Raw genomic sequence first — 57,671 nt, 5'->3', positions numbered from 1 at the left:
GGACTGATGCCCTCAGGCGTACGGCGAGGTGCGCAGCGCGGAGGTCAGCGCGTGCGCGGCACGGAGCAGCACGTGCCCCATCCGCTCGCGACGCTCGGGGGTGAACCGCTGCTCGATGCCGGTCAGGCTCAGCGCCCAGCGCGGCTGGCCGGCGCGGTCGAAGACGACCGCACCCATCCCCCAGCTGCCCTCCACGATCAGGCCAGGGTTGACCGCATAGCCGGTCGCGCGCGTCTCGGCGATGCGCTCCCGGAGCCGGTCCGGGGCGTGCTCAGGGCCGTGCACGGCGGCGAGGTCGGTGCGGCCCAGGAAGGCGGTGACCTCCTCGTCCGGCAGGTAGGAGAGCAGTGCCAGCCCGGCCGAGGCCACCCCGAGCGGGAACCGGATGCCCTCGTGGAGCACGTGCGAGCGGATCGGGAAGCTGCCCTCCTCGCGGAGCAGGCAGACCGTCTCGTCGCCACGCCTGGCGGAGAAGAACGCGCTCTCACCGGTCGCATCGGCGAGCTTGCGCAGCACGGGGTAGGCGGTCTCGGTGACGTCGTAGCGGCTGGCCGCGACCGCCCCCAGGAGGTAGAGCTCCGGGCCGAGCAGCCACCGCCCCCGGTCATCGCGGTCGACCAGACCCTCCTCGGCGAGCGAGGTCAGCAACCGGTGCGCTGTCGGGCGGGCCAGCCCTGCGGCGCGGGCCACCTCCGAGGTGGAGGTGCCCCGGTCGCCCTCGGCGGAGACGGCCCGCAGGACGGCGCCGACGCGGCCGACCACGTTGACAGGAGCGTTCATTGAACGGACGCCTTTGCTCTGGTCCTACCGGACAACGAGCAAGAGTAGTCCGCCGAGCGGTCGATGCTTGTCACCCCTGGTCGGGTGCGGGTCGAATGGTCCGCATGGACAAGGTGGTCTCCTCGGCCGCGGCGGCGGTCGCCGACGTGCCCTCGGGCTCGACCCTCGCCGTCGGCGGATTCGGACTGTGCGGCATCCCTGCCGTGCTGATCCGCGCCCTGCTGGAGTCGGGCGTCAGCGAGCTCGAGGTGGTTTCGAACAACGCCGGCGTCGATGACTGGGGCCTCGGCCTACTGCTGGGCGCGGGACGGCTGCGGCGGGTCGTCGCGTCGTACGTGGGGGAGAACAGCGAGTTCGCCCGGCAGTACCTCGCCGGCGAACTGGAGGTCGAGCTGACCCCGCAGGGCACGCTGGCCGAGCGGATGCGCGCCGGCGGCTCCGGCATCGCGGCGTTCTACACCCGCACCGGCGTCGGCACCCAGGTCGCCGAGGGTGGGATGCCGTGGCGGTACGACGCCGCAGGCCGCGTGGCGATCGCGTCCCCGGCCAAGCCGACCGAGACGTTCGACGGGCTGGACCACGTGCTGGAACGGGCGATCGTGGCCGACTTCGGCCTGGTCCGGGCGTGGAAGGGCGACCGCCACGGCAACCTGGTCTTCCGGCGCGCGACCCGCAACTTCAACCCGCTCGCCGCGATGTGCGGTCGGGTCACGATCGCCGAGGTCGAGCACCTGGTCGAGCCCGGCGAGCTGGACCCGGACGACGTCCACCTTCCGGGCGTCTACGTCCACCGCGTCGTACCACTCACACCGGAGCAGGCCGACGACAAGCGGATCGAGCGACGCACCGTGAGGAGTCGGGGATGAGCTGGAACCGCGACGAGATGGCCGCCCGGGCGGCCGCCGAGCTCTCCGACGGCGACTACGTCAACCTCGGCATCGGGCTGCCGACCCTGGTGCCCACCTTCGTCGCCGACGACGTCGAGCTGGTGCTGCAGTCCGAGAACGGCATCCTCGGCACCGGCGCCTACCCGGCCGAGGAGGAGGTCGACCCCGACCTGATCAACGCCGGCAAGGAGACGGTCACGGTCCGCCGGGGTGCGAGCTTCTTCGACTCGGCGATGTCCTTCGGGATGATCCGCGGCGGCAAGATCGATGCGGCCATCCTCGGCGCCATGCAGGTCTCCGCAGGAGGCGACATCGCCAACTGGATGATCCCCGGCAAGATGGTCAAGGGCATGGGCGGCGCGATGGACCTGGTCCACGGCGCGAAGAAGGTGATCGTGCTGATGGAGCACGTCGCCAAGGACGGCTCCTTCAAGATCGTGAACGACTGCTCGCTGCCCTACACCGGTAAGGGCGTGGTGCAGCGGATCATCACCGACCTGGGCGTCCTGGACGTCACGCCCCGCGGGCTCGTGCTGGTCGAGCTGGCGCCGGGCGTGGAGCTCGACGAGGTGCGCGCGAAGACCGAGCCGACGATCCTGGGCTGACCGCGCCTCAACCCGCGCCCCGTACGAAGTGGTGGCGACACACCGAGGCCGACCACCGTTTCGTCCGGGGCGCGGCGCCCGCCGGCCCTCACTCCCCCGGCAGCTCGAAGGCCTCCGGCACGAACGACGCCAGCGTCTCCCGGCACGCCCGGACGGCGGTCGTGGCCGCGATCGAGGTCCGGGTGGAGGTGAAGACCGAGCGGCGCGGCGTTCCCGGCAGGTCCACGAGTCGAGCGCGGGGCCGCTGGTGGGCCAGCATCAGGTCCGGCAGGATCGCGACCGCGTTGCCGGACTCGATCAGCGCGATCTGGGCCTGCAGGTCGTCGGTCTCGAACCTGATGTCCGGCTCGAAGCCCGTCTGCCGGCACAGCTGCACCGCCCACTGCCGGGACGCGGCGCCCGGCGGCTCCATCACCCACGGGAGCCGCGCCATCGCCTCGATCGAGTCGACGACGTCCCAGCGGGATCCCTGCACCGGCACCGCCATCCGCAGCGCGTCGGTGGTCAGCGGCACCCGGTCGAGGTCCGCGGGACGAGGCGCAGCCTGATGTGGGTACTGCTCAGCGATGACCAGGTCGAACTCGCGCGCCGAGGTCTCGCGCAGTGCCTCCTCCGGCACCCGCTGCGAGACGGTCACCCGCAGCCGCGGATGCGCCTTGGCGAGCTCGGCCAGCAGGCGCGGGACGAAGGCGTTCGTCGCGGACTGGAACGCCGCGATCCGCACGGAGCCAGCGGCTTGCCCCTCCAGCATGGTGATCTCGGCCTCGGCTTGCTCGAGCCGGTCGAGGATGGCGCCGGCGTGCTCGACCAGCACCTCCGCCGCGGGGGTCAGCTGGAGTCGGCGCCCGACCTTGTGCAGTAGATCGACGCCGACCTCGCGCTCGAGCAGGCTCAGCTGTTGGGAGACCGACGACGGACTCAGGTGCAGGGCCTCGCCGACCTCCGCGATCGTCCCGCGCAGGCTGAGCTCGCGAAGCAGTCGCAGGCGCCGTACGTCGAGCATGCCGTCCCCTTCCGCCGCCGCACCCGCCCACGCGGTCCATCCTTCGGATATCCCGAAGTATATACGGCTGAAACAGGCGCTTTTCCTTAACGAACGGCCGACCTGATACTGGCCCCGCAGCAGTCCCCGCAGAAGAAGACCCGAGGTGCCAGCGTGACCACCGAGTACGACGACAGCCGACTCCTGGACGATGTCGAGAATCAGGTCAGGGCCTGGCTCGAGACCGCCGCGACCAAGCCGACCCACGCCTCGGCCAAGCGCCTCGCCGCCGTGCTGAAGGACCCCCGCGGGCTGGAGTTCACCGTCGGCTTCGTCGACCGGGTCGTCCGCCCCGAGGACACCCAGGTCGCCGCCCAGGCACTGCGCGAGCTGGTCGCCATCACGCCGCGGTTCCTGCCGTGGTACCAGAAGGCGGCGCTGCGCCTCGGCGCGATGCTCTCGGTGGTGGCACCGTGGTTCGTCATCCCGGTCGCCCGCAAGGTGCTGCGGAGGATGGTCAGTCACTTGCTGATCGACGCCACCGACGCCAAGCTGGGTGACTCGATCGCGCAGATCCGCGAGCGGAGCGTGAACCTCAACATCAACCTCCTCGGCGAGGCGGTGCTCGGCCAGGCCGAGGCCGACCGACGCCTCGAGGGCACCATGCGACTGCTGGCGCGCCCGGACGTGGACTACGTCTCGATCAAGGTCTCCTCGCCGGTCGCGCCGCACTCCCCCTGGGCCTACGACCAGGCCGTCGAGCACGTCATCGAGCGACTGCTGCCGCTCTACGAGTACGCCGCCAGCGAGACCGCGCAGGGCCGTCGCAAGTTCATCAACCTCGACATGGAGGAGTACCACGACCTCGACATCACGATCGAGGTCTTCACCCGGATCCTGCAACGCGAGGACCTGCTCGGTCTCGAGGCCGGCATCGTGCTGCAGGCCTACCTGCCCGACGCCCTCGCCGCGATGATGCGGCTCCAGGACTGGGCCGCCGTCCGCCGTCAGCGTGGGGGCGCCGCGGTCAAGGTCCGTCTGGTCAAGGGCGCGAACCTGCCGATGGAGCGGGTCCAGTCCTCCCTCTACGGCTGGCCGCTGGCCACCTGCGACTCCAAGCAGGAGTCGGACACCAACTACAAGCGCGTCCTCGACTACGCGCTCGTCCCGGAGCGGACCGCCAACATCCGCCTCGGCGTCGCCGGTCACAACCTCTTCGACGTCGCCTACGCCTGGATCCTGGCCGGCCGGCGCGGCGTGCGCGACAGCGTCGAGTTCGAGATGCTGCTCGGCATGGCCGAGGGCCAGGCCGAGGCCGTCCGCGAGACCGTGCAGCAGGAGGGCGTCGGGCTGCTGCTCTACGTGCCGGTGGTGCACCCGAAGGACTTCGACGTCGCGATCGCCTACCTCGTGCGCCGACTCGAGGAGGGGGCCAGCCAGGAGAACTTCATGTCGGCGGTCTTCGACATCCGGGACGACTCGGCCCTCTACCGCCGCGAGCGGGACCGGTTCGTCACCGCGCTGGCAGCCGTCGACGACACCGTCCCGACGCCCAACCGCACGCAGGACCGGCGTCGGCCGGTGACCACCACGCCGCTCAGCCGCTTCGAGAACACCCCCGACACCGACCCGTCGCTGCCCGGCAACCGTGCCTGGGGCAGCGACATCATCGGCCGGATCGCCACCTCGGACCTCGGCGAGGCGACGATCGCCGCGTCGGCTGTGGGCGACGTACGCGGGGTCGAGGAGATCCTGATCGACACGCGTACCGCCGGCGTGGCCTGGGGTCGGCGACCGGCCGCCGAGCGGGCCGCGCTGCTGCGGGCCGCGGCCGTGGAGATGGAGCGCCGCCGCCCGCACCTGCTCGAGGTCGCCGGCAGCGAGTGCGGCAAGACGCTCGACCAAGGCGACCCCGAGGTCTCCGAGGCGATCGACTTCCTCAACTACTACGCCGACCTGGCCGAGGCGCTGGACGAGGTGGACGGTGCCACCCAGGTGCCGGTCGGGCTGACGGTGGTCACCCCGCCGTGGAACTTCCCGCTCGCCATCCCGACGGGCGGCGTCGCGGCCGCGCTCGCGGCCGGCTCCGCGGTCGTGATGAAGCCGGCGCCCCAGGCCAAGCGCTGCGGCGCGCTCATCGCCGAGACGCTGTGGGCGGCCGGCGTACCGAAGGACGTGCTCCGGCTGGTGGACGTCCCCGAGAACGAAGCAGGCAGGACGCTGGTGGCCAGCCCGCTCGTCGACCGGCTGATCCTCACCGGTGCCTTCGAGACCGCCGAGCTCTTCCGTTCCTTCCGGCAGGACCTGCCGCTGCTCGGTGAGACCTCGGGCAAGAACGCCATCGTGATCACCCCGAACGCCGACCTCGACCTGGCTGCCAAGGACCTCGTCCAGAGCGCGTTCGGCCACGCGGGCCAGAAGTGCTCGGCCGCCTCGCTCGGCATCCTGGTCGGCTCGGTCGCCACCTCGAAGCGCTTCCACGACCAGCTGGTCGACGCCGTCACCTCGCTCAAGGTCGGCCTGCCCAGCGACCCCACCACCCAGGTCGGTCCGCTCATCGAGCCGGCGGCCGGCAAGCTGCACGACGCGCTGACCACGCTCCAGCCGGGTGAGTCCTGGCTGGTCCAGCCGCAGCGGCTCGACGTCGAGGGCCAGCTCTGGTCGCCGGGTGTGAAGGTCGGCGTACGGCCCGGCTCGGCGTTCCACCTGACCGAGTACTTCGGCCCCGTGCTGGGTCTGATGAGCGCCGACAGCCTGGAGGAGGCGATCTCGCTGCAGAACGCCGTCGACTACGGCCTCACCGCCGGCCTGCACTCGCTGGAGCGTGCCGAGATCGAGACCTGGATCGACCGGGTCGAGGCGGGCAACGCCTACGTCAACCGCACCACCGTCGGCGCGATCGTGCGTCGCCAGCCGTTCGGCGGCTGGAAGAAGTCGGCCGTCGGCGCCGGCACCAAGGCGGGCGGCCCCAACTACCTGGTCGGGCTCTCCGACTGGGCCCCCACCACGGCGACGCGCCTCGAGCGACCAGCCTCCGCGGCGCAGCGGCTGGTCGAGCGCGCCACCGCGCTGCGTCTCGACGAGCGCGGCCTGATCGCCCGCGGTGCTGGCTCGGACGCCACCGCCTGGATCCTGGAGTTCGGCCGGGCGCGCGACATCAGCGGCCTGAGCGCGGAGAAGAACGTGCTGCGCTACCTCCCCGTCCCCGTCACCATCAGGTACGACGGCGCGCCGCTCGACGAGCTGGTCCGCGTCCTCGCTGCCGGCGTCACGGCCGGCTCCGAGGTCACCGTCTCGACGGCTGAGCCGCTGGAGCAGGGTGTCGCCGAGCTGGTCCGCGCGGCCGGTGCGGCGTACGAGGTGCAGCCTGCGGAGACCTGGATGGCCGTGCTGCGCGGCTCCTCGGCCCCGCACCGCGTCCGGCTCCTGGGCGGCGACCGCGCCACCTTCGCCGAGCAGAGCCAGGGCCGGGTCGACGTGGCGCTCTACGCGCAGCCGGTGGTCGAGGCGGGCCGTGTCGAGCTGCTGACCTTCCTGCACGAGCAGGCCGTGGCGATCACCGCGCACCGGTTCGGCTCGCCGACGCCGCTGGCGGAGGGCCTCTTCGAGGGCGTCTGATCGCGACAGCCCTGACCGCGGCGTACCGCGGTCAGGGCTCGTCGTCGACCAGGACGCGGGTGACGGAGTCGTCGCGCTCCGGGCGGATCAGCGGCTCGGGGCCGGCGAGCCAGCGTCCGATCCTGCCCCCGTCGGTGACGAGCACCTGCCCGAGCACCGCCGTGGCGAGGAAGATCCAGGCGATCACGTAGAGCCACGCCAGGTAGGTGAAGGCGACACCGATCGAGCCGTATCGGTCGGCGCTGGTCTCCAGCGATCGGCTGAGCCACAGGGTGGTGAAGGGCCGGGCGATCATCATCACGATCGCGAACAGGATCGCCCCCGGGAACAGGGCCCGCGCCGAGACGGTCCCGGTGAGCAGCAGCCAGGGCACGAACATGCCGAGCGCGCAGAGCATCACCAGCGAGACGACCACGCTCCACACGTCGTGCGGCGGGATGCCGTCGGCGAAGGCCTGGGCTTGCCGGAGCACGATCAGCGAGAGCGCGATCGCCAGCACGACGGCGATCCACCGCCACGCCAGGGCCGGACTGCTCCTGGGCCGCGAGAGCAGCCAGATCGCGGCGAAGGCACGCGTCAGCGCGCGCGAGAGGCTGGTGGCCGAGGCGAGCACGATGATCGCCCCGATGACGCCGAAGGTGGCGGAGCCGGAATCCTTCAGGGCAGCGTCGACCTGGGCCTCGGCCGCGGGCGGCGTACCCAACGTCTTGGAGAGGTCGTGGCTGGCATCGCCGAACCACGACGCCAGCAGGATGAGGAGCGGGAAGACCGAGGTGAACAGCTGGGCCGCCACGGCCATCGCGCGGTCGAAGATCTCGATCCGCTGCAGGCTCCACGCCACCCCGAGGCCGACCCGCGCCGGCCAGGTGTCGATCAGCCGGGCGGCGAGACGACGGAAGCGGGCCGGCAGTACGTCGAGGGCGCGATCAAGCTGCGCCTGCTGCTCGGGCGTGGGCTCTGGCACCCGCACTCCTCCTCAGACTGCACCGCGGCTGACCCGGTTCCGGGCCATCGTCCGGCTGATCCAGGTTTGCCGTGCTCGACACCGGTTACCTGTTCCCTGCCCGTTACGCACGTGGCCACAACGCAACGCCCCATCAGCCTCGGCTGGTGGGGCGTTTCCGTTGCCGGTCCCGCAGGCTCTCAGCCCTGCAGCACCTTCGACTTCTGGGCCTCGTACTCCGCGTCGGTGAGAACACCCCGCTCACGCAGGTCGGCCAGCTTCGCCAGCTCGTCCGCACTGCTGGCCGAGGTCCCGGCAGCGGATCGCACATAGGCCTTCATCCTCTCGTCCGCATCCTCCGCGTGCTGCACGTCGCGGCGGTGCATCGAGCCGCCTCGGGCGATCAGATAGATCAGGGCGCCGAGGTAGGGCAGGATGATGAGAAGGATCGTCCACAGCGCCTTGCCCCAACCGCTGAGGTCGTCGGCACGGAAGACGTCGGTCAGGATCCGGACGAGAAGGAAGATCCACAGGATCCATAAGAAGAACCACATCATCGTCCAGAACACGTCCAACAACGGGTACTGACCATTGGTCAGGAGCGGCTGCACCATCGGGGTCTCCTCCCGCCGGCCCGTGATCGGTCGGGCTGTCTCGCCCGCGGGTCCGGATCAGATCTGCGGCAGCTCCAGCGGCTGCCTGCGCCCGAGACTTCTCCGCCTGCGTACCGGTGTGGTCACCCGGATCCGGTGATTCTGTGCGCAACCGGTCCGACGCGTGTGCCTCGCGTCACAGCGAGGGACCGGGTCCGGCGACTGCGCCGACGGGGAGCGCGGCAGGGAGTGCGGCGGGCAGGGTGATCGTGCCGGCGTCGCTGTTCGGCCTCGCCGTCGGATCGGCCGCGGGCACGATCCGGATGACGACCGACTTGTAGGCCGGCTGGTTGCTGCCCGCGGCGGTGTGGGTGAGCGGGACGAGCGGGTTCGCCTCCGGGTAGTACGCCGCCGCGCAGCCGCGGGGCTGGTCGTAGGACACGACCCGGAAGCTGGGCACGCTCCTGGTGGAGCCGTCCTCCCACTCGCTGATCAGATCGACCAGCTGCCCGTCGGCGAGCCCGAGCTCGGCGATGTCCTCGGCGTTGACGAACACGACCCGACGGCCGCCCTTGATACCGCGGTAGCGGTCGTTGAGGTCGTAGATCGTGGTGTTGAACTGGTCGTGGGAGCGGAACGTCTGGAGCAGCAGCCGTCCCGCCGGGACCCGGATCACCGAGAGCGGCGTCGCGGTGAAGTTCGCCTTCCCGTTCGTGGTCGGGAACGTCCGGCTGTCCCGCGGCGGGTGTGGCAGCACGAACCCGCCGGGCCTGTCGATCAGCTCCTCGAACCCCTGGAACCCTGGTACGACGCGAGCGATGCGCCGGCGGATCGCGGCGTAGTCGGCGCGGAACTCGCGCCACGGGAGCTGCCCCGTCGCGTCGGTGCGACCTGCCAGGGTCGCCTCGGCCACCGAGCAGACGATGTCGACCTCCGACCTGAGGTGGACCGAGGCCGGCTCGAGCGGGCCTCGGGAGGCGTGCACCGCGCTCATCGAGTCCTCCACCGTCACCCGCTGCTCTCGGCCGCCGGTGAGGTCGCGCTCGCTGCGACCCATCGCGGGCAGGATCAGCGCCTCGGCGCCGTGCGAGAGGTGGGAGCGGTTGAGCTTGGTCGAGACGTGCACGGTGAGGTCGACGCCGGCCATCGCCCGCTCGACGACCAGGGTGTCGGGCATCGCCGAGACGAAGTTGCCGCCCATCCCGAAGAAGACCTTCGCCCGACCCTCGAGCAGCGCCGTCGTCGCGCTGACCGCGTCGTACCCGTGCTCGCGGGGCGGGTCGAAGCCGAACTCGGCCTCGAGGGCATCCAGGAACCAGGCCTGCGGCCGCTCCCAGATGCCCATCGTCCGGTCGCCCTGCACGTTCGAGTGCCCGCGCACCGGGCACAGGCCCGCGCCGGGTCGGCCGATGCTGCCCTGCAGGAAGGCGAGGTTGGCGATCTCCTTGACCGTCGCGACGCCGTTGCGGTGCTGGGTGATCCCCATCGCCCAGCAGAAGACCGTCGCAGCCGAGTCGCGCAGCATCTGCGCCGCCTGGACGATCTGCTCGCGGGAGAGCCCCGTCGACTCGTGGACGTCGGGCCAGTCGAGCTTCGCGATGCTCGCCGCCCACTCCTCGAAGCCGTGGGTGTGCCCGGCGATGAAGTCGCGGTCGACGGCACCCCACTCCAGCAGCAGACTGCCGATGGCCTGGAAGAGGGCGAGGTCGCCGCCCAGCCGCACGGGCAGGTGGAGGTCGGCCAGCGCCGTACCGTGGCCGACCAGGCCACGCGCCCGCTGCGGGTTCTTGAAGCGGACCAGACCTGCCTCCCGCAACGGGTTGATCGCCAGGATCTTGGCGCCGCGGCCCTTGGCCTCCTCCAGCGCACTGAGCATCCGGGGGTGGTTGGTGCCCGGGTTCTGGCCGGCCACCACGATCAGGTCGGCGCGGTGGATGTCCTCGAGGCTGACCGAGCCCTTGCCGATCCCGATCACCTCAGCGAGCCCCACCGAGGTCGACTCGTGGCACATGTTCGAGCAGTCAGGCAGGTTGTTGGTGCCGTAGGCCCGTACGAACAGTTGGAAGGCGAACGCCGCCTCGTTGGAGACATTGCCGGAGGTGTAGAAGATCGCCTCGTCCGGGCTGGCCAGCGCGTTGAGGTGGCGCCCGACCAGCGCGAAGGCCTCCTCCCACGCCACCGGCTCGTAGTGCGTCGCACCTGCCCGCAGCACCATCGGATGGGTGATCCGGCCCTGCTGGCCCAGCCAGTGGTCGGTCCGCTCGCGCAGCTGCACCACCGAGTGCTCGGCGAAGAAGTCGGGCCCCACCCGGCGCAGCGTCGCCTCCTCGGCGACCGCCTTGGCACCGTTCTCGCAGAACTCGGCGCTGTGCCGATACTTCACGTCGGGGTCGGGCCAGGCGCAGCCCTGGCAGTCGAAGCCGTCGGCCTGGTTCAGCTTGAGCAGGGTCCGCGCCGAGCGAGCGGCCCCCATCTCGTCGTAGGCCCGCTTCAACGCGATCCCGACCGCCTTCACGCCGGCAGCGTGGTCGGAGGCGGCGTCGACCCTGGCGGCGCTCTCGTCGAAGTCCTGGCGCGGTGCTCTACGGGTCATCGATCATCTCTCGGGCGGTCGGACGGGGCGTCCCATCGTCCACCCACCTCCGCGCTACCGGCGGGTCCGACACGAGGAGCACGGTTCGGACCGTGTCGCGGCTGCCGAGAGCCACCAGTGTCACCCGTGCCGGGTGAGGGCCAACGTCCTCAGCAGATGAAGTCTGGTCTCATGGCCGCCACTGCCGTCGCACCTGCTCCCGGACCGCACGCACCCCGGATCCTCACCGGCCGGGCGCGCACGATCGCCTTCGCGACGATCGCGCTCGGCATGCTGCTGGCGGCGCTGGACAGCACCATCGTGGCCACGGCGCTGCCGACGATCGTGGGTGACCTCGGTGGTGGGACGCACATGTCGTGGGTGGTCACGGCGTACCTGCTCGCCCAGACCGCCGTGACGGCCGTCGTGGGGAAGCTCGGCGACCAGTTCGGCCGCAAGCTCGTCTTCCAGATCAGCGTGATGGTCTTCATCGCGGGCTCGGCGATGTGCGGCCTCGCGCAGGGGATGACCTGGCTGATCGTCTCCCGCTCGATCCAAGGCCTGGGCGCCGGCGGCCTGACCGTCACGGCGGCGGCGCTGATCGCCGACATCATCCCGTTGCGGGAGCGCGGCAAGTTCCAGGGCGGGCTGGGCGCGGTATTCGGCGTCGCCACGGTCATCGGGCCGTTCCTGGGCGGCCTGTTCACCGACCAGCTGAGCTGGCGCTGGTGCTTCTACGTCAACGTCCCGCTCGCGATCGTGGTCATCATCGCCGCCAGGCGCTTCATCCCGCAGGTGCCGGGTGGTGCGCGTCCCAAGATCGACTTCGTCGGCATGGTCGCGGTCTCGGCCGGAGCGGCCGCGCTGGTGCTCGCGACCAGCTGGGGTGGCACGACGTACCCGTGGGGATCGTGGCAGATCATCGGCCTGATCGTCGCGGGGGTCGCGATCCTTGCGGTGTTCGTCGTCTACGAGCTGCGCGTGGAGGAGCCGATCCTCCCGATGGGGCTCTTCCGGTCGGCGGTCTTCACCGTCTGTTGCAGCCTGAGCTTCGTCGTCGGGTTCACGATGATGGGCTCGATGACGTTCCTGCCGACGTTCTTCCAGTACGTCGAGGGCGACTCGGCGACCGCCTCGGGCCTGCGGATGGTGCCGCTGGTGATCGGGCTGCTGATCACCTCGGTCCTGGCCGGCAACATCGTCGGCAAGACCGGCCGCTACAAGATCTTCCCGGTCGTCGGATCGCTGGTCATGGCGCTCGGGCTCTTCCTGCTCTCCCGGATGGATCCCGACACCCCCGGCTGGACCGCCGACCTCTACCTGTTCGTGCTGGGCCTCGGGATCGGGCTGAGCATGCAGGTGCTGACGATCATCGTGCAGGGTTCGGTGCCGTACGCGAAGCTGGGGGTCGCGACGTCGGGAGTGACGTTCTTCCGCACGATGGGCAGCGCCTTCGGCTCGGCGATCTTCGGGACGCTGTATGCGAACTTCCTCAGCGACCGGCTGCCGGCCGCGATCGCGCAGACCCCCGGGGTGACCCCTGCCCAGCTGGCCACGCCCGGAGCCCTGCACGCCTTGGACGACAGCGTGATCCGACCGATCGTGGAGGCCTACTCCGAGGCGCTCTCGCACGTCTTCCTCTGGGCCGCGCCGGTCGCGCTGGTGGCCTTCTTCCTGGCGCTGCTCCTGCCCCAGGTCAAGCTCGCCGACAGCCTCGCCCCGGTGGCGAGCGACCTCGGCAGCGGCTTCGGCGCACCGGAGTCCCTGCCCAACGTGGAGATCCTCTCGCGGCGGATCGCGAACCTCCTCTACGGCCGCCACCGCGACCACGTCCTCGAGGTGCTCGAGTCGACAGGGGCCGGCATGGACGCGGCCTCGATCTGGGCCCTGGTCCAGGTGCACGGACTCACCGCCGCCGGCCGCGGCGCGGACGTGACGGCGATCGCCAGGTCCCGCTACCTGCCACCAGCCGTGCTCGAGCCGCTGTTCACACAGCTGGTCGCCGGCGGGTACGTCGCCGGCGACCTCCGGGACCTCACCGTGACACCGCGAGGTGCCGCGGCGATCGACCGGCTCAGCGCCCAGCTCCGCGACTGGATCCTCGAGCACCTCGATGGCATGGAGGGCGAGACGCCGGAGGCGGTGAGCGCCGCGATCACCCAGGTCGTACGCCGGATCGTCGTCGAGCGGGTCGACGAGCCGATCAAGCCTCCCGCCGCTGCGCTGCCGCACGATGTCGCGGCGATGTCAGGCTCCGTCGGCGAGGGCTGAGCCCTGCCGATGGCACGTTCCCTCTGACCTGCGGGAACACCGGATCGCCCTGGTAGTCAGCAACCGCGGAGACTTCAAACCGACGGCCTCGGGTACCGACCAGCATCCGCAAGCGATCGTCAGGAGACGACGATGAAGGTCACGATGCTCGGCGCCGGACACATGGGTACGGCGATGGCGATGCGCCTGGCCGAGACCGACCACGACGTCACCGTCTGGAACCGCAGCCCCGAGCGGCTCGCTCCGCTTGCCGACGAGGGCATCGCCGTCACCGGGGACCTCGCGACGGCGGTGAGCGACGTACCCGTGGTCATCACGATGCTCACCGACGGTGAGGCGGTCCAGGCGACCGCCGAGCAGATGCTCCCGTCCATGAGCGGCGACGCGGTGTGGGTGCAGGCCTCGACGGTCGGGGCCGAGTGGGCCGACCGCCTGCGCGACCTGGCCGACGAGCACGACATCTTCCTGCTCGACGCCCCCGTCTCGGGCAGCACCGGTCCGGCCCGCAGCGGTTCGCTGACCTGGCTGGTGGCGGGCCCCGGCAAGGCCCTCGACCTGGCGCACCCGGTGCTCGACTCCCTCGGCGAGCGCGTCCTGCTGATCGGCGAGGAGCAGCAGGCGAGCCGCCTCAAGCTCGTCGTCAACGCCTGGATGAGCGCAGCAACCATCGCGATGGCCGACGCGCTGGCGGCGAGCGAGGGTCTCGGCGTACCGCGGCGGGCACTGCTCGAGGTGCTCACCGACGGGCCCCTCGGCATGCCGTACGCGCTGCAGAAGGCACAGATGATGACCCAGCAGGAGTACGCCGCCGGCTTCCCCGTCGAGCTGGCGCTGAAGGACGTCCGACTGCTCCAGCAAGTACGACAGACTCCGCTCCTCGCCCTACTCGAGCAGCGGCTGAGCGCTGCCGCCGACGCCGGCCATGCCCGCGACGACCTCGCCGCCGTCGCCGCCGTCGACTGATCACCCGCGGTGGCCCTCGCGTGCAGCTGCGCCAGCTGCGCACCGTCTTGCAGTGGCGGTGCCGAGGTGGAGCGCAACCTCGAGTAGCAGAATGCGGTCCGCACAGGTCAGGCGCGTGGGGCGGCGGTGATCCAGCCCTCGAGCGCCCTCAACAGGCGTGGCGTCACGACGACGGGAATCAGCAGGGGGAGCAGTAGCAGCTTGGTCCAATCCCAGGCGGTGTTGCCGGTGAAACCGGTCCACGCCCACGGCACCAGGTAACCCGCGGTCACGATCACCACCACGGCCGCGACTGCCACGGTCAACATCCCCGCGTGGCGCGTGGTCCACCGCGGCGGCGCTCGCCACAGGGTCGAGGTGGCAAGCACGATCGGGAGGAGAGCGAGGGTCAGCCAGTCCCAGAGTGTGTTGCCGGTGAAGCCTGTCCACGGCCAAGGCACGAGGTAGCCGGCCAGGACGAGCGTGGCGAAGCCTAGGAAGGCGGTGATGCCGAGTGCCTTGTGGCTGGGGCCGAGGCGTGTGCGGTGGCGCAGCATGAGCGGTAGCAGTCCGACGGTGACCGGCAGGGCCAGCGCCTCCAGCCAGTCCCACAGCGTCACGTGGGACGACAGCCCGGTCCACCCCCAGCCGGCGCCGTACCCGCCCACGACCACGACCGCCGCCAGGGCGGCCGCGCCGCACGCGGCGAGCCATCGGGTCGGCGCCGCGCGGCTCACACCAGCATTGTGCCCCGAGCCCGCACCGAGCGAGAAGGACGCCGAGTTCGCATCGTGCGACGCCGTGAGCCGCTTCGGGGCCTCGGCGGGCGTTGCCCAAGGGAGCGGAAGTCGCGAAGGCTCGATCGCTTCCGGGGACTCCGTGAGTCAAGCCGTCGAGGTGCGGGTGGCTGATGGCGCGTGGAGCGTCTTGGTATCGGAGGCTGCACCTGAACAGTTGGCCCACGAGATCCGGGAGCGGATCTGCTCAACGCTGGTGAGCAGTGATGTAGCGGACGGACGCTGTGCAGCGCCTGAGGTGGTGCGGCCCGGTCCGTACGCTTTGTGAGTGACCACCGGCTCCGCAACGACCGTCTTTCAACACCGGTTCGCCGACGAGCTGGGCGAGCTGGCGGTGCCTTGGCAGGCGGCCGAGACCCCGGATCCCCGCCTGCTCCTGCTGAACGACGAGCTCGCGCTCGAGCTCGGGCTCGACCCGGTGGAGCTGCGCACCTCGGAGGGTCTGGGTCTGCTCACCGGCACCCGGGTTCCTCCCGGCGCGACATCGGTGGCGCAGGCGTACGCCGGCCACCAGTTCGGCGGCTACTCGCCCCGGTTGGGCGACGGTCGGGCGCTGCTGCTCGGGGAGCTCAGGGACCGCGAGGGACGCCTTCGCGACCTGCACCTGAAGGGCTCCGGCCGCACGCCGTTCTCCCGCGGCGGCGATGGTCTGGCCGCGGTCGGACCGATGTTGCGTGAGTACGTCGTGGGCGAAGCCATGCACGCCCTCGGCGTACCGACCACCCGCGCGCTCGCGGTGGTCGCCACTGGGCGGCCGGTGCACCGCGAGACCGTCCTGCCCGGTGCGGTGCTCGCACGGGTGGCGAGCAGCCACCTGCGCGTCGGCACCTTCCAGTACGCCGCCGCCACCGGTGACCTCGGTCTGCTGCGCAGGTTGGCCGACTTCGCCATCGAGCGTCACCATCCGGCGGCAGCCACCGCCGAGCACCCTTACCGCGCCCTGTTCGAGAGCGTCGTCGTCACGCAGGCCGAGCTCATGGCGCGCTGGATGCTCCTCGGGTTCGTCCACGGCGTGATGAACACCGACAACATGACGATCTCGGGCGAGACCATCGACTATGGGCCGTGCGCCTTCATGGAGGCATTCGATCCCGCCACGGTCTTCAGCTCCATCGACACCGGTGGGCGCTACGCCTACGGCAACCAACCCGCCGCCGCGCAGTGGAACCTAGCGCGTTTCGCCGAGAGCCTCCTCCCGCTGCTGGCCGACGAGCAGGACACCGCCGTCGCGCTGGCCGTCGAGTCGTTGGGCGGCTTCGCACCGACCTACTCCGCCGCCTGGTCGACCGGCCTCCGCGCCAAGCTCGGGCTGTCCCGGACCGCCGCCGATGGCGCCGACGGCGCCGACGAGCTGGCGGCGGAGTTCGTCCAGCTCCTGCGCGCCGACCACGTCGACTGGACCAGCGGCTTCCGTGCCCTGGGCTCGGCCGTCCGTGGCGACGTCGACCAGGTGCGTGGGCTCTTCCTCGACCTGGTCGGCATCGACGACTGGCTCGCCCGCTGGCTTGCCCTGTCCCCTGAGGGCAGTCTCCTCGACCGTACGAACCCGCTCTACATACCGCGCAACCATCTGGTGGAGGAGGCCCTGGACGCTGCCACCGCCGGTGACCTCGCCCCGGTGCGGCAGCTGGTCGAGGTGGTGCGTGATCCCTGGACCGAGCGGCCCGGCCTGGAGCGATACGCCGTACCAGCTCCCGAGGGCTTCGGCCGCTACACCACCTACTGCGGCACCTGAGCGAACCGGCGAATGGGGCGGAGAGCGACCATGCCGAGGCCGATGGCACGGCAGCGTCGACGGCGGGCCCGCCAACTCTGAGCAGCTCGCGGCGATCCGTCGCAGAATGAGGGATGACCGTCGCGAGAACTCGCCCGCCCACGCTCGGGTGGGCGCAGCTCCCGCGCCGCGAGAGGGTTGCCTACGCCACGAGCGGGGACGGCCCCTTCCTGCTCGTCGTACCCGGCTGGCTCAGTCACGTGGAGCTGGGTTGGGCGGTGCCCGCGGAGCGTGCGTTCTACGAGTCCCTCGCCCAGGGGCGGACGCTCGTGCGCTACGACCGGCCCGGCTGCGGGCTCTCCGACCCCTACACCGGTCCCCGAACGATGGCGCTCGAGCTGGCCACCATCGCCGCCGTCGCCGAGGCTGTCGGGATGGAGCGCTTCGACGTGCTGGGCTTCTCGCTCGGTGCGGTCGTTGCAGCCCAGTGGGCTGCCGAGAGGCCGGAGACGCTCGAGCGGCTCGTGCTCTATGGGGGCTGGGCCACCGGTACGGCAATCGGGGATGAGGCGAGCCGCCATCACGTGCTCGGCCTGCTGGGCGCCAGCTGGGGGTTGGGCTCGGATCTGCTCACGGACCTGTTCGCTCCCGAGGCGGACGCTGGGACACGAGCGGCGCTGGCTGCCTACCAACGGGCGGCCTCCTCGGCGGCGACAGCGGTCGCACTGCTGCGCCTGGCCTACGAGCTGGACATCCAAGTCTCACTCCCGCAGGTACGGTCACCGACCCTGGTGCTGCACCGTCGCCAGGACCGCGCCGCCCCGATCGCGCAGGGCAGAGCGCTCGCCAACGGGATCACCGGCGCCATGTTCGTCGAGCTCGAGGGGCGCTCACACCTGCCCGCCATCGGGGACGCGGCGTCAGTGGTGCGCGAGGCTCGCCGCTTCCTCGGGCTGCCGGCGCTGCGCCGCGACGTACCGACCGGGCTCACCGCCCGCCAGCGAGAAGTGGCGGCTCTGGTGGCGGAGGGGCTGACCAATCGCGACGTCGCCGGCCGGCTCGGGATCAGCGAGCGGTCAGTCGAGTCGCACCTCGAACGGATCCGGCTGCGGCTTGGGTTCCGTTCCCGAGCGCAGGTCGCCGCCTGGCATGTCGCGACGCCACCATCTGCGCCGCAAGTGCGGTAGTTCCACGGCTGCGCCGGGCTCTGCCGACCGGCGAGCGTGGACCCATGACTCGACGCTTCGCTTCCCTCGTACTCTCCGCTGCCGGCTGGATGGCGTTCAACGCTGTGATGCTGTGGACGGTCGCCTTCCTGGCCGGCGTGGTGGTGCCCCGCACGGTCGACGGGCCCATCCGGGTCGCACGCGGCGCGGCGATCGGAATCGACCTGGCGCTGGTGCTGCTCTTCGCGCTGCAGCACTCTGTGATGGCGCGCCGGCCCGTCAAAGCCTGGCTGCGTCGCCGGATCCCGGAGCAGCTCGAGCGGGCGACGTACGTCCTTGCCGCAGACGCCTCCCTCATCGTCCTGCTCCTGCTGTGGCAACCCTGGGGCGGGCGCGTCTGGGACGTCGGCGGCACGGCGGCCGTGCTGTTGTGGTCGGTGTGTGCGCTGGGCTGGGTGCTGGCAGCCGCCGCGACGTACGCGGTCGACCATCTCGAGCTCACCGGCCTGCGCCAGGCTGGCTGGGGCGCACCCCGTCCGGCCATGCCGGCCAACCTGACCACGACAGGCCTGCACGCCCTCGTGCGCCACCCGTTGATGCTCGGGCTGCTGATCGCGTTCTGGGCGACGCCTCGCATGAGTTCGGGACATCTGCTCTTCGCCGCGGCGACGACGGCGTACATCGCCGTCGGACTCCGCTTCGAGGAGCGGGACCTGCGGCGGACGTTCGGGAGCGCGTACGACGATTACGCGGCGCGCGTGCCTGCCCTGGTTCCGGGTATCAGATCGGCGTGGCGGGTGTTCGGGGGCCGAGCCGCGGCCTGACCACCCGCATCGTCGACACCACCCCGGAGCGGTGTCACCTGATGGCTGGGGCGAGGTCGTAGACGGTCGCGGTCAGTCGCCGGTTCGCTGTCCGGAGGTGTCGCGGGGATATCCAGAGGGAACCGTTCTGCCGCGGACATGACCGAGGAGATCCCGTTCCAGCACCACGAGCAGCGCCGCCGGTCCGCGCTGCTCGAACGAGATCCCGCCGGAGGACGCTGGGACGCTGGCAGCGCTGTGGGGACGCCTGACGGTCTTGCTCGAGGTGCAGGCCGAGGGCGAAGAGCGCTATTTCTACCCCGCGGTGCTCCGAGTTGTGCACGGCGCGCCCGAACCGGACGGCCGCCGCCCGCATATCGGTTGAGCCCGCATACGAAGGGAATCGCGGCGAATTGACGCGACTGGAACGACGACGGCTCATCGAATGACCGTGCGCCGTCCGCGGCATGATGACGGTCGTGCCCTGCGAGATCCCTGACTTCCTCGACCTGGTTTCCCAGCTTCCCGGTGTCAGCCGATCCGACCGGGACAAGTGGCTCCGGTTCGACGTCGATAGCCGTGCTTTCGGCTACCTCTGGCCCGCGACCCGAACGGTCGGGTTGAAGCAGACGATCGTCGAGCAGCTCTCTCTGGTGGCCGAGCGCCCGGACGTCTTCGAGGTGCAGTTCACCTCGGGAGGCTTCGGCTGGGTCGTCGTCCATCTTGAAGGCGTTGAGCGCGACGAGCTGGCCGAGCTCAGCTTCGAGGCGTGGCGGTTGACTGCCCCCGAGGCATTGCTCGAGGAACGCGCCGACGAGTTGCCGTCCTAGGCCGCGGGGCGAGCCAGCCGGTGCGGATGCAGGGCGTCTCGCTGTTCCCGCAAGCGGCGGGGTGAGGCGCCCCGGACGGTACGGGCGGTTTGACGCGTGGCCCCATCGCGACGGAGACAGACCGGTACGAGCGGCTCTGGTCCGCTTGCTCTCCGTCATCCGAACCGGCGATGAGAATGCCGTCGCGGAGCAACCCAGTGCAACGCAGACGAAGCGAGTTGCACTCCTCCCACAGCACCAGCTCAGGTCGACGCCCTCTTCGTCTACCTCCAAGTGAGCTTCGGTCAGCTCCGCGTAGTTCCAGGGCGTCGGTGTCTGTGCGCTGTGCTCGAAGCGGGTTAACCCCATGGCCAGGAGCGTGAACTGGGTTCGGACGCCATCGTCTACGGCGTGGCCTTCGAGGGTCACCTCCCTGTGGCGAAGGTCGAAACCGATGCCGTCGAGGGTCGAGGCCCAGAGGTCGTCCAAGACGTGGGCTCCAGCGTGAGCGATCCGCATGCCGTGAGCCTCGCATGCCCGGCACCTGTTCGAGGTCGAAGGCGCATTCACAAACGGGATGCAGGCAACGCGGTCGTCGTGACGCTGACCCACGAGCGGCTGTCACCCAGCGCACGACTGGCGGCGAATATACGTACGTGCGAAGAGCGGGCATCAGTTCCTCAAGAGATCCTCAGCGAAGATGCTCGAAGGTGTCTTCCCCAGGGCGCCAACACGTGTGAGGGGTGCCATTGGTGTCGGCTGTCTGGTCCGTCCGCACGGGTTACGTTCTGTCCGTGACGGAGCCAGCGGATTCTGACCGCCCGTTCGTGGTCGCGGTTCGCGATCCGAACGGCATCAAATACGATGTCCAGGCGGGCCCGGCGGTCGTTGGAAGCGGACCGGCGGTGCTTGGTGGCGCAGACGGTGCGGCTACTGCCGGCCTACTGGGCCTCATCAACCGGGTGCTGCTGAGGACGTCGAAGCCCAGCAGCACCCGGACCTGGAAGGCGCGCACATGCGCACCCTAGGTTTCTTTCTGGTCCGTCCGCGCCGAGATATTCGAGCAGCGCAGGTTCTTCTCCCAAGGCTGTGCGGTCGCGGCAGATCCGCTCGGCTCTCGGATGTGGCCGGGACTCGAACGGTGGAGTCGTGGCATTCGCGAGCTAGAGCGCCTAGGCCTCTGACCTGCGGAAACAGGCTGATTCAGTAGTACCAGGGGTACGGCGACCAGTCCGGCTCCCGCTTCTCCAGGAACTGGTCGCGCCCCTCCTGGGCCTCGTCGGTCATGTAGGCCAGCCGGGTGGTCTCGCCGGCGAACATCTGCTGGCCGACAAGGCCGTCGTCGAGCAGGTTGAAGGCGTACTTGAGCATCCGCTGAGCGGTGGGTGACTTGCCGTTGATCGTCCGGCCCCACTCCAGGGCCGTCGCCTCCAGCTCGGCGTGCGGGACGGCGCGGTTGACGGTGCCCATCCGGACGCCGTCCTCGGCGGAGTACTCCTCGGCGAGGAAGAAGATCTCGCGGGCGAACTTCTGCCCCACCTGGCGGGCGAGGTACGCCGAGCCGTAGCCGCCGTCGAAGGAGCCGACGTCGGCGTCGGTCTGCTTGAACCGGGCGTGCTCCAGCGACGCCAGCGTCAGGTCGGCCACGACGTGCAGCGAGTGCCCGCCGCCGGCGGCCCAGCCGGGCACCACGCAGAGGACGACCTTCGGCATGAACCGGATCAACCGCTGGCACTCCAGGATGTGCAGCCGGGCGAGCCTGGCCTTGTCGATCGGGCTCGGCACGGCGGCGCCGGTCGCCCCGGCGTCGTACGTCGAGCCCTCCTCCTCGTACTGGTAGCCCGCACGACCCCGGATGCGCTGGTCGCCGCCGGTGCAGAAGGAGTGCTTGCCGTTCTTCGGGCTCGGGCCGTTGCCCGTCAGGATCACGCAGCCGACGTCCGCCGACGTACGCGCGTGCTCGAGGGTGCGGAGGAGCTCGTCGACCGTGTGCGGCCGGAAGGCGTTGAGCACGTCGGGCCGGTCGAAGGCGATCCGGACCGTGCCGTGCGCCTTGGCGCGGTGGTAGGTCAGGTCGGTCAGCCCCTCGAACCCCGGCACCTGGTCCCACTGGGTCGGGTCGAAGGTGTCACTCACTCCGTCGATCGCGCTCATGCCGGGCAGGCTATCGGGCGGCCGTGTGGAATAACCGGGCGCGGGTGGGCACTGTGGAAGACATGACTGATCTTCTTGAGGGTGAGTACCAGCCCAGTCCCGCCGACTGGGTCCGCAACCAGGTGGAGCTCTACGAGTCGACCGCAGGCAAGGAGGGTTGGTACCTCCAGGACCGCAAGGACTGGCCGATCGTCGTCATCACCTCCCAGGGCGCCAAGAGCGGCAAGCTGCGCAAGAACCCGGTGATGCGGGTCGAGCACGACGGCGCCTACCTCGCGGTGGCGTCCAAGGGCGGCGCCCCCGAGCACCCGGTCTGGTACCACAACTTCCTCGCCAACCCGGTCGTCCAGCTGCAGGACGGCCCCGAGCCGGCGCTCTACCGCGCACGGGTGATCGAGGACCAGACCGAGTACGACGAGTGGTGGCAGCGGGCGACCGAGGTCTACGAGCCGTACGTCGAGTACAAGCCGCGGGCCGAGGCGACAGGACGCACCATCCCGCTGTTCCTGCTCGAGCGGATCTGAGCCGAGGCCTTCCGTGCCGGCTGTCGCCAGGGCCGGCACGGGAGCCAGGCGCGAAGCGCCTACGCCGTCACCACCAGACGTTGGTGTGCAGGCCGATGTACCAGAGCATCGCCGTAGCCAGCAGGGCGAGGATCCAGGCGCCGAGCCGGGTGCCCGCGATCCGGGTGGTGTTGAGCCTGGCGATGATGGGGCGCTCGGCCAGGCCACGCAGGCCACCATGGCCGCGCAGGTCCCAGAACCACTCCGGCGCGCTGCGCCCCAGCACGGTGATGAGCCGCTGGAACTCCGCCGTGCTCAGCCCTGCCACGTAGGCCTGGTTGCCCGCGTCCTGGCGGGTGATGGTCTGCAAGGTGGGCCGGTCGGCACGCTCGCCCCGCTCGGCAGCGCTTGTCCCTGCTGATCCGGCGCGGGTCTCGGTATCGGCGCCGTCGGCAGCGTTCGCATGGTGCCAGGTGCGGTCGCGGATCAGGTCGTCCACCGGCGTCTCGCGCAGATCGGTGTCGGCCGGTCGCGGCTGCTGCTGACCCGTCGCCTGCGCGCGCTCGCGGGCGCGGTCCTCCCACGCGGCCGGATCCGCCGCCGCCCAGCGCGCCTGCAGCTGTGCCCGCGGCGGCAGCGGCTCGCCGACATGGATCTCGCGCAGCACCTGGTAGGCGTCGCGGAAGCCGATCCCGGTCTTCTTCAGCACGACGATGAGCCGATCCAGCGGGACGCCCTCCGCCGGCTGCTCCGCCGATGGGTCGGCCGACGAGCTGCCCGACGTACGAGATGCTGCGGCCTCCGGGTCAGCGGCCTCGCCGGGTACGCCCGTTTGGGCGCCGGGCTGGGCGCCGGGTGCGCCGGGTTGGGTGCCGAGTTGCGCGGGCGACCCCGAATTGCCCGCCTGTCCGGGTAGGCCCGGCAGCTGGCCGAGGGGCTCCTCCGACGGCGCGTCGGGCTGGCCGGCTATGGCTTGGCCAGGCTGGCCCGGGATGCCCGTTTGGCCCGCGGCAGGGCGGCCGGCTTGTGCTCCGGCGGTCCCCGCATTGGCCGAGGTGGTCGGCGTGCCCGTTGCCGACGGGGCGTCCTCGCCGCTCTTCACGTCCTCGCCGCTGAAGCGCTTCGCCTCCGCGTCCTTGGTCTCCAACGGCCCGCGCTTCGACGTGGTGATCCAGCCACCCGCGACCTCGAGCCGGTCTGCCTGGCCGGACTCGCCAAGCTCGACCACGATCGCCTCGTCGGAGGACTGCGCGCCGGCCCCCGACGGGCTGCCCGCGGCCCTGCGGCGTACGGACCTGCTCGCGGGCGACGTCGCCGCACCGGCCGTGCCCGCCGCGGGGTCCTCACCGTCGATGAGGCCGAGCTCGTCGGCCAGGGCACGCTCCGCGGCGTCCATGAGGGCGCGCTGAAGCGCCTGGTTGGCGCCTCCCCCGAGCGCGGGAATGCTCATGACGCCCCGATCGGCTGCGGTGGCGTCGACCTGAGCAGGTGTGCGGAGGTCAGTCCCGCGCTATCGAGGCGGCCAGGCTGACCAGGTGGCCGAGGCGAGCCAGCTCGGAGTCGAGGAAGTCGGGACCGCCGCGGCGGCCGATCACCACGATCTCGTTGCCGTCGATGCGGGCGCCCGCGTAGACGCTCTCGTCGTCATCGGCGACGTCGAGCCGCGCTGCCCGCTCGATCTCCACGAACGGCAGGTCGTCGGGCGCACCCGAGGTCGCTCTGCCGTGCCCCGAGACCCTGTGGACGCGCACCGCCCAGTCGGCGCGGAAGGTCAGGGGCAGCACCTCGACCAGCCGGTTCAGCGCCTCGGACGGCGCCTCGGTGAGATCCTCGACGGCCTCGAGGTCGAGGAAGAGGTTCCCACCGGCGGCGTAGCGACTGATCCAGATCACGTGCACGTCATCCAGCGCGGTGCAGGCGGAGACCACCGAGTCGGGCATGGCGCCGGGAGCCATCTCGAGCAGAACATCATCGACGGCCGTGCCGTCGTGGTTCTTCTCCACGATCTCCAGGGCCTCGATGTCGCCGCCGGCCTCACCGATGGCCGTTGCCAGACGACCGAGCGATCCCGGTACGTCGGGCAGTTGCACACGGAGCAGATACGGCATTCCTCGACCCTAACCTGGCGATGTGCCACTGCGTCGGCGTTGCCACGACTTGGTCACCGCTCACTCAGCCGCCGGCGCAGGCCGGTGGCTCGCTGGGCACGATGCGTGACGGCCGCGATCACCGACTCCCGGCTGCCGATCACGGTGACGTGCTCCTGGGCACGGGTGACGGCGGTGTAGAAGAGCTCGCGGGTGAGCAGCGGCGAGTCCGCGGGCGGCAGGAGGACGCTGATCTCGCGGGCCTGGCTGCCCTGGCTCTTGTGCACCGTCATCGCGTGCAAGGTCTCGACGTCGCCGAGGCGTGAGGGGGCGTAGCTGTCGCCGCCGGCGATGTGCACCCGCAGCGCGCCGTCGGAGCCAGCGATCGTGACGCCGGTGTCGCCGTTGAAGAGCCCGACGCTGTAGTCGTTGGCGGTGACGAGGACGGGCCGTCCGGCGTACCAGTCCCCCAACCAGGTGCCGGCCCGGTCGGAGAGCGCGCGGTCGACCTGCCGGTTCCAGTACAGAGCGCCCCAGGGGCCGTCACGGTGGGCGCAGAGCAGACGGTGGTGGTCGGCCGTGGCGAGCGCGCCTGCCGCGTCCCCGTCGAGGGCGAGTCGGCGCAGCTCGGCGGCATGGTCGCTCAGCCGGCCCCTCAGCGCCGCCATCGCGGCCTCGTCGCCCGGATCGATCAGGTGCAGCCGCGGGGAGCCGCCGTCGAGCAGGGCGAGCACCCGATCCGGGTCGCCGTCGCGCAGCGCCTGGGCCAGGTCACCGATGCCCTCCCCGAACCGGTGGGTGGTCCGCAGGCCTGTCACCGCGTCGGACCCGCGGTCGGCGAGGCCGGCGACCAGGTCGGCAAGCACCGCGCCGGCCTCGACCGAGGCGAGCTGGTCCGGATCGCCGACCAGGATCAGCCGGGTGTCGGGCCGGACGGCCTCCAGCAGTCGGGCCATCATCGTCAGCGAGACCATCGAGGTCTCGTCGACCACGATCACGTCGTGTGGCAGCCGGTTGCCGCGGTGGTGGGCGAACCGGGTCGAGGACCCCGGGCGCCAGCCCAGCAGCCGATGCATGGTCGACGCGGTCAGGCCGGCGAGGCGGGCGCGGTCGTCATCGGTGAAGCGCTGCTCGCGCTGTGCCTCGGCCACCGCCTCCTGCAACCGAGCGGCGGCCTTGCCGGTCGGTGCTGTCAGCGCGATCCGCAGCGGCGTCTCGGACTCGGCGGCGATGAGCGCCAAGAGGCCCGCGACGGTGGTGGTCTTGCCGGTGCCGGGGCCGCCGGTCAGCACCGTGGTCCACTGCCGGGCCGCGGCCAGAGCGGCGGCCCGCTGCTCGGCGTATCCCTGGCCGGGGAAGAGCCGCTCCGCACGCTCACCCAAGGAGGTGGCATCGGGCGACGGTGGTGGGAGCGTCTCCCGGGCGAGCAGGTCGTCGCGGACCTGGCCCTCCTCGCGCCAGTAGCGGTCCAGGTAGAGCAGGTCGTCCTCGACGCGCAGCACCGACGCCGCGGCCAACGGGCTCGCAGCCACCCGCTGCAGCCAGCCGGCGGCCGGCCAGGCAAGACCTGGCTCGGCGGTCGTGAGGTCCGCGAGGTCGACACAGACCGACCCCGACCGCGCAGCACGTACGGCGAGGGCGACGGCCAGCTGCGTCTCCTCGTCGACCCCGCCCACCAGCACCGCGGTCCGCGCCGCGACATGGACGTCGGCCGCGGTCAGGATCCCCGCGGTGTTGAACGCCGCCAGAATGCCGTTGGCGGAGCGCGCGAACCGGGAGTCGGCCGCGTCGGTGCTCTCGTCGGTCCAGCGCTCGATCATCGGACGCCTCCTGCTGCGCTGCCGCTTGCACGTGCGTCATCGAGTGCGCCGTCGAGCAGGTCGGAGAGGGCTAGCACGAGTGCAGCGGGCGGCTGCCAGGAGAAGACGCCGGCGGGGTGACCGTCGACGAGCGGTGTCTCCGGCCCGCTCATCCCGCGCAGGTAGAGATAGAGCACGCCGCCGAGGTGCTGCTCCGGGTCGTAGGCGGACAGCCGCCAGCGCAGGTAGCGGTGGACGACCACCGCGTAGAGCAACGCCTGCAGCGGATAGTGCGAGTGCAGCATCGCCTCGGCGAGGTCGGTGTAGTCGGCGGCGGCTGTGCCGAGGAAGTTGGTCTTGTAGTCGACGATGAGGAACCGGCCGCCTGGTGGTCCCGGCGAAGCCGAGGAACGAGGCGTCTCGGCGGGCAGGCGCAGCACCGCGTCGACCGAGCCGGAGAGGTAGCCGCGCAGGGGCTGGTCACCCAGCAGCGGAGTCTCGAGCCGCTCGGCGTAGGAGACCAGCGGGTCGTCGACCGGCAGGTGAGCACGCAGCAGCGGAGCGACGTCGCGCAGCAGCACCTCGGGGGCGCCGCCGTCGCGGCGGTCGCCGCCTGCCAGCGGAAGCTCGAAGTCGAGCTCGCGCAGCCTGTCCTTCAGTTCGATGTCGGCGAGCGTCAATCCCGGTGCGAGCGGGCCGAGCGGGGTGTGGTGCAGCGGCACCAGCGCCGCAGCGAGCTCGCCGGGCTCGGCGTCGACCGGCGCGTAGCGCAGTTGCTCGGTGACGTGGCGAAGCAGCTCGGCCTCCAGGTCGCTCGCCTGGGGATCGGCGTGCTCCAGGACCGCATGCACCAGCGTTCCGAAGGTCGCACCCGCCGGCAGCTCGGCCATCGGAGAGACCAGCGCGTGCTCGTCGCTGGCCTGCGGAGCCTCCTCCGGCACCGCCGTCGGCTCGTCGTCAGTGCCGGTCTCCTCGGGCTCAGAGGTCACGTGCGCCCCCTCCTCGACCCGGATCAGCGCGGAGTAGGAGGTGCGTCGCCAGTCCGCGTCGACCCGGCGGTCAAAAGTGCGCACCGAGAGCGCGGCCGCGAGGTCGTCGTCGCGGAGTGGGCTGGCGGCAGAGACCTCGGAGACCTCCGCGGTCGGTCCGCCGAGCTCATCGATCAGACCGAGGATGCGAGCGGCGTACTCGTCGTCGCCGACCTGCTGCTGCGCAGGCACGTCGAGGGTGCCGGGCTGGCGCCCGAACAGCATCCGATGCAGTCCGCCAATGCCGGTGTTGGCGGTCGGCGCCCACCAGGCGACCAGCTGGGACTGGGCGCGGGTGGCGGCGACGTAGAGGCGGCGCAGATCCTCGCCGGACTCCTCGGCGAGATGCTCGCGGACGTGCCCGCCGGTGACGTCGAGCGTGCGCTGACCACGAGCATCGTGGAACAGCGCGACATCCACGTCGTGCTCGAAGCGCTGGTAGGCGAAGGGCAGGTAGACGACGGGATACTCAAGGCCCTTGCTGGCGTGGATCGTGACGATCTGCACCGCCGCGGCGTCGGAGTCCAGCCGGCGGGGACGGTCGCCGGAGGAGGCCCGCCGCCGCTCCTCGCGGAACCAGCCCAGCAGCGCGGTCAGCCCGAGCCGCTCGCGCAGCGCGGTGTCGTGCAGCAGCTGGCCGAGGTGACGGACGTCGGTGAGCAGCCGCTCGCCGTCGACCCGACCGAGCACGCGAGCGGTGAGGCCGCGCTCCTCCGCGGCTTCCAGCAGTGCCGCGACGCCCCGACCGCGCAGCAGCAGCGCCCAGCCGCGCAGGGTGTCGGCGATGGTGGCGGTCAGCTCCTCGCCGCCGGCGTCGAGGGCCACCACGTCGTAGCCGAGGAAGCAGGTCAGCGCCGCCGCCCGGACCAATCCGGAGCGATGCGGTGACTCCAGCGCGGTCAACAGCGCCAGCCAGTCCTCGCCGGCCGGGGTGAGGAAGACGTCGCCACCGCCCTGCAGCACCGCCGGGATGCCACGCCGGTGGAGCGCCCCCTGGACCAGGGCGCCCTGGTCGCGGGTCGCCACCAGGACCGCGACGTGCCCGGCCCGGACCCGCTCGCCGCACCACGTGGCCTTGGCGGCGAGCAGGGCGGCGACGTCGCCGGCCAGGTCCTGGGCGATGTGCTCGCGGGCCTCGGCTGCGGCGATCAGGCCACGTCGTAACCGGAAGCCCTGCCGCGGCACTCGCCGCAGCCGGAAGGGCGACGGGTGTGGCGCACCCTCCAGGCGCGATGCGCCGTGGTGCGCCTGCACCGGATGTACGACGATCTCGGGATCTCCCAGCGCCGCGCCGCCGAGCACCGTCTGCAACCGGGTGAGCAGCGCCGCATCGCTGCGCCAGTTGGTGCCAAGGGTGGCCTTCGCGGTCGCGGACCCGGCCGCCGCCAGGTAGGTGGCGACGTCACCGCCGCGGAAGGCATAGATGGCCTGCTTCGGATCACCGATGAGGACCATCGCGCGGCCGTCGCCGTCCGCGGCGAAGGCACGGTCGAGCACCTGCCACTGCACCGGATCGGTGTCCTGGAACTCGTCCACGAGCACCATCCGCCAGCGCTCCCGCATCCGGGTCCGCGCCGGGGCGGACGGATCCTCGAGCGCGACGGCGAGCCGGCTGAGCAGGTCGTCGTAGGACAGGATGCCGAGCCGGCGCTTGCGTCGCTCCACCTCGGCGCGTGCGGCGAGGGCGAAGTCGACCCGCGCCGTGCCGGTCTCCTGGCTGGCGGGCGCCAGGACGGCCTGCGGATCGCCGACGACCTTGCGAGCCAGCGCGAGTGCCTCCTCGCGCCCGAACGGCGGCCGCTCGCGCATCCGACCGAAGCGGCCCAGGTAGAGATCATCGACCACCTCGACGACCAGGTCGTCGAGCGATTCGACCAAGGTCGCGCCGGCATCGGTGTCACCGGCCACGCCGAGCGAGCGCAGCACCAGCTGGCAGAACTGGTGGGTCGTCGCGATGGTCGCTGCGTCGAAGTCCGCGAGTGCGTCGCGCAGCCGGCTCCGACGTCGGACGCGCTCGGCAGGGTCGCAGTCGAGCAGGTGCGCGAGCAGGCTGCTCTGACCGGGGTCGTCCGAGTCGAAAGCGCGCTGCGCCTCGACCAGCTGGGCGCGCACCCGCTCGCGGAGCTCCTGGCTGGCCGCGCGACCGAACGTGATCACCAGGAGCTGGTCGATCCGGGCATGCCCCTCGGCGACGTAGCGAGCCACGAGCGCGCCGACGGTGAAGGTCTTGCCGGTGCCGGCGCTGGCCTCCAGCAGGGTGATCCCGGTCGGCAGCGGGCCACAGATGTCGAAGCTCATCCGGCTCACCAGCTCCCCTGCTCGGACACCAGCAGCGGGCTCCACACCCGCATCGCCAGCGCACCGAAGCGATGTGTCTCGCCGTCGTAGGCCTCGTCGGGGAGGGGTGCGACACCGAGTCCTGGAAGGGGCGCCTTGGCACCCCATGCGCGAACCTGCTCGGCGTCGCTGCACTCACCCGGGAAACGACCGTCGCGCCAGTCCCAGCCGGCCTTGTCGACGGCCTCGTCACTGCTGGCCTGCGTACGTCGTTGGCGGGCGTAGGTGAGTGACGCCTTCAGCGGGAACGGCAGCGGCTCGGTGAGCCCGGCGTCGCGCAGAGCGACCAGATCGCGCAACAGACCGCCGGCGCGGTGGTCGAGCGGGCCGAGCTGGGAGAGGCCGAAGGGGGTGCGGGAGCGGCTGTTGGCCGGCCGACCGACCGTGTGGGCGCTCCAGGCGCTGTCCTCGTCGGAGGCGGCCAGGGCGAGCAGCTGGATCCAGGACTGCAACCGGTGGGTGGCACCGAGCCTGCTGAACGAGACCGGGACCAGGCGATCGCCGTAGACCTGTGGGACGGTGCCACGGAGACGTCGGCCGCCGCCGAGGTCGACGTCGATGTCGACGGCGCGGGCCGGTCGGGTGCGCAAGTCGAGGGCCTGTCGGGCCAGGGGCGTCGCCTTCTCCAGGATCTCGCCGAGCAGCCGCCAGCCGAGGAACCCGGGCGGCAGCACGCCGCGGCGCCACTCGTGCTGGCGCGCGTTCTCGGGGTCGAGCCCGTCGAGCAGGTCGTGCAGCAACCGCTCGCCGACGCCCCACTGCGTGAGGCTGTCGATCTCCACCGGCAGGCCGGCGTCGAGCGACTCCTCGTCACGTGGGACCGCGACGTCGAGCCGGTCGCGGAGGAAGCCGCGCACGGGGCTCTTCCAGAAGGACAGGAGGTCCTCCAGGACCAGGTCGTCGGCGGGCGCCGGTGGGAGCGGGCGGGGCAGGAACGGCGCCACCTCGACCTGGGCTCGCGCCGCCGTCGCACCCGCCAGCGCCGCCCGGTCGAAGGTGAACGGACCCTGAGGCACCAGCTCGCCGGCAACCAGGTTGCGCGCATCGAACGGCTGCAGCGGGTGGTGCACCGTGACCTGCTCGGCCGCACTGCCACCGCTCGCCGTGACGGCGGTGACATCGAGCGCGTCCAACAGCTCGCCCAGCGGCACCGCCGGCGGCTTGGGCTGGCCGGAATACTCGCCGGCGCCGGAGTAGGTGACCACCAGTGTGTCGGTGGCGGCCAGGATCGCATCCAGGAAGAGCTGGCGATCCTCGCTGCGCGGGTCGCGCTCGCCGGTGAGTGGGTCGCGGGCCAGCACGTCATCGCCGTCGGCGAGGCCCGCGCGCGGGAAGACACCGTCGTCGAGGCCGAGCAGGCAGACCACCCGGTGCGGGACCGAACGCATCGGCACCAGGGTGGCCACGGTCAGCGTGCCGGTGCGGAAGTTGGCCCGGGTCGGTCGCCCCTCCAGGCGGTCGGCGAGCAGCGCGCGCACGTCGGGCAGTCGCAGGGCGACGCCGCCGCGCGCGGCGGCGGCCTCGCGGACCTGGCCGAGCAGGCGCTGGACCTGGCCGCTCTGCCACGTCTCACTCGTCGGCACGTCGGCGAGCGACGTCACGCCGTCGGCGAGCGCCTCGAGCCAGTGCTCGAGCGGATGCGTCCCGACGAGCCTGTCGGTCACGGCGCGCACCCGGTCGACGAACTCCGCGAGCCGGCCGACCAGGTCGACGTCGCCGCTCCCGACATCATCGAGCGGCAGCGTCTTGTCGAGCCAGGCGCCGGCATCCTCGGACATCGTGACGCCTGCCAGCAGCCGGTCGAGGCCGAACTCCCAGGTGTTGGCGACATAGGCGTCGAGCCCGAACTCGGCGCGGTGGGCGGCATCGAACCCCCACCGCACCCCCGCCTCACGGGCCCAGTCGGTGAGCTGCTGCAGGTCGTCCTCGCGGAACCGGAACCGTCGTCGAACCGGCTCCAGGTGGGCGAGATCGAGCACCTCACCGACGCCGGCGCGGCCGCCGGCCAGGTCGAGGAGCCGGGCAGCCAGGTCGAGCAGCGGGTTGGTGCGGTCGAGGGCACGGTCGGCCAGCCGGACCCGCAGTCGATGAGCAGGGTGGCCCTGCTCCCCGACCACCTCGGCGAGACCGAAGGCCGCCTCGATCAGCGGGGCATAGGTCTCCACGTCGGGGCACATCACCAGCACGTCGCGCGGTTCGAGGCTCGGGTCGTCGGTGAGCAACCCGAGCAGCACCTCACGCAGCACCTCGACCTGACGGGCAGGGCCGTGGCAGGCATGCACCTGGACCGAGCGGTCCGCCACGGTCAGCACCCGCTCAGAGGCCGCACCGACCGCGTTGGCCCGCAGGTCGCGCTGCAGCCAGCCCAGCAGCGTCGCAGGCGTGTCCGTGGCGATCGGGGCGCGCTCCTCCGTGCTGGCGCCATCGAGGTGGGCGATCGTGCTCAAGGCACGCTGGAGCTCGCGGGTGTCCCGGCCGAGCGTGGCCAGCAGCGGATGTCCGACCCGCTCCACGGAGCGGTCCTCGCGCCGCGGCACCGGCCCGCGGAGATCGGCCAGCGCGTCCCACAGCACGGCCGAGGGATGCGGCAGCCACAGGTGCACCTCGCGCGCCTCGCCGAGCGTGGCGAGCAGCTCGATCTCGGTCGGAGGCAGCCGGGTGTGCCCGAAGAGCGAGAGTCGCTCCGGCAGGTCGACCGAGCCCGGGTCGGCCACCAGCTGTGCGAGCGTCTCACGCTGGCGCTGCGCCGGGGTCGGGCCGCCGATCGTGGCGGCCAGGCGGCGCCACAGCTCGGGCTGCCAGGCCAGATCGGAGGGGAGCTCGTCGATGCCCGCCGCCCAGTCCTGGAGAAGCGTCGGCCGCTGCACAGCGTAGGAGGAGAAGAGCCGAGCCAGCCTGCGTGCGGTGGCCAGCCGTCGGCCGCGACGCAGATCGGCCTCGTCCGCGGCGAGCCCGTGGCCGAGGTGTTGTGCGAGCGTCGCCGCCCACGGCTCGTCGAGGGATGCGTCGACCACGTCCAGCAACGGCCAGATGAGCGCGTCGGGTGACCACGGGTCGTCGTCATCCTCGCGGAGCGCCGCGAACAGTGACCAGGGTGAGCGGAAGTCGACCCCGGCACACACCCCGTCGGCGCGGCCCGCCGCGGCACCGAGGCGGTGGGAGAGTCGCTGGGAGAGCCATCGCTCCACCCCCTTGGCCGGCACCACGACGACCTCGGTGGCGAACGGATCGGCCGAGGGCACCGCGAGGAGCTCGCCGAGCGCGTCGGCGAGCTGGTCGGTGCGCGCAGCGCGATGGATCCGGACAGCCACAGCCGCAACCTACAAGCGGCCACCGACAGTCCGTCGAGGGGCCGGGTCGGAGCTGTGGACTACTCCTCGTCGGCGCGGTCGGCGGCGATCAGCTCATGCTCCAGCTCGGCCCGTGCCTCCGGGTGGTTGTGGAAGCGCCGGTAGCTCAACGCGAGCAGGGTCAGCGCCACCGCAGCGGAGAAGAGCAGGGTCGCGCCGGTCTGCCAGGTGCCGAGCAGCCACAGTCGGTCCGAGACCGGCCACCAGCCGGGCACCGCCGGGTTGACGATCCACACCACGCCGCAGGCCGCGAGCGCCAGCGCCGCAAGCACCGACATCATCAGCCGCGGCCAGGTCGCGACCCCGTCGGCAGCGCTGCGCAGCGCCCGCAGACGGACCGGGTCGAGTCGGCGGCGCGCCCACTCGTACTGCCGTGAGAGCAGCGCCAGGCCGAGGAACAGCAGCAGCAGACCCGGCCCCGGCAGCACCAGAGCGGCCACTCCGAGGACGATGAGGAGCCACCCGAGGATCTCGAGCAGAAGGCGGCGAATCGCGCTCACATCTCAGAGCGTGCCAGACCTTCCGGTCACCAGCATCTCCGCCTCGGGTACGTCGTGGCCCTCGGCGCACCGCGCCTCGACCACGACCGCGGCGCCGCACCCTGCGTGCGTGAGCTTCGGGCCGCCCCCCGGGATGTGCCGGGTGCCCCAGCGCCCCAGCGCCAGCAGCAGCGGCAACAGCTCGTGGCCGGCCTCGGTCAGCACGTACTCGTAGCGGGTGCGCTGACCGGGCTCGCGGTAGGGCTGCTTGGCCAGGACGCCGGCGGCGACCAGCTCGCGCAGCCGTTGTGAGGCGACGGCCTCGGTGACACCGACGCGGCGTACGAGGTCGTCGAAACGGGTGGCGCCGTAGAACGCCTCGCGGAGCAACAGGACCGAGGTGCGGTTGCCGACCAGCTGCATGGTGCGGTCGATCGGGCAGTGGTCACCCAAGGGGCCGGTCCGCTCGGCGAGGAGGCCTGCGCGCTGCAACGTCATGCAGACGATTCTAACTTGTGTTTCCCAAAGTCAGCGCACTAGTGTCTCTGACTATGGAAACCAGAAGTCAGCGGCTCGTGGTCGCCATCCTCACCGGCGCTGCCTTCCTGGCCAGCCTCGACCTCTTCATCGTCAACGTCGCCTTCGACGAGATCGGCCGCGACTTCGGCACCGCCTCGCTGAGCCGACTCAGCTGGATCCTCAACGCGTACGCCGTGGTCTACGCCGCGCTGCTCGTCCCGATGGGCCGCCTGACCGACCGCTACGGCCGCAAGGCCGGCTTCGTCACCGGACTCGTGGTCTTCACCGCCGCCAGCCTGGCCTGTGGTTTCGCGCCCGGCGTGTGGTGGCTGGTCGGGGCCCGCGTGGTGCAGGCCGTCGGTGCCGCGCTGATGACCCCCGCGAGCCTCGGCCTGCTGCTGGCCACCCTGCCGCCGGAGCGGCGCGCGGCCGGTGCGCGGCTGTTCGCCATGACCGGCGCGGTGGCGGCCGCGTTCGGGCCCGCCGTCGGGGGCGGGCTGGTGCAGCTGTCCTGGCAGGCGGCGTTCTGGATCAACGTCCCGCTCGGGATCGTGCTGATCGTGGCCGCACTGCGCGTGGTCCCCGACGTACGCCACAACCAGGACGCCCCGCGACCCGATCTCCTCGGCGGCGTGGTGCTGGCGGTCGCGATCGCGGCGCTGGTGCTCGGCATCGTGCAGGGCAACGACTGGGGCTGGGCCTCGAGCCGCGTCCTCGGCTCGTGGCTCGTCGCCGCCGTCGGAGCCGGCGTCTTCGGCTGGCTCGTCACCCACCACCGCGCCCCGGTGATCGACCCGGAACTGCTCCGCGTCCCGACGTTCGCCTGGGCGAACATCAGTCAGCTGGTCTTCAACGTCGCCTTCGGCGTCGGCCTGCTCAGCCGGATCCTGTGGATGCAGGAGCACTGGGACTACTCGGCGCTGCGCACCGGGCTCGCCGTCGCTCTCGGTCCCGCGCTGGTGCCGATCACCTCGCTGCTGGTCACCCGCTACCTCCCGCGGGTGGCGCCCGGCGTACTGATCGCGATCGGCACCACCCTCTTCGCCGGGTCGGGGATCTGGCAGGCCCTGGTGACCGGCGACCAGCCCGCCTACGTCAGCGAGATGCTCGGGCCGTGGGTCCTCGGCGGGATCGGGGTCGGGTTCGCGTTGCCGCAGCTGATGGCGGCCGCCACCTCGGCACTGCCGCCGCACCAGACCGCCACCGGCTCCGGCGTGGTCAACATGGGCCGTCAGGTCGGCCTGGTTCTCGGCACCTCGATCATGGTCGGCATCCTCGGCACGGGCGTTCCCGGCCTCGACCGGTTCCAGCGGGTGTGGATCTTCCTGGCCGCCGCCTCACTCGCCGCTGCGGTCGCGGCGCTGATCATGGAGGCCGTACGTCGGCCAGCGAGGGCGGCTGTGCTGGCGTCTGTGGAGTGAGCTCGGTCGGCTGCGTCCGGGAGTAACACGATGTTCGGTGGAGGTAGCAGCACGTCCAGACAGGCTGCTACTCCCCCAGAACATCGTGTTACTCCCACCAACATCGTGTTACTCCCCCCTCACACAGCCGCCAACAGCCCACCATGCAGCCGGTTCTCCGGCCGCGGCAGCCCGTAGTGCTCCCGCAGCGTCACCCCGTCGTAGTCGTGCCGGAAGAGCCCGCGCTCCTGCAGGATCGGCACCACCTGGCTGGCGAAGGCGTCCAGCCCCGACGGCAGCACCGCGGGCATGATGTTGAAGCCGTCCGCGGCACCGTTCTCGAAGTAGTGCTGGATGGTGTCGGCGACCTGCAGCGCCGTACCGGTGAACGTGCGGTGCCCGCGACCTCCGCCGAGCCGACCGATCAGCTCGCGGACCGTCAGGCCGTCACGGCGCGCCCAGTCGACGATCAGCGTACGTCGGCTCTTGGCGCCCTCGATCTCGTCCTCGCCCGGCAGGTCCGCCGGCAGCGGCTCGTCCAGGGAGAGCAGGTCGGGCGAGACGCCGAGCGTGCGGGCGAGCTGTCCGAGCGCATACTGCGGCGCGATCAGCCGGTCCAGCTCCGCGTCGAGCTCCTGGGCCTGGGCCTCGGTCTCGCCGATCACCGGCACGATGCCCGGCAGCACCAGCACGTGCTCCGGCCGCCGGCCCGCTGCGACGACCCGACGCTTCACGTCGGCGTAGAACGCCTGCGACTCCTCCAGCGTCGGCTGCGCGGTGAAGATGGCCTCGGCCCACCGGGCGGCGAACTCCTTGCCGTCCTCCGAGGACCCGGCCTGCACCAGCAGCGGGTAGGCCTGCGGCGAGCGCGGCACGTTCAGCGGGCCGTCCACCCGGAAGTGCACGCCACGATGCTCGATCGGCACCACCCCGTCACGCCGCGCGTGCACCCCGGCGGCCTTGTCCGCCACCACGGCATCGTCCGCCCAGCTGTCCCAGAGCTTCGTCGCCACCTCCAGGAACTCATCGGCGCGCTCGTAGCGCGTCCGGTGCAGCGGCTGGTCGTCCAGGCCGAAGTTGCGCGCGGCGGCATCGCCGGCGGTGGTCACGATGTTCCAGCCCGCGCGGCCTCCGGAGAGGTGGTCCAGGGAGGCGAAGCGTCGCGCCAGGTTATAGGGCTCGTTGTACGACGTCGACGCCGTCGCGATCAGACCGATCCGGGAGGTCGACCCCGCCAGGGCCGCCAGCAGGACCGTCGGCTCCAACTTGCCCGAGGGCCGCCGCCCCGGGTCGCCCCAGGTGACAGGGCTGTCGGCGAGGAAGACCGAGTCGAACTTCGCCGCCTCGGCGACCCGCGCGAGGTGCTGGTGGGCGGCCAGCGAGAGGTTGGCGTACGGATCGGCGTCCGGGAGTCGCCACGAGGCCTCGTGGTGACCGGTGTCGTGCAGGAACAGGTTGAAGTGCAGCTGGCGTGTCATCGAGATCGTGGTCCTTTCAGGAGGCCCGGCGCTTGCCGGGAGCGATGAAGTCGGAGCCGAGGTGCTCGCCGGTCGCGCCGAGCGCCTCCAGCAGAACGTGTCGCAGCTCGGTACGACGTTGTTCCAGCTCGGCGGGGTCGGCCTGCGGCCGCCCCTCCACGTCCGTGCGGAGGTCGGTGCGGAGGTCGGTGCGGAGGTCGGTGCCGACGACACCGTCGTCGAGCAGGATCACCCGGTCGGCGAGCATGATCGCCTCGTCGACGTCGTGGGTGACCAGCAGGACGGCCGGCCGGTGCACCTCGCACAGTCGACGCAGCAGGGCGTGCATCTTGATCCGGGTGAGCGCGTCGAGCGCCCCGAACGGCTCGTCGGCCAGCAACAGCTGCGGCTGGTGCACCAACGATCTGGCCAGCGCCGCACGCTGCTGCTGACCGCCCGAGAGCTCGGTGGGCCAGGCACGCTCCTTGCCGGCGAGCCCGACCTCGGCCAGCGCCTGCCGGCCGCGCTGCTTGGCGTCGGCCGCCCTGAGGCCGAAGACGACGTTGTCCAGCACTCGCTTCCAGGGCAGCAGGCGGGAGTCCTGGAAGACCACCGACACCGCGTCGGGCACCTGGATCTGGCCATGACCCCGTACGTCGCGGTCCAGTCCGGCCAGTGCGCGCAGCAGCGTGCTCTTGCCGCTGCCGGAGCGGCCGATCAACGCCACGAACTCACCTGGGGCGATGTCCAGGTCGAGCCCGTTCAGTACGCCGCCGGCGCGGTTGAAGCTGCGATGCAGGTTCCGCACCCGCACCGCCGGCCCAGCCGGCCCAACCGAACCAACCGGCCCAGCCGCCCCCGTCTCCGGGTCGATCTCAGCGGGCGTCAGCCCTCCAGCGTGCGGCGCCATCCCAGCACCTTCCTCTCGACGAGTCGGACACCCGTGTCGGCCAGGAAGCCGAAGACGCCGTAGAGCACCAGGCCGACCACGATCACGTCGGTCTGGCCGTAGTTCTCCGCGAGCGCCATCATGTGCCCCACGCCGTTGGTGGCGTTGTACTGCTCGACCACGACCAGGCCGAGCAGCGCCGAGGTCACCGCGAACCGCAGCCCGAGCAGGAACCCCGGCAGCGCACCCGGCAGCACCACGTGTCTGATGAAGCGCGCCCGGCTGACGTCGAGCGTCTCGGCGAGCTCGGCGTACTTGCCGTCGATGCTGCGCAGTGCGTTGTGGGTGTTGACGTAGATCGGGATCATGCTGATCAGTCCGATCGTGACGATCTTCATCTCCTCGCCGATCCCGAACCACGCGATGAAGAGCGGGATCAGCGCCAGCGTCGGGATCGACCGCTTGATCTGGATCGGGCCGTCGATCAGCGACTCCCCGGTCCGGGAGAGCCCGGAGGCGATCGCGAGCACGGTGCCGGCCGCGACGCCGAGGGCGAGCCCCAACCCCGAGCGGCGCAGCGAGGCGGTGATGTCGTCGAGCAGGTCGTGCTCGGTCCACTGCGTCCGTCCGGCTGCGAGCACGTCCCACGGCGCGGTCAGGATGGCGGGGCTGATCAGCCCGGTGACCGAGCCGAGCGACCATGCGGCCAGCAGCAGTGCGGGGCCGATCCAGAACGCGCCGCGGAGGCGGCGGCCCGGCCCGAGCCTGCGGCGTACGACGCGTCGATCCTCGTCGGACCGCTCCGCCGCCCCCGTCTCCACAGGGCCGGCGTCGGCCGGAACGTCTCCCCGGCCGCGCCCGCGGGCCGGACCGAGCGTGAGGGCGGACTGGATGCTCATGAGGCGTCTCCTGTCACGACGTCGGAGCCGGCCGCCTGGGCCTCGATCTTCTCGAAGCGGCGGTCGACCAGGGTGTTCGCGTCGAGGTGCTTGTGGTCCTGGTCCTTGGCCAGCAGGTCAGCGGTGTCCTGCAGCCGCTGGACGGCGTTGTCCCAGGTCTGCGGGATCCCGTTCTCGCCGACCGCCTTGACCGTCGCGGCAGCGTCGGCGGCGCTGAGGCCCTGGTTCTCGACGTAGTAGGCCTGGGCGTACGCGTCGGGGTGGGCGTTCTCCCACAGCAGCGCCTTGGTGCGGACCGCGACGTAGTCCTTGAGTGCGGCCGCCTTGTCCGGGTCCTGCACCGCCTTGGTGAGGCAGTAGAGCGTGGAGGCGTCGTCGCGGATGCCGGTCTGGATCGCGCCCGCGCCCGGATACTTCGCCTCGTAGGCCTTCAGCTGCGCGATGCCCAGCGGGGCCACGTCGACGGCCTTGCTGCCCAGCGCGGTGGCGAACTCACCGGCCGTGGTGCTGGTCATCTCGACCAGCTTGACGTCCTTCTGGGTCAGCCCCGCCTTCTGCAGTACCCGCAGCACCAGCGCGCCCTGGGCCTGGCCGGGGCTGTAGGCGATCTTCTTGCCCTTGAGGTCGGCGAGGCTGGTGATGTCCGACCCGGGCGCGAGGCCCAGCTGGTAGACCGGGTGCTGGAGCGGGTCGATGGTGACCGAGTTGAAGACGATCTTGGTCGACGTGCCGGTCCAGGCGGCGAAGAGCGAGGGGATGTCGGCGACCGCGCCGCAGTCGAGCTGGTCGGCGCGGAAGGCCTGGATCGTCTGCGGACCGCCGCTGAGGTTGGCCCACTTGACGGTGACCCCTTCGTCGGCGAGCTTCTTGTCGAGGCCCGAGGTCTGCAGCGCGACCTGGATCGCCGGGTCGCCGATCCGGATCTCGGTGCCCTGCGGCGTCTTCTGCGGCAGCGCGGCGGTCAGCGCGAGCGTCTTGCCGCTGCCGCCGTCGCCACACGCGGTGAGCACCGATGCTGCGGCGACGAGCGCCGCGACACCTGTCAGCGTCGTACGGGGACTGCGGTGAGGTGCGGTCATGACGTTCCTTGTCTGCTGGACGTGTGCCTTCGTGGATCGCGCGTCGATCCATTAACTACACTATTCCAGTCGACTTACTAGTCAACATTGCACCGCAATGAATTAAGTCAGTCTCACGAAGCCGTCGAGAGCGCGCCCACCGAGGCCAGCGGAGCAGCGAAGAGTCGGTCCAGCGCCACCGCACCACCGGCGACCGCCAACGGATCCGCGAAGCTGGTCGGCGTGATGATGCCGGCGACGTCGCCGACGATCTCCGAGCGCTGGGCCACCTCCTCCAGCAGGGCCGCGCGCGCCGCGGGCAGTCGCCGGATCCCCGACTCCATCACCACCAGCACCTCGGGATTGACCAGGTCCAGCAGCGACGCCGCGGCATGTCCGACCAGCCGCGCCCGCCTGACGAAGAGCTCCACCAGGCGCTCGTCGCCGGCCAGGGCCAGGTCGCAGAGGACGGCGGCACTCGGCACGCTGACGCCGAGCCGCTCGGCCGCGCGCAGCAGGGCCCGCTCCGAGACGGCCGCCTGGAGGCAGCCGACCCGACCGCAGCGGCACGGCTCAGCCTCCCCCGGATCCACGTCGACCGGCAGGTGCGCCACCGTGCCCGACGCGGACCGGGCACCCTGGTGCACGCGCCCCCGGATCGAGAACGCCGCGTCGACCACGTTGCCGACGAACAGGTGCACGATGCTCTCCCTCGCACGGGCCACGTGCGCGCCGAAGAGCTGCTCGGCGCGCAGCAGCGCACGCCCGTGGTTCTCGACGTACGTCGGCAGGCCGGTGAGCTCGGCCAACGGCTCCCGGAGCGGTGCGTCGCGCCAGCTCAGCACCGGGTGGTCCACCACCACCCCGGCGCGCGCGTCGACCCAGCCGCCGGCGGCCACGCCGACCCCCAGGATGCTGCGGTCGGCGTACTCCTCGACGAGCCGGGCGATCTCCTCGCCCGCGAGCGCGACGACCTCGGCCGGTGTGGGGTGGTCGTAGGGCAGCCGGCGGCAGTCGAGCACCCGCCCGCGCGCGTCGAGGACGGAGACCGCGACCTGCGGGACGGCCACATGCACCCCGAGTACGGCGACGCGCTCGGTGTCGAGGTCGAGGGGCACGTGCGGTCGGCCGAAGCCTGGCGGGCCGGCAGCCTCCGGCACCTCACGCAGGAGGCCGAGGTCGAGCAGGGTGGCGGTCACGCCGGTGACCGTGGCCGCCGACGTACCGGTCAGGCGGGCCAGGTTGCTGCGGGCCACCGGGCCATGGTCGAGCACCGCCCGCAGCACCACACCGCTGGCATCCGGGGCACGGCGGGCCGGCCGGCGGTCGGGAAGGTCCACCCGCCGGGTCGTGGAGGAAGGGCGTGGCTGGCCCCGCTCTAACCGCACCATGTCATGAGACTAACAAGACTTTTACGCCCGGCGGCGACGTCTCAGCGCCGCGTGGCGGGCATCATCACCGGCGCACCGTTTGCGCACGAAGGCTCGCGGATAGCGTTGTCACCATGACCTATCAGCCCGATCCCGAGCGCTACGACGGCCGCATGCCCTACCGCCGCACCGGCCGCAGCGGTCTCTCCCTGCCCGCCCTGAGTCTGGGGCTGTGGCACAACTTCGGCGACGACGTGCCCTTCGCCCGGCAGGCCGAGATCCTCCAGGCCGCCTTCGACGCCGGCATCACCCACTTCGACCTGGCCAACAACTACGGGCCGCCCTACGGCTCCGCCGAGACCAACTTCGGCCGCCACCTGGCGACGACGTTCCAGGGGCTGCGCGACGAGCTGGTCATCTCGACCAAGGCGGGCTGGGACATGTGGCCGGGCCCCTACGGCCAGATCGGCGGCTCCCGGAAGTATCTCCTCGCCTCGCTCGACCAGTCGCTCAAGCGGATGGGCCTGGAGTACGTCGACATCTTCTACCACCACCGTCCCGACCCGGAGACCCCGCTCGAGGAGACCGTGGGTGCCCTGGACGCCATCGTGCGCTCCGGGAAGGCGCTGTACGTCGGGATCTCGTCGTACTCCCCCGAGCTGACCGCCGAGGCCGCCCGGCTGCTGAAGGAGCTCGGCACGCCGCTGCTCATCCACCAGCCGTCGTACTCGATGCTCAACCGCTGGATCGAGGCCGACGGCCTGCTCGACACGCTGGAGGAGGTGGGCGCGGGCTGCATCGCGTTCAGCCCGCTCGCGCAGGGGATGCTGACCTCGAAGTACCTCGACGGCGTGCCTGCCGGCTCACGTGCCGCGCAGGACAAGTCTCTCTCCACCGATCTGCTCACGCCGGAGGCGCTGACCCACATCAGGGCCCTCAACGAGCTGGCGCAGGGTCGCGGTCAGACGCTCGCGCAGATGGCGCTCGCCTGGGCGCTGCGCGACCCGCGGATGACCTCGCTGGTGATCGGCGCCTCCTCGGCCGACCAGGTGCGCGACAGCGTCGGCGCGCTCCGGCGCCCGGACTTCACCGCCGAGGAGCTGGCCACCATCGAGCAGCACGCCGTCGACAGCGGCATCGACCTGTGGAAGGGTGCGCGCGCCGACGGCGACAGCTGAGCACTCGATAGCCCTGGACGAACTGGCTGCCTTATGGGCCCGCGGCCCAGCCACTTCGTCCAGGACTATGCCGGCGTCAGACGTCGAAGCGGGCGCCTTCGGGCTTCTCGCTGAGGGCCCACCAGATGATCAGGATGATCCAGCCGACCAGCGGGATCAGGAGCAGCAGCTGCCACCAACCCGAACGGTTCGTGTCGTGCAGTCGCCGGGCACCCAGCGCGAGCCACGGCACCAGGGTCGCAAGGCTCCAGATGTAGGAGATCGCCACGAAGGCACCGCTCGCGCGGCCCGCCAGGTTGAGGACGACATCGATGATCGCGGCCAGCAGGAACCACCACCAGAACTCCGACCGGCTGGCCCGCCCACGGAACTGGGCGTACTTCTGGAAGAACCGCTGCACCGCCTGGCCGAAGGTGGCACCGCGCAGCGGCGCGACGGCAGGGTCGCCGGCCGGCGGGGGCGGGGTCGGCTCGCCGAACGGCGAGGTCGGATAGGGCTCGTACGACATGTGATCCTCCGGATCGGTCAGAACAGGGCACGGGCACGCTACGACGTAGCGCCACCTCGGCGCCAGGAAGTTCCCAGACTCGTGTCAGATCGGTCCAGACAGGTTGACACGGCACATAATCAGGTTCGCGCCAGGTTCGAGTCACACACTAGTGCTCATGGCGCGCGTAGGACTGTGTGAGGACGACCCGGCGATCCGAAGGATCGTCTCGGAGTCGCTGCGGATCTCTGGACACGAGACGGTGGCGGCACACGACGGCAGCGAGGCGCTCCGGCTCTTCCGGTCCGCCGACGACCTGGACGTGATCATCTTGGACATCGGCCTGCCCGATGCCGACGGCCGCGACGTGTGCCAGGCGCTGCGCAGTGCCGGGCAGGTCGCGCCGGTGCTGTTCCTGACCGCGCTCGGCCAGCTGCACGAGAAGGTCGCCGGCTTCGCCGCCGGCGCCGACGACTACCTGTCCAAGCCCTTCGACGTGAAGGAGCTGGTCGCCCGGATCGAGGCGCTCAGCCGCCGCGGCCGCTTCGTCGTACCCCGCCAGCCCACCGACCTCGTGCTCGATCCCGCCCGGCACGCCGTGGTCTGCCAGGAGCAGGAGGTCATGCTGACCCCGACCGAGTTCCGGATGCTCGCCTCGATCACCAGCCGGCCCGGGGAGGTCGTACGCCGCCGCGCGGTCGTCGCGGCCGCCTGGCCCGACGGCGCCATCGTCAGCGAGAACACCATCGACTCCTACGCCGCCCGCCTGCGTCGCAAGCTGCACGAGGTCGGCTCGCCGGTGGAGCTCAAGACGGTGCGAGGAGTCGGCTTCACGCTCAAGTGAGCTGTTGAATGAGCGGCATGCTCCGCTTGCGGCCTCGAGGCTTCCGCACCCAGATCGTGGCCTCGACGGTGCTGCTGATGGCCTTCGTGATGATCGTCCTCACCACCGGCACCCAGGCCGTGCTGGAGTGGAACACCCACAACGACGTCCGGCGCGTGCTCGACGAGCGCACCCAGGCGGTGCTCGAGGTGGTCAGGGCGACGGGCAAGCCGCTCGACTCCCAGTCCTGGGAGTCGATCGAGCCGCTGAGCAGGGTCTTCGACGCGAACGGCGCGCCCGTCGGCGGCAGCATCCAGCACGTCGCGGAGGGTGATGCGACCGAGCTGGCGGCCGAGGCCCTGAGCACCGGCCAGCGCCAGGATGCCGTGGTGCACGGTGACCTGAACCTCCGCGCCGTACCGTTCACGACCAGGGCCGGGGAGCGCGGCGCCGTGGTGGTGAGCGAGACCTCGGAGCCCTACGAGCGCACCGAGCTCGAGGCCCTGATCGCGATGATCGTGCTCGGTCTGCTCGTCGTCGGGGTCGCCGGCGGCATCGCGTGGCGGGTCACTCGACAGGCGTTGGAGCCGGTCGAGCAGATGGCCGTGCGCGCCGCTGACTGGTCAGAGCACGATCTTTCGCACCGCTTCGACCTGGGCACTCCGGACAACGAGCTGAGCAAGCTGGGCGAGACGCTCGACCACCTCCTCGACCGGGTCGCAGCCGCGATCCGCGCCGAGCAGCGGCTGACCGCCGAGCTCGCGCACGAGCTGCGCACACCGCTCACCACGATCCAGGGCGCTGCCGACCTGGCCCTGCTGCGCGGCGTCGCCGACGACGACGCCCGCGAGGACCTGGAGGCGATCTCGACGGCCGCCCGGCGGATGACCGGCGTCATCGCGACCCTGCTCGACCTGGCCCGCGAACGCGGAGCGAGCGCCAAGTCCAGTACGCCGCTGGCAGCCATCGTCGAAGCCGTCCGGCCCCTCGTCCCCGACCACCTCGAGCTGATCGACGAGGCCTCGGCCATCACTGTCCCGGTCGCGGCTCCGGCGTCGCTGGTGGTGCAGGCGGTCTCGCCGATCGTGGAGAACGCCGTTCGCTACGCACGCAGCACCGTGCGGTTCGATGCGCGGCTCACCCCCGACCAGGTGCACCTGCTGATCAGCGACGACGGTCCGGGCCTGGCGGCGACCGTTCGGGGCAAGGTGTTCGAACCGGGGACCTCGGCCTCCGACGGCACCGGCCTAGGTCTCGGCATCTCGCGGCGCGTGGCTCGCTCGCTCGGCGGCGACGTCGATGTCGCGGAGGCCACCGACGGCGCGGCCTTCCTGGTCCGGCTGCCTCGGCGCTGATCGCCTAGTCCGCGGGGCCCGGCTGGGGGATGCCCTCCCAGCCGGGCCTCCGGCTGATCCGGCTGATCCGGCTGATCCGGCGGATCTGGCAGCGCTGGCATCCCGAGCCACGTCGTGCTCGGCTCGCAGCCCGTGCACGGCGTGGTGACCCTCCTCGTCGTTGTGCGTGACCACGAGGTAGGCGACGAGCAGCACGAAGAGCGCCAGCCCCAGCAACGTCACGGTGCCGGTCGTCCAGCCGAGGCCGCCGTGATGACGGCTGACCGCCAGCCCGTCCGCGACCGAGGCACCCAGCGGCCTCGTCAGCGAGTACGACGCCCAGAAGCATGCGACCGCGTTCGCGCCCAGCCTCCAGGCGAGCAGCGGGACCAGGATCAGCACGCCGAAGAGCACCACCGACCACCAGTAGCCCATGTGCAGGTTGGTCGCGGTGGTGTCGCCGAGCGCCGTACCGAGGCCGAAGGTCAACAGCACCGTGCCCCAGTAGAACCGCTCGCGGCGCGCGGTGGTGATCGAGTGCACCGACAGGGTGCCCTCGCTCCGTCGCCACCACACCAGCAGGCCGCAGAGCAGCACCAGGTAGATCGCCGAGTCGACGTAGTACGGCGACCCCAGCGCCACGTGCGGCCCGTCCGCGATCATCGTGCCGAACAGCGCGACCATCAGCACCGTCACCCAGTAGCGCAGCGGGTGGTAGGAGCTCGACCGCAGCTGCCACCACAGTGCCGCGGCGAAGCCCCCGATGCCGATCACGCCGGCCGCCACGAGGTTCCAGGTGCCGAGGAAGTCCGAGGCGGTCTCGCCGATCCCGGTGGTCAGCAGCTTGACCACCCAGAACGCCACCAGGACATCGGGGACCTTCGGGGCCGCGAAGGTGCGCGTCCTTCGGACGGGCCCGGGAGTCGGCGCGGTGGCGGTGGCTCGAGGAGTCATGCCGCGACGGTAGGGGGTGCCCGCTGGTCCCTACCTGACCACGGAGGGTCCCGACTTCGGGCCAGCTGCTCAACCGGGGGTGTCCCGCCGCCGATGAGAGCGATCGCCATGATGCACCGCGTCCGACTCCTCTCAGCTCTGGCCAGTGGCCTGCTCGCCGTACTGCCGCTGGCATCCGCGCACGCCGCCGACACGGTGCCGCGCACGGCATCGTGGACCCGCGAGGACCCGTCGTTCCCCTACCGCTGGGACCCGTGCCAGCCGATCCCCTACCGGGTGAACCTGGCCGGCACACCGCACCGCAATCTCAAGGTGCTCAAGGCCGCTCTCGCCGACATCGCGGACGCCACCGGCTTCACCTTCACCTACGCCGGCACCACCCATGGGGTGCCTTACGCCAAGGGCCGCAGCGGGCTGCGCCAGGTGCCGTCCGGCGGTCTCACCGTCGCCTGGGCCACGCAGCGGAAGGTGCCGGCCCTGGCCGGGAGCGTGGTCGGCCTCGGCGGCCCCGGCCCGTCCTACCGGCGCGTCGACGGCGAGTGGCAGATCGACAGCGCCGGCGTGGTGATCGACAAGACCGCCCGACTCACCACCGCGATGGTCGACGGCCCCAGCCTGATGAGCCTGCTCCTGCACGAGCTCGGCCACGCGATGGGGCTGGGCCACAGCCGCTCCAAGGCGGACGTCATGTACGCCGGGCTCGGGCGCTGGTCGCGACCGCACCTCGGCCCAGGTGACCGCGCGGGCCTGCGTGAGTTGGGCGCCTCCACCCACTGCTAGCCGACTTTGCAGAAATGGCCGCCGAGTTTGCACAAAGGTGCAGACTCGGCGGCCATTTCGACTGAATCGGCGTCAGTCGCGGGCCTCCTCGAGGTTCTTCGCGACCCGACGGTGTGCCTCCCAGATCTCCTCCGGGAGGTTGAACTGGTCGAGGTGCTCCTCGCGGAACTTCATCTCCTGGCACCAGCGCTCGACATCGATCGAGAGCAGCTTCTCCAGGTCGCCCTCACCGAACCTCATCCCCTCGAGGTTGAGCTCCTCGGCCTTCGGCAGTACGCCGACGGGCGACTCGACGCCCTCGACCTCACCGGCCTGGTACCGCAGCAGCCACAGCAGCGCGCGGACGTTGTCGCGGTAGCCGTTCCACAGGAAGTGGCCGTCCTCGGGATCGCGCTGGAACCAGTTGACGTGGGCGAAGATCGGGGCCTTCTTGGCGGCGCCGATGATGTTGAGCCAGTGCCGGGCGTAGTCGCCCTCCTCGTAGGCCAGGAAAGGACGCATCGACATCGGGTCGTAGCGGAGCTGGCCCTCGACGCCCTCGGCGGCGAAGGTGGCCTCCGCACCGAGCGTCATGCCGTCGTACACGCCCTCGGCGATGTCGTTGATCGCACGGATCAGGGGCTCGCGATCACGCGTGCGGCCGCCGAAGATGATGGCGTTGACCACGACACCCGCCGGGTCGTCGAAGTCGTCGGCCGCGTTCGGGACGTTGGCGATGGTGGTGGTGAAGCGGCTGTTCGGGTGCGCCCACGGGTCGCCCTGCTCATCGGCGATCCGGTCGGCGATCCGCTCGCCCTTCCAGTCCAGCCAGCCGTCGAGGTCGTCGGGGTGGTGCTTGGTCTTGCCCTCCCACCACACATCCTGGGTCTTCTCGTTGTAGGCGACGTTGGTGAAGATCGCACCCGACTCCGGGAGGATCGCCTTGACGGCGCCCGGGTTGGTCGCCTCGTTGGTGTCCTTGGCGACGCCGAAGACGCCGTTCTCCGGGTTGAACGCGCGGATCTTGCCCTCGTCGTCGACCCAGAGCCAGGCGATGTCGTCGCCGTAGAAGGTGACCTCGTAGCGATCGCCGAGCGCATCGGGCGACAGCGTCATCGACAGGTTCGTCTTGCCCGAGGCGCTCGGGAAGCCGCCGACGACGTGGAACGTCTTGCCGGTCTGCTTGTCCTTGATCCCCAGCAGGAGGAACTGCTCGGCGAGGAACTTGCCCGACGCGCGGCCGTCGTAGCAGGCCTGGCGCAGGCCGTGCGCGATCTTGCCCAGCAGCGCGTTGCCACCGTAGGAGGAGCCGAAGTGCAAGATCGTGCGCTGGTCGGCGATCGTCGCGAACAGCCGCTGGTCCTTGTCGGTGCCCTGACCGAGGCTGGCCAGGTCACCGGTGACGTGGACGGCGCGGACGAAGGACGCAGGGTCGCGCAGCTCGTTGATGTAGTGCACGCCGACGCGAGCCATCCGGATCATCTGGTTGACCACCGGACGGCAGTCGGTCAGCTCGACGCCTGCGGCGTATGCCTCCAGCGGGCTGCCCTGCGGCGCCATCAGGTAGGGGATGACGTACATCGTCTTGCCCTGGGAGGCGCCGCGCATGCGCTCGGTGAGCGTTGCGACGGTCTCCTCGGCGGGCCGCCAGTTGTTGTAGACACCCTTGTCGGCCTCGTTCGAGGTCGCGACGACGGTGCGCTCCTCGGTGCGCGCAGTGTCCTTGAAGTAAGAGCGGCTGTAGAAGCGCCCGCCCGCTACCGGCAGGATCTCGCCTGCGGCCAGAGACTCCTCGAGAAGACGTGCGTCGTCCTCGGCGCTGACCACCTCGACCTTGTCGGCCCCCGTGATCCCCGCCCAGTACGCGACGTAGTCACGCACGTGGGGATTGGTCAGTCCTGCCTTGTCGAGCACCTTGTCAACGTCAACCATTCCGCAACCCTTCAAGCGTGGAGATGCTGGCACGCTACAGGACCAAAAGTGGGCCCTGACCGCCGTCCAGGAGCCCAGGATGAGTCGTGCGTCACGCTCTCAGCCAATGGATCGTTCAAAGGCCGGGTTCGTCCCAGAAAGGACCGAAGTGGGTCATTTCCAGCGCTCATCCGCGGACGCAAACACGCGAACGAACGAACTCACGCCCGGAGCGCGGCCCATGTGGGGTACAGCTTGGGGACGGTCGCGATCCGGGCGTGAGAAGCCGGGGTGGACGTCTCGGGTCGTCCACCCCGGCATCCGCAATTCTGGCGCACCGGCCGGCGGACCGGTGGCGTTTCAGCGAACTTTTAGATTCGATTCCTGAGTCCCGACCCGGTGCAGCCGGGGCTCGCCTCGGTCGAGATGCGGCCGCACGAGCCTCGATGCCTCAGAGCACCGAGCGGACCGCTTCCTCGGTGCGGGCCACCACGGCGGACCCGTCGTCGGCCGTGATGATCGGGCGCTGGATCAGCTTCGGCTGCTCGGCCAGCGCCGTGATCCAGCGCTCCCGGGACGCCGCGTCGCGCGGCCAGTCCTTGAGGCCGAGCTCCTTGGCGATGGGTTCCGCCGTACGGGTGATGTCCCAGGGCTCGAGGCCCAGTCGGTGCAGCAGCTCGGTGAGCTCGGCCGCGGTCGGCGGCGCCTCGAGGTAGCGGCGCACCGTGTAGCTGGCGCCCTCCGCCTCGAGGACGGACAGCGCCGAGCGGCACTTCGCACAGGCCGGGTTGATCCAGATCTCCACCCGGGGATCGTCGCATCCCGCCGGGGTTTGAGACCGTGGCCGGCCGGGTAAACAGTGGGTGCCCGTTACGCACGGGCGCTTGGGATCGGGTTGTTGCCGGCGAGCCCGCCGCGATGCGGTGGGCTCGCCAACAACACGAGAGCCTGGCTAGGGCCGCTCAGCGCCGCCGTACGAGCACCACGCTGTCGCGCAGCACCGCCTGCTGGCCCTCAGGGCCGGTCGCCGGTCGCTCACGCAGTTCCACCGTCAGCGGCTCCCACTCCTCGCCGAGGTCGAGGGACTCCAGCTCCTGCACGGGACCGAGGAAGACGTGGTGCTGTCCGTGCCGGTGTCCCTGCCCGTGGCCGTCGTCGTGCTCGTCATCGTGCTCGTCATCGCCCGCGTGATCGTCTCCGTGGATCTCCGCCTGGTCGGCAGCCTCCTCGGCGTAGCGCGACCACGGCGGCGGCTCGGCATGTCCGACCAGCAGCAGGTGACCGCCGCTGACGATGCTGTCGGCGGCGCGGCGCAGCACCTCGGTGCGCGGGAACTCGATCGGCGAGTGCAGGAAGCAGGCCGAGACCAGGTCGAACTTCTCGCTCGGCACCCACGTGGCCAGGTCAGCGGCCACCCAGGTGATCGGCAGGTCGCGGTGCTCTGCCTCCGCCTGCGCGCGGGCGATCGCCGTCTCGGAGACGTCGACGCCGGTGACGGTCCAGCCCTGCTCGGCCAGCCAGATGCTGTCGGCCCCCTCACCGCAGCCCAGGTCGAGCGCACGTCCCGGCGCAAGCGGCGAGACGGTGTCGACCAGCGCCTGGTTGGGATGGCCGGACCAGATCCGCTCGCGCTCGGCGTAACGCTCGTTCCAGAACTCTTCCGCGTCGCTCATGACTACGAAACTAGACGACCGCGCGAGCGCCGATCGATCAGGCGCCCTCGGTGAGGTCGCGGACCTCGGCGTAGCGCTGGCGTACGGCGGTGTCGGCCGTCGCCTCGAAGGTCTCGATCCCGCCGGCCTTCCACGTCGGTGCCTCGGTAGCGCCGGTCAGCACCCAGGCGGCCTGGCGGGCAGCACCGTCGGCGACGTACTCGCCGGGCTCGGGCACGACGACGGGTCGACCGAGCACGATCGGGGCGATGCGGCGGACCGCCTCGGAGCGGGCGCCACCGCCGACGAGGAGGACCCGTTCGACCGCGACGCCCTGAGCGACCAGTGCGTCGATGCCGTCGGCGAGACCGCACAGCAGGCCCTCGACCGCGGCACGGGCGATGTGCGCCGGGGTCGCCGTGGCCAGGGTCAGGCCGTGCAGGGCCCCCTTGGCGTCGGGACGGTTGGGGGTGCGCTCGCCCTCGAGGTAGGGGACCAGCACGAGGCCACCGGCGCCTGACGGCGCCTCGAGCGCGAGCTCGGAGAGCCGGTCGAGGCTGACGTCGAGGAGCGTGGCCGTGGCGGCCAGCACGCGGGCCGCGTTGAGGGTGGCGACCAGGGGGAGGTAGCGGCCGGTCGCGTCGGCGAAGCCGGCCACGGTGCCGCTGGCGTCAGCGGTGGGTGCGTCGGCGACGGCGCACGCGACCCCCGACGTACCGATGGAGAGGACGACGTCACCGGGGCGGGCGCCCAGACCGAGCGCCGCGCCGGCGTTGTCACCACAGCCAGCACCGAGGGGTGCTCCGATGGGGGTATGGAGCACCGCCTCGGCAGGCTCGAGAACGCGCGGCAGGACCAGATCGGCCCGGCCGAACGCGCGCTCCAGAAGGTCGGTCCGGTAACCGCTTGTGGCGGGGGACCAGTAACCCGTGCCGCTCGCGTCAGAGCGGTCGGTGATCAGGGTGTCGATGCCGGCCGCGCCGGAGAGCTTCCAGGTCAGCCAGTCGTGCGGCAGTGCCACAGCGGCGGTGCGAGCCGCACTGTCCGGCTCGTGCTCGGCCAGCCAGCGCAGCTTGGTCGCGGTGAAGGAGGCGACCATCACCGAGCCGACCGCCTCGGCCCATGCCTGCGGGCCGAGCTCGGCATTGAGGTCGGCGGCCGCCTGGGCGCTGCGGGTGTCGTTCCACAGCAGCGCCGGACGGACGACCTCGCCGGCCTCGTCGAGGCAGACCATGCCGTGCTGCTGGCCGCCGACGGAGATCGCGGCGACGTCGTCGAGACCGCCGGCCGCCTCCGCAGCCTGCTGGAAGGCCGACCACCAGTAGTCGGGGTGGACCTCGGTGCCGTCCGGGTGCGACGCCGAGCCGGTGCGCACCAGCGCACCGGTCTCGGCGTCACGGACGACGACCTTGCAGGACTGGGTCGAGGAGTCGACCCCAGCCACGAGCGTCATCGGTGGTCTCTTTCGGTCGGCGTGCGGCAGTCGGCGTGCGTGTTCGGCGTGGCTCAGCGAGCGCCGAGCAGGTGCTCCATGGCGAGCTGGTCGAGCTGCTCGAACGCGAAGCCGTGGGTCGCCATCGCGTCGATGTCGAACTCCTCCTCGCGTACGCCGGCGAGCGTCTCGCCCTCGGCCAGGGTCGGCGCGGCGAGCTGGTCGAGGCCCGAGCGCTGGAGCGCGGCCTGGACCTCCGGGTCCGCACGGAACGCGGCAGCGCGCTCCTTGAGGATGAGGTAGTTGCGGATACCGCCCTCAGCCGAGGCCCACACGCCGTCCTCGTCCTCGGTCCGCGGCGGCTTGAAGTCGAAGTGACGCGGGCCGTCGTAACCGGAGGTCTCGAGCAGGTCGACCAGGTTGAACGCGCCACGCAGGTTGCCGGCGCCGAAGCGGAGGTCCTGGTCGAAGCGCGGGCCGTGCTGACCGTTGAGGTCGAGGTGGAAGAGCTTGCCGTGCCACAGCGCCTGGGCGATGCCCGACGTGAAGTTGAGGCCGGCCATCTCCTCGTGACCCGTCTCCGGGTTGAGACCGACCATCTCGGGGTCGTCGAGGGTCTCGATGAAGGCGAGCGCGTGACCGATGGTCGGCAGCAGGATGTCGCCGCGGGGCTCGTTCGGCTTCGGCTCGATCGCGAAGCGGATGTTGTAGCCCTGCTCCTTGACGTAGGCCGTCAGGGTGTTGAAGCCCTCGCGGTAGCGGTCGAGTGCGTGGCCGATGTTCTTGGCGAAGTTGCTCTCGGCGCCCTCGCGACCGCCCCAGAACACGTAGGTCTCGGCGCCGAGCTCGGCGGCGAGGTCGATGTTCTTGGCGATCTTGCCGAGCGCGAAGCGGCGCACGCGACGGTCGTTGCTGGTGAAGCCGCCGTCCTTGAAGACGGGGTGGCCGAAGGTGTTGGTGGTCACCATCGGGACCTTGAGTCCGTTGGCCTCCACGGCCTTGCGGAAGCTGTCGATGGCGGCCTGGCGCTCGGCACCGGTCGCGTCGAAGTCGAAGACGTCGTTGTCGTGGAAGGTGACGCCGTAGGCGCCGAGCTCCGCGAGCTTGCCGACGGCGTACGCCGGGTCCATCGGCGGGCGGACCGCGCCACCGAAGACGTCGACGCCCTGCCAGCCGACGGTCCACAGACCGAAGGTGAACTTGTCCTCAGGGGTGGCCTTGTAGTCCGCCATCACCGTGATCCTTTCGAAAGCCTATTTCGTCCACGTCGTGAACTATTAGTGTGATCCAACTCCCGTCCACCGGGGATGTCAAGCCTGCGGACAGCAGTTGCCGTCTTGTTCATGTCTTGGTCTAATCACCGCATGGGTGGACCGGTGCAGCATGCTGGCATGAGGGCGAGCAACCTCGCCCTGGTGCTGCGCGCGATCGCCGAGGCCGGTCCGATCACCCGCGCCCAGCTCGCCACCGCGACCGGCCTGACCAAGTCCTCGATCTCGGGCCAGGTGACCGACCTGGTCGCCGCCGGCCTGGTCGAGGAGACCGACGCGCCGCCGTCCCGCGACCGCGGCCGACCGGGCACGATGCTCTCCCTGCATCGCCAGGGCGCGGCGGGCCTGGGGCTCGAGGTCAACGTCGACTATCTGGCGGCGCTGGTGGTCGACCTCGGCGGCACTGTCCGCTACCGCCACGTCGTCACCCGCGACAACCGCGGTCGCCCAGCCGCGGAGGTGCTCGCCGAGCTCGTCCGGCTGGCCGAGGCCGCGGTCGCCGCCGCGGCCGAGCAGGACCTGGTCCTCGCCGGCGCCTGCCTCGCGGTCCCCGGTGCGACCGACGGCTCGACGATCGTGCGCGCACCCAACCTGGACTGGGCCGCCGTGCCGGTCGAGCTGCCGCTGCCTGCCACGGCGTACGGCCTCTCGATCGAGAACGAGGCCAATCTCGCCGCTCTGGGCGAGCTGTGGTTCGGGACCGCCACGCCCCGCGACTTCGTGCACGTCTCCGGCGAGATCGGCATCGGGGCGGGCATCGTGGTCGGCGGCGAGCTGTTCCGCGGCGCGCACGCCCGCGCCGGCGAGCTCGGCCACGTCATCCTCGACCCCGACGGCCCGTCCTGCTCCTGCGGCGGCCGCGGCTGCCTGGAGCGGTTGGCCGGCCTGGATGCGATCCTGCTGGCAGCGGGGGTCGCGTCCCGCGTCGAGCTGGAGCAGCGCTGCGAGGCCGGCGACCTGCGAGCGCTCGACGCCGTCGCCGAGGCCGGGCGCCTCGTCGGCGTCGCGCTGGCGTCGGTGACCAACCTGCTCGACCCCGACGCGGTCGTGCTCGGTGGCGTCTTCGCCGCGCTGGCGCCGTGGCTGCAGCCGGCCGTCGCGGAGTCCCTGGCCGCGCACGCCGCCAAGCCCGAGCTGCTGGTCTCCAGCCTGGGCCCGGACGCCGCCGTACGGGGTGCGGCCGGGGCTGTGGTGCAGCGCGTGATCGACGATCCGGCGACCTACGTCGGCTCGCGGGATTGACCCCTGGGGGTCGAAACCTCCTCAGCGGAACGCCGCGACCCCCGTCAGCGCCTGACCGATGACGAGGGTGTGCATCTCGACGGTGCCCTCGTAGGTCAGCACCGACTCGAGGTTGTTGGCGTGCCGGATGACCGGATACTCCAGCGAGATGCCGTTCGCGCCCAGGATGGTGCGGGCGGTGCGGCAGATCTCGATCGCCTCCCGGACGTTGTTGAGCTTGCCGTAGGACACCTGCTCGGGGCGAAGCCTGCCGGCGTCCTTGAGCCGACCGAGGTGGATGGCCAGCAGCGTGCCCTTGTTGTACTCCAGCGACATGTCGGCGAGCTTCTGCTGGGTGAGCTGGAAGCCGCCGATCGGCTTGCCGAACTGCTCACGCTCGCGGGAGTAGGTCAACGCAGACTCGATCGCGGAGCGAGCCGCGCCCATGGCGCCCCACACGATGCCGAAGCGGGCCTCGTTGAGGCAGGACAGCGGTCCCTTCAGGCCACGCACCTCGGGGAAGACGGCGTCGGCGGGAAGCCGTACGCCGTCGAGCACGATCTCGCCGGTGACCGAGGCCCGCAGCGACATCTTGTGCTTGATCTCGGGCGCCGAGAAGCCCGGCGTGCTCGTCGGTACGACGAAGCCGCGGATGCCGTCCTCCGTGTGCGCCCACACCACCGCGACATCGGCGACCGGGGCGTTGGTGATCCACATCTTGCGTCCGTCGAGGATCCAGTCCGCGTCCGGCCCGGCACCGTCGCGACGAGCACGGGTGCGCATGGAGGCCGGGTCCGAGCCGTGGTCGGGCTCGGTGAGACCGAAGCAGCCGATCGCCTCGCCGGCGGCCATCCGCGACAGCCACTCCTGCTTCTGCTCCTCGCTGCCCCACTGCCAGATCGCGTACATCGCCAGCGAGCCCTGTACGGAGACCAGCGAGCGCAGCCCCGAGTCGGTGGCCTCCAGCTCGAGGCAGGCCAGGCCGTAGTCGACCGCGGACATGCCGGCGCAGCCGTAGCCCTCAAGGTGCATGCCGAGCAGGCCCAGCGAGCCCAGCTCCTTGGCGAGGCCGCGGATGTCGGGGATCGCACCGGCCTCGAACCACTCAGCGATGAACGGGTCCACCTTGTCGGCGCACAGCTGGCGCACCGAGGCCCGCACCGCGATCTCGTCCTCGCTCAGCAGCGTGTCGAGGGCGATCGGGTCCGCCGGGTCGAACGGCGGCAGGGAGGACATGGCGCTCATCGGGACTCCTGGGGCTGGGGCGGCTGTGACTTCGGACGTTCCCCGAGTCGCGGCTGCGCGGCAAGCCCCAGCGGCGATTGATACCCGGTAGGTAATACCGGGCGTCCGGTTCGGTCCTTCTGTTGATGGATCGGGGCGGGAGGGCGAGAGTCAGGGCAGACGAGAGTCAGGCAGAGTCGACGACGGCGAGTACGGGAGACGAGATGACCGACGACCTGGAGCAAGCGCTGCTGGACCGGAGCACGGAGGGACCGCTCGCCGGCGTCGTCGTCGCCGACCTCAGCCGGGTGCTGGCCGGGCCCTACTGCACGATGCTGCTGGCGGACATGGGCGCCCTGGTGGTCAAGGTGGAGAGCCCCGGCGGCGACGACACCCGTGGCTGGGCGCCGCCCCGGCTCGGCGAGGAGAGCACCTACTACCTCTCGGTGAATCGCAACAAGCACTCCATCGCGCTGGACCTGAAGAACCCCGCCGATCTCGCCGTCGTACGCCGGATCATCGACCGGGCGGACGTGCTGGTGGAGAACTTCAAGCCCGGTGGCCTGGCGAAGTACGACCTCGACTACGACACCCTGAGCACCAGCCGGCCCGACCTGGTCTACGCCTCGATCACCGGCTTCGGCACCGGCCCCGGCGCGGACCTGCCCGGCTATGACCTGCTCGCCCAGGCGGTCTCCGGGATGATGGACCTCACCGGCCATCCCGACGGCGAGCCGCTGCGGGTCGGCGTCGCGCTCTTCGACGTGATCACCGGCCTGCACGCCGCCACCGGCATCCTGGCCGCGCTACGTGAGCGCGAGCGCTCCGGCCACGGCCAGCACGTCGAGCTCAACCTGCTGATGTCGGCGCTGTCGGGCCTGGTCAACCAGACCAGCGCGTACGCCGCGGCAGGCGTCGTGCCGACCCGGATGGGCAACGAGCACCCGAGTCTCTACCCCTACGGGCCGTTCCCCGCACGGGACAAGAACATGATCATCGCGGTCGGCAACGACAGCCAGTTCGCCTCGCTCTGCGTCTGTCTCGGGATCCCGGAGCTGGCCGCCGATCCCCGGTTCGCCACCAACGCCTCCCGCAACGGGCACCGCGAGCCGCTGCGGGCGCTCCTGGTCGAGCGCCTGGTGAACCGCGATGCTGCGGACTGGTTCACCCTGTTGAAGGCCGCCGGCGTACCCGCGGCGCCGATCCTGACCGTGGCCGAGGGCACCCGCTTCGCCGAGGACCTGGCCCTCGACCCGATCGTCTCCACCGGTACGCCGCAGCGTTCGATCCCGACGGTGCGCAACCCGATCGGCTTCAGCCGCAGCAGGCTGGACTACCCGATCGCGCCGCCGCTGCTCGACGGCGACCACGACGCCGTGCTCCGGTGGCTGGAGCACGCGCCGCCCCGCACGCCCGCGCCGTAGCCTGTCGCGCATGGACGTGCACAAGGCGCAGGCGTTCCTCGCGGTCGCCGACGAGCTGCACTTCGGTCGCGCGGCCGAGCGCCTGCACATGGCCCAGCCCCCGCTGAGCCGGCTCATCCGGCAGATCGAGGCCGAACTGGGCGCCTCCCTCTTCGAGCGCAACACCCGCCAGGTCTCCCTCACCCCGCAGGGCGCGGCGCTGATCGAGCCGGCGCGCGAGCTGGTGATGCTCTCGCAGCGCCTCAAGGAGATCGTCCAGCAGTCCCAGGCCGGTGAGATCGGCCGGATTCGGCTGGGCTTCGCCGGCGCATCGGTCAACCGGCTGGTCAGCGAGCTCGCCCGCAGGGTGCGGGTGGAGCGCCCCGGCATCATGCTGGAGCTGTTCAGCTCGCAGTTCTCCCACCTCGGTCTGGAGCGTGTGCTGGACGGCTCGCTCGACCTGGTCATCGGCCGGTGGGACTTCCTGCCTGCCGAGGTCGAGTCACGCGTCATCGGCCGCGAGGAGATCCTGGTCGCGCTACCCGAGCACCACCGGCTCGCGGACCGCGACGGCCTCGCCGCGACCGACCTGGCAGGCGAACCGTGGGTGGTCCTGCCGGGCGCCAGCAGCGCGACGCTGCCCAACCGGCTGGGCGTGCTCGGTGTCCAAGGCGGGTTCGTGCCGCGGATCGTGCAGGTCGCACCCGACTCCTCCACCCAGCTGATGCTGGTCGGCGTCGGGGTGGGCGTCGCGCTGACGTTCTCCGGCGTACGGGAGAACCTGCTGGCTCCCGGTGTCGTCTACCGGCCGCTGCGGCCCAGCCAGGCCGGCGTCGAGGTCCGGCTGATCTGGCGTCGCGGCGACCCCAACCCCGCCGTACCTGCCGTCATCGGAATCTCGCGGCAGGTCTTCCCCGACGACTGAGCCTGGTCGGTGCTGCTTGAGAAGTCAGGTTTTGCGGGTCGAGAGGTCACCTTTTGCGGGTTGAGTGGTCACGTACGCCGAACACGCCCGCCGAACACGCCCGCCGAGCTTGTCGAGGCGCCCCCAGTACGCGGGGTGGCTGAGACAAACGAGAAACGTGGGCCAGTACCAGCGTGGTCGCGTGTCTTGGGCGGGTTGGGTGCCTTCGTATCGGTTGCGTCGGGCCACCAGGCGTGTGATCGGGTACGGCGAGCATTTCACCCGATGCGGCCAGCAAAGAGGGTTG

At 71.2% G+C, this 57,671-nt stretch carries 46 protein-coding genes and 1 pseudogene (1 of these 47 running past the window's edge); 20 read left to right on the top strand and 27 right to left on the bottom strand.

Annotation, left to right across the window (positions count from 1 at the left end):
* Window positions 1-7 carry the end of an SDR family NAD(P)-dependent oxidoreductase gene (locus H036_RS0107890; protein ID WP_017934242.1) on the top strand. The gene continues 782 nt to the left of window position 1, outside the view, so 7 of the gene's 789 nt are visible here — the last part of the coding sequence; its start codon lies beyond the left edge, outside the window; its stop codon occupies window positions 5-7.
* A gap of 5 nt (window positions 8-12) precedes the next feature.
* Here H036_RS0107890 and H036_RS0107885 read toward each other — a convergent pair whose 3' ends face one another.
* The gene (locus H036_RS0107885) at window positions 13-780 is read right to left on the bottom strand and encodes an IclR family transcriptional regulator (RefSeq protein WP_017934241.1); all 768 of its coding nucleotides are present in this window, start codon (window positions 778-780) and stop codon (window positions 13-15) included.
* 104 nt (window positions 781-884) lie between these two features.
* Between H036_RS0107885 and H036_RS0107880 the strand changes: the two genes are divergently transcribed.
* Window positions 885-1,646: a CoA transferase subunit A gene (locus H036_RS0107880; RefSeq protein ID WP_026145877.1), complete on the top strand. Its 762-nt coding sequence runs from the start codon at window positions 885-887 to the stop codon at window positions 1,644-1,646.
* Complete coding sequence (locus H036_RS0107875) at window positions 1,643-2,272, top strand: 3-oxoacid CoA-transferase subunit B (RefSeq protein WP_017934239.1); 630 nt, start codon at window positions 1,643-1,645, stop codon at window positions 2,270-2,272. The genes H036_RS0107880 and H036_RS0107875 overlap by 4 nt, the downstream gene beginning before the upstream one ends.
* Window positions 2,273-2,360: 88 nt before the next feature.
* On the opposite strand, the gene H036_RS0107870 is transcribed toward H036_RS0107875, so the two are convergent.
* A complete protein-coding gene (locus tag H036_RS0107870) occupies window positions 2,361-3,275 on the bottom strand; it encodes a LysR family transcriptional regulator (RefSeq protein WP_017934238.1) in 915 nt (304 codons plus the stop codon).
* 153 nt (window positions 3,276-3,428) lie between these two features.
* Here H036_RS0107870 and H036_RS0107865 point away from each other — a divergent pair, with 153 nt between their 5' ends.
* A complete protein-coding gene (locus tag H036_RS0107865; protein WP_017934237.1) occupies window positions 3,429-6,872 on the top strand; it encodes a bifunctional proline dehydrogenase/L-glutamate gamma-semialdehyde dehydrogenase in 3,444 nt (1,147 codons plus the stop codon).
* Between the two features lie 31 nt (window positions 6,873-6,903).
* On the opposite strand, the gene H036_RS22140 is transcribed toward H036_RS0107865, so the two are convergent.
* The 3 genes from H036_RS22140 to H036_RS0107850 all read right to left on the bottom strand — a co-directional run bounded on the left by H036_RS22140 (window position 6,904) and on the right by H036_RS0107850 (window position 11,001).
* Window positions 6,904-7,836: a YihY/virulence factor BrkB family protein gene (locus H036_RS22140; protein ID WP_017934236.1), complete on the bottom strand. Its 933-nt coding sequence runs from the start codon at window positions 7,834-7,836 to the stop codon at window positions 6,904-6,906.
* 179 nt (window positions 7,837-8,015) lie between these two features.
* The gene (locus H036_RS0107855; RefSeq protein WP_017934235.1) at window positions 8,016-8,429 is read right to left on the bottom strand and encodes an SHOCT domain-containing protein; all 414 of its coding nucleotides are present in this window, start codon (window positions 8,427-8,429) and stop codon (window positions 8,016-8,018) included.
* A gap of 175 nt (window positions 8,430-8,604) precedes the next feature.
* The gene (locus H036_RS0107850) at window positions 8,605-11,001 is read right to left on the bottom strand and encodes an FdhF/YdeP family oxidoreductase (RefSeq protein ID WP_017934234.1); all 2,397 of its coding nucleotides are present in this window, start codon (window positions 10,999-11,001) and stop codon (window positions 8,605-8,607) included.
* Window positions 11,002-11,157: 156 nt separating this feature from the next.
* Between H036_RS0107850 and H036_RS0107845 the strand changes: the two genes are divergently transcribed.
* The 3 genes and pseudogenes from H036_RS0107845 (at window position 11,158) to H036_RS26125 (ending at window position 14,214) form a co-directional block, all read left to right on the top strand.
* Window positions 11,158-13,251, top strand: coding sequence for an MDR family MFS transporter (locus H036_RS0107845; RefSeq protein ID WP_269745919.1), 2,094 nt, complete (start codon window positions 11,158-11,160; stop codon window positions 13,249-13,251).
* Between the two features lie 123 nt (window positions 13,252-13,374).
* Window positions 13,375-13,845, top strand: a pseudogene (locus H036_RS26130) (NAD(P)-dependent oxidoreductase); the annotation flags it as partial.
* On the top strand, window positions 13,819-14,214 hold the full coding sequence (locus tag H036_RS26125; protein WP_332308791.1) for an NAD-binding protein: 396 nt from the start codon (window positions 13,819-13,821) through the stop codon (window positions 14,212-14,214). The pseudogene H036_RS26130 and the gene H036_RS26125, both read left to right, overlap by 27 nt.
* Window positions 14,215-14,321: 107 nt before the next feature.
* Here H036_RS26125 and H036_RS0107835 read toward each other — a convergent pair whose 3' ends face one another.
* Window positions 14,322-14,930: a hypothetical protein gene (locus tag H036_RS0107835; protein WP_017934231.1), complete on the bottom strand. Its 609-nt coding sequence runs from the start codon at window positions 14,928-14,930 to the stop codon at window positions 14,322-14,324.
* A 328-nt stretch (window positions 14,931-15,258) separates the two neighbouring features.
* Here H036_RS0107835 and H036_RS0107830 point away from each other — a divergent pair, with 328 nt between their 5' ends.
* From H036_RS0107830 to H036_RS0107815, 4 genes are all read left to right on the top strand, one after another.
* Window positions 15,259-16,725 carry a protein adenylyltransferase SelO gene (locus H036_RS0107830; protein WP_017934230.1) on the top strand — a complete coding sequence of 489 codons (1,467 nt, stop codon included), beginning with the start codon at window positions 15,259-15,261 and terminating at the stop codon, window positions 16,723-16,725.
* A gap of 113 nt (window positions 16,726-16,838) precedes the next feature.
* The gene (locus H036_RS0107825; RefSeq protein ID WP_017934229.1) at window positions 16,839-17,891 is read left to right on the top strand and encodes an alpha/beta fold hydrolase; all 1,053 of its coding nucleotides are present in this window, start codon (window positions 16,839-16,841) and stop codon (window positions 17,889-17,891) included.
* A 44-nt stretch (window positions 17,892-17,935) separates the two neighbouring features.
* On the top strand, window positions 17,936-18,694 hold the full coding sequence (locus H036_RS0107820; protein WP_017934228.1) for a methyltransferase family protein: 759 nt from the start codon (window positions 17,936-17,938) through the stop codon (window positions 18,692-18,694).
* 449 nt (window positions 18,695-19,143) lie between these two features.
* Complete coding sequence (locus H036_RS0107815; protein WP_036487854.1) at window positions 19,144-19,503, top strand: MmcQ/YjbR family DNA-binding protein; 360 nt, start codon at window positions 19,144-19,146, stop codon at window positions 19,501-19,503.
* A 1,182-nt stretch (window positions 19,504-20,685) separates the two neighbouring features.
* Here the strand turns inward: H036_RS0107815 and H036_RS0107810 are convergent.
* A complete protein-coding gene (locus tag H036_RS0107810; RefSeq protein WP_017934226.1) occupies window positions 20,686-21,636 on the bottom strand; it encodes a 1,4-dihydroxy-2-naphthoyl-CoA synthase in 951 nt (316 codons plus the stop codon).
* A 62-nt stretch (window positions 21,637-21,698) separates the two neighbouring features.
* Here H036_RS0107810 and H036_RS0107805 point away from each other — a divergent pair, with 62 nt between their 5' ends.
* On the top strand, window positions 21,699-22,160 hold the full coding sequence (locus H036_RS0107805) for a nitroreductase family deazaflavin-dependent oxidoreductase (RefSeq protein ID WP_017934225.1): 462 nt from the start codon (window positions 21,699-21,701) through the stop codon (window positions 22,158-22,160).
* A 67-nt stretch (window positions 22,161-22,227) separates the two neighbouring features.
* Here H036_RS0107805 and H036_RS25130 read toward each other — a convergent pair whose 3' ends face one another.
* From H036_RS25130 to H036_RS0107770, 7 genes are all read right to left on the bottom strand, one after another.
* Window positions 22,228-23,589, bottom strand: a complete 1,362-nt coding sequence (locus tag H036_RS25130) for a hypothetical protein (protein ID WP_026145876.1) — start codon at window positions 23,587-23,589, stop codon at window positions 22,228-22,230.
* A gap of 49 nt (window positions 23,590-23,638) precedes the next feature.
* On the bottom strand, window positions 23,639-24,238 hold the full coding sequence (locus H036_RS0107795) for an amino acid-binding protein (RefSeq protein ID WP_442852439.1): 600 nt from the start codon (window positions 24,236-24,238) through the stop codon (window positions 23,639-23,641).
* A 62-nt stretch (window positions 24,239-24,300) separates the two neighbouring features.
* Window positions 24,301-26,046 (bottom strand): exodeoxyribonuclease V subunit alpha, encoded by a 1,746-nt coding sequence (recD, locus tag H036_RS0107790; RefSeq protein WP_017934223.1) that lies wholly within the window; start codon window positions 26,044-26,046, stop codon window positions 24,301-24,303.
* Window positions 26,043-29,351: a UvrD-helicase domain-containing protein gene (locus H036_RS0107785; RefSeq protein WP_036487798.1), complete on the bottom strand. Its 3,309-nt coding sequence runs from the start codon at window positions 29,349-29,351 to the stop codon at window positions 26,043-26,045. The genes recD and H036_RS0107785 overlap by 4 nt, the downstream gene beginning before the upstream one ends.
* A gap of 5 nt (window positions 29,352-29,356) precedes the next feature.
* Window positions 29,357-32,701 carry an exodeoxyribonuclease V subunit gamma gene (recC, locus tag H036_RS0107780; RefSeq protein WP_017934221.1) on the bottom strand — a complete coding sequence of 1,115 codons (3,345 nt, stop codon included), beginning with the start codon at window positions 32,699-32,701 and terminating at the stop codon, window positions 29,357-29,359.
* 59 nt (window positions 32,702-32,760) lie between these two features.
* Window positions 32,761-33,240, bottom strand: coding sequence for a PGPGW domain-containing protein (locus H036_RS0107775; RefSeq protein WP_017934220.1), 480 nt, complete (start codon window positions 33,238-33,240; stop codon window positions 32,761-32,763).
* 3 nt (window positions 33,241-33,243) lie between these two features.
* Window positions 33,244-33,717, bottom strand: a complete 474-nt coding sequence (locus tag H036_RS0107770; protein WP_017934219.1) for a winged helix-turn-helix transcriptional regulator — start codon at window positions 33,715-33,717, stop codon at window positions 33,244-33,246.
* Window positions 33,718-33,770: 53 nt separating this feature from the next.
* On the opposite strand from H036_RS0107770, the gene H036_RS0107765 reads away from it, so the two are divergent.
* On the top strand, window positions 33,771-35,159 hold the full coding sequence (locus H036_RS0107765) for an MFS transporter (RefSeq protein WP_051068635.1): 1,389 nt from the start codon (window positions 33,771-33,773) through the stop codon (window positions 35,157-35,159).
* Between the two features lie 119 nt (window positions 35,160-35,278).
* On the opposite strand, the gene H036_RS0107760 is transcribed toward H036_RS0107765, so the two are convergent.
* From H036_RS0107760 to H036_RS0107740, 5 genes are all read right to left on the bottom strand, one after another.
* On the bottom strand, window positions 35,279-36,616 hold the full coding sequence (locus tag H036_RS0107760; RefSeq protein WP_017934217.1) for an LLM class flavin-dependent oxidoreductase: 1,338 nt from the start codon (window positions 36,614-36,616) through the stop codon (window positions 35,279-35,281).
* A 16-nt stretch (window positions 36,617-36,632) separates the two neighbouring features.
* Window positions 36,633-37,403, bottom strand: a complete 771-nt coding sequence (locus H036_RS22135) for an ABC transporter ATP-binding protein (RefSeq protein WP_232421832.1) — start codon at window positions 37,401-37,403, stop codon at window positions 36,633-36,635.
* Between the two features lie 77 nt (window positions 37,404-37,480).
* Complete coding sequence (locus H036_RS0107750; RefSeq protein ID WP_017934215.1) at window positions 37,481-38,383, bottom strand: ABC transporter permease; 903 nt, start codon at window positions 38,381-38,383, stop codon at window positions 37,481-37,483.
* Window positions 38,380-39,462 carry an ABC transporter substrate-binding protein gene (locus H036_RS0107745; RefSeq protein WP_017934214.1) on the bottom strand — a complete coding sequence of 361 codons (1,083 nt, stop codon included), beginning with the start codon at window positions 39,460-39,462 and terminating at the stop codon, window positions 38,380-38,382. The genes H036_RS0107750 and H036_RS0107745 overlap by 4 nt, the downstream gene beginning before the upstream one ends.
* 113 nt (window positions 39,463-39,575) lie before the next feature.
* Window positions 39,576-40,781 (bottom strand): ROK family protein, encoded by a 1,206-nt coding sequence (locus H036_RS0107740; protein WP_017934213.1) that lies wholly within the window; start codon window positions 40,779-40,781, stop codon window positions 39,576-39,578.
* A gap of 164 nt (window positions 40,782-40,945) precedes the next feature.
* Between H036_RS0107740 and mgrA the strand changes: the two genes are divergently transcribed.
* On the top strand, window positions 40,946-41,989 hold the full coding sequence (gene mgrA / locus H036_RS0107735) for an L-glyceraldehyde 3-phosphate reductase (RefSeq protein WP_017934212.1): 1,044 nt from the start codon (window positions 40,946-40,948) through the stop codon (window positions 41,987-41,989).
* Between the two features lie 76 nt (window positions 41,990-42,065).
* On the opposite strand, the gene H036_RS0107730 is transcribed toward mgrA, so the two are convergent.
* Complete coding sequence (locus H036_RS0107730; protein ID WP_017934211.1) at window positions 42,066-42,497, bottom strand: DUF805 domain-containing protein; 432 nt, start codon at window positions 42,495-42,497, stop codon at window positions 42,066-42,068.
* 157 nt (window positions 42,498-42,654) lie between these two features.
* Here H036_RS0107730 and H036_RS0107725 point away from each other — a divergent pair, with 157 nt between their 5' ends.
* Complete coding sequence (locus H036_RS0107725) at window positions 42,655-43,320, top strand: response regulator transcription factor (RefSeq protein ID WP_017934210.1); 666 nt, start codon at window positions 42,655-42,657, stop codon at window positions 43,318-43,320.
* A gap of 17 nt (window positions 43,321-43,337) precedes the next feature.
* Window positions 43,338-44,654: a sensor histidine kinase gene (locus H036_RS22130; protein WP_198289926.1), complete on the top strand. Its 1,317-nt coding sequence runs from the start codon at window positions 43,338-43,340 to the stop codon at window positions 44,652-44,654.
* Here the strand turns inward: H036_RS22130 and H036_RS24830 are convergent.
* Window positions 44,547-45,587, bottom strand: coding sequence for a COG4705 family protein (locus tag H036_RS24830; RefSeq protein WP_081615480.1), 1,041 nt, complete (start codon window positions 45,585-45,587; stop codon window positions 44,547-44,549). The genes H036_RS22130 and H036_RS24830 overlap by 108 nt on opposite strands.
* Window positions 45,588-45,695: 108 nt before the next feature.
* Here H036_RS24830 and H036_RS0107710 point away from each other — a divergent pair, with 108 nt between their 5' ends.
* Entirely contained in the window at window positions 45,696-46,367 is a 672-nt protein-coding gene (locus tag H036_RS0107710) for a matrixin family metalloprotease (RefSeq protein ID WP_026145872.1), read from the top strand.
* Between the two features lie 72 nt (window positions 46,368-46,439).
* On the opposite strand, the gene H036_RS0107705 is transcribed toward H036_RS0107710, so the two are convergent.
* The 5 genes from H036_RS0107705 to xylA form a co-directional block, all read right to left on the bottom strand.
* Window positions 46,440-48,278 (bottom strand): phosphoenolpyruvate carboxykinase (GTP), encoded by a 1,839-nt coding sequence (locus tag H036_RS0107705; protein ID WP_017934207.1) that lies wholly within the window; start codon window positions 48,276-48,278, stop codon window positions 46,440-46,442.
* Window positions 48,279-48,708: 430 nt separating this feature from the next.
* The gene (locus tag H036_RS0107700) at window positions 48,709-49,062 is read right to left on the bottom strand and encodes an arsenate reductase family protein (protein WP_017934206.1); all 354 of its coding nucleotides are present in this window, start codon (window positions 49,060-49,062) and stop codon (window positions 48,709-48,711) included.
* A 157-nt stretch (window positions 49,063-49,219) separates the two neighbouring features.
* Complete coding sequence (locus H036_RS0107695) at window positions 49,220-49,930, bottom strand: class I SAM-dependent methyltransferase (protein ID WP_017934205.1); 711 nt, start codon at window positions 49,928-49,930, stop codon at window positions 49,220-49,222.
* A 37-nt stretch (window positions 49,931-49,967) separates the two neighbouring features.
* Window positions 49,968-51,362: a xylulokinase gene (gene xylB / locus H036_RS0107690; RefSeq protein ID WP_017934204.1), complete on the bottom strand. Its 1,395-nt coding sequence runs from the start codon at window positions 51,360-51,362 to the stop codon at window positions 49,968-49,970.
* Window positions 51,363-51,415: 53 nt separating this feature from the next.
* On the bottom strand, window positions 51,416-52,573 hold the full coding sequence (xylA, locus tag H036_RS0107685) for a xylose isomerase (protein WP_017934203.1): 1,158 nt from the start codon (window positions 52,571-52,573) through the stop codon (window positions 51,416-51,418).
* A 159-nt stretch (window positions 52,574-52,732) separates the two neighbouring features.
* Here xylA and H036_RS0107680 point away from each other — a divergent pair, with 159 nt between their 5' ends.
* Window positions 52,733-53,854 (top strand): ROK family transcriptional regulator, encoded by a 1,122-nt coding sequence (locus H036_RS0107680; RefSeq protein ID WP_017934202.1) that lies wholly within the window; start codon window positions 52,733-52,735, stop codon window positions 53,852-53,854.
* 21 nt (window positions 53,855-53,875) lie between these two features.
* Here H036_RS0107680 and H036_RS0107675 read toward each other — a convergent pair whose 3' ends face one another.
* Window positions 53,876-55,078: an acyl-CoA dehydrogenase family protein gene (locus H036_RS0107675; protein WP_017934201.1), complete on the bottom strand. Its 1,203-nt coding sequence runs from the start codon at window positions 55,076-55,078 to the stop codon at window positions 53,876-53,878.
* A gap of 203 nt (window positions 55,079-55,281) precedes the next feature.
* Here H036_RS0107675 and H036_RS0107670 point away from each other — a divergent pair, with 203 nt between their 5' ends.
* Both H036_RS0107670 and H036_RS0107665 read left to right on the top strand, forming a co-directional pair.
* Window positions 55,282-56,481, top strand: coding sequence for a CaiB/BaiF CoA transferase family protein (locus H036_RS0107670; RefSeq protein WP_017934200.1), 1,200 nt, complete (start codon window positions 55,282-55,284; stop codon window positions 56,479-56,481).
* A gap of 10 nt (window positions 56,482-56,491) precedes the next feature.
* Complete coding sequence (locus H036_RS0107665) at window positions 56,492-57,385, top strand: LysR family transcriptional regulator (protein ID WP_017934199.1); 894 nt, start codon at window positions 56,492-56,494, stop codon at window positions 57,383-57,385.
* Window positions 57,386-57,671 lie beyond the last annotated feature (286 nt).

This window comes from Nocardioides sp. Iso805N, from assembly GCF_000364605.1.
Taxonomy (GTDB): domain Bacteria; phylum Actinomycetota; class Actinomycetes; order Propionibacteriales; family Nocardioidaceae; genus Nocardioides.
Note: the sequence above shows the minus strand (reverse complement) of the source record. Positions and strands in the feature narration are given on the sequence as shown.

Coding starts and splice junctions, on each gene's coding strand:
- H036_RS0107765 (WP_051068635.1), top strand. CDS start 33,771: ATGGAAACCAGAAGTCAGCGGCTCGTGGTCGCCATCCTCACCGGCGCT.
- H036_RS0107810 (WP_017934226.1), bottom strand. CDS start 21,636: ATGAGCGCGATCGACGGAGTGAGTGACACCTTCGACCCGACCCAGTGG.
- H036_RS0107845 (WP_269745919.1), top strand. CDS start 11,158: ATGAAGTCTGGTCTCATGGCCGCCACTGCCGTCGCACCTGCTCCCGGA.
- H036_RS0107695 (WP_017934205.1), bottom strand. CDS start 49,930: ATGAGCGACGCGGAAGAGTTCTGGAACGAGCGTTACGCCGAGCGCGAG.
- H036_RS0107710 (WP_026145872.1), top strand. CDS start 45,696: ATGATGCACCGCGTCCGACTCCTCTCAGCTCTGGCCAGTGGCCTGCTC.
- H036_RS0107745 (WP_017934214.1), bottom strand. CDS start 39,462: ATGACCGCACCTCACCGCAGTCCCCGTACGACGCTGACAGGTGTCGCG.
- mgrA (WP_017934212.1), top strand. CDS start 40,946: ATGACCTATCAGCCCGATCCCGAGCGCTACGACGGCCGCATGCCCTAC.
- H036_RS0107855 (WP_017934235.1), bottom strand. CDS start 8,429: ATGGTGCAGCCGCTCCTGACCAATGGTCAGTACCCGTTGTTGGACGTG.
- H036_RS0107825 (WP_017934229.1), top strand. CDS start 16,839: ATGACCGTCGCGAGAACTCGCCCGCCCACGCTCGGGTGGGCGCAGCTC.
- H036_RS0107885 (WP_017934241.1), bottom strand. CDS start 780: ATGAACGCTCCTGTCAACGTGGTCGGCCGCGTCGGCGCCGTCCTGCGG.
- H036_RS25130 (WP_026145876.1), bottom strand. CDS start 23,589: ATGAGCATTCCCGCGCTCGGGGGAGGCGCCAACCAGGCGCTTCAGCGC.
- H036_RS0107675 (WP_017934201.1), bottom strand. CDS start 55,078: ATGAGCGCCATGTCCTCCCTGCCGCCGTTCGACCCGGCGGACCCGATC.
- H036_RS0107820 (WP_017934228.1), top strand. CDS start 17,936: ATGACTCGACGCTTCGCTTCCCTCGTACTCTCCGCTGCCGGCTGGATG.
- H036_RS0107805 (WP_017934225.1), top strand. CDS start 21,699: ATGACTGATCTTCTTGAGGGTGAGTACCAGCCCAGTCCCGCCGACTGG.
- recD (WP_017934223.1), bottom strand. CDS start 26,046: ATGATCGAGCGCTGGACCGACGAGAGCACCGACGCGGCCGACTCCCGG.
- H036_RS0107670 (WP_017934200.1), top strand. CDS start 55,282: ATGACCGACGACCTGGAGCAAGCGCTGCTGGACCGGAGCACGGAGGGA.
- xylB (WP_017934204.1), bottom strand. CDS start 51,362: ATGACGCTCGTGGCTGGGGTCGACTCCTCGACCCAGTCCTGCAAGGTC.
- H036_RS0107870 (WP_017934238.1), bottom strand. CDS start 3,275: ATGCTCGACGTACGGCGCCTGCGACTGCTTCGCGAGCTCAGCCTGCGC.
- H036_RS24830 (WP_081615480.1), bottom strand. CDS start 45,587: ATGACTCCTCGAGCCACCGCCACCGCGCCGACTCCCGGGCCCGTCCGA.
- xylA (WP_017934203.1), bottom strand. CDS start 52,573: ATGGCGGACTACAAGGCCACCCCTGAGGACAAGTTCACCTTCGGTCTG.
- H036_RS0107760 (WP_017934217.1), bottom strand. CDS start 36,616: ATGACACGCCAGCTGCACTTCAACCTGTTCCTGCACGACACCGGTCAC.
- H036_RS0107680 (WP_017934202.1), top strand. CDS start 52,733: ATGAGGGCGAGCAACCTCGCCCTGGTGCTGCGCGCGATCGCCGAGGCC.
- H036_RS0107770 (WP_017934219.1), bottom strand. CDS start 33,717: ATGACGTTGCAGCGCGCAGGCCTCCTCGCCGAGCGGACCGGCCCCTTG.
- H036_RS0107785 (WP_036487798.1), bottom strand. CDS start 29,351: ATGAGCTTCGACATCTGTGGCCCGCTGCCGACCGGGATCACCCTGCTG.
- H036_RS0107815 (WP_036487854.1), top strand. CDS start 19,144: ATGACGGTCGTGCCCTGCGAGATCCCTGACTTCCTCGACCTGGTTTCC.
- H036_RS22130 (WP_198289926.1), top strand. CDS start 43,338: ATGCTCCGCTTGCGGCCTCGAGGCTTCCGCACCCAGATCGTGGCCTCG.
- H036_RS0107730 (WP_017934211.1), bottom strand. CDS start 42,497: ATGTCGTACGAGCCCTATCCGACCTCGCCGTTCGGCGAGCCGACCCCG.
- H036_RS0107880 (WP_026145877.1), top strand. CDS start 885: ATGGACAAGGTGGTCTCCTCGGCCGCGGCGGCGGTCGCCGACGTGCCC.
- H036_RS0107665 (WP_017934199.1), top strand. CDS start 56,492: ATGGACGTGCACAAGGCGCAGGCGTTCCTCGCGGTCGCCGACGAGCTG.
- H036_RS0107705 (WP_017934207.1), bottom strand. CDS start 48,278: ATGGTTGACGTTGACAAGGTGCTCGACAAGGCAGGACTGACCAATCCC.
- H036_RS0107850 (WP_017934234.1), bottom strand. CDS start 11,001: ATGACCCGTAGAGCACCGCGCCAGGACTTCGACGAGAGCGCCGCCAGG.
- H036_RS0107725 (WP_017934210.1), top strand. CDS start 42,655: ATGGCGCGCGTAGGACTGTGTGAGGACGACCCGGCGATCCGAAGGATC.
- H036_RS0107875 (WP_017934239.1), top strand. CDS start 1,643: ATGAGCTGGAACCGCGACGAGATGGCCGCCCGGGCGGCCGCCGAGCTC.
- H036_RS0107750 (WP_017934215.1), bottom strand. CDS start 38,383: ATGAGCATCCAGTCCGCCCTCACGCTCGGTCCGGCCCGCGGGCGCGGC.